Genomic DNA, 42,669 nt, shown 5'->3' on the forward strand with positions numbered 1-42,669 from the left:
TCCACATCGAGCCGTACGAGAAGATGCTGCGCGTGCGCTTCCGCATGGACGGCGTGCTCTACGAGATCATGCAGCCGCCGGTGAAGCTCAAGAACGCCATCACCTCGCGCGTGAAGGTCATGGCGTCGCTCGACATCGCCGAGCGACGCATGCCGCAGGACGGCCGCATCAAGCTCAAGCTCGGTAACAACCGCGAGATGGACTTCCGCGTCTCGGTGCTGCCGACGATCTTCGGCGAGAAGGTCGTGCTGCGGCTCCTCGACAAGTCGAACCTCCAGCTCGACATGACGAAGCTCGGGTTCGAGGAGAAGGCGCTCGCCGACTTCAAGGAGTCGATCTACCGCCCGCACGGTATGGTGCTCGTCACGGGCCCGACCGGCAGCGGCAAGACCACCACGCTCTACTCGGCGCTCGCCGAGCTCAACAAGACGGCGAGCAACATCTCGACCGCCGAGGACCCCGTCGAATTCAACCTGGTCGGCATCAACCAGGTGCAGATGCACGAGGCGATCGGCCTCACGTTCGCGTCGTCGTTGCGCTCGTTCCTGCGCCAGGATCCGGACATCATCATGGTCGGCGAGATCCGCGACTTCGAGACCGCCGAGATCGGAGTGAAGGCCGCCCTCACCGGCCACCTGGTGCTGTCGACGCTCCACACGAACGACGCGCCCTCGACGATCAACCGCCTCCTCAACATGGGCGTCGAGCCCTTCCTGGTCGCGTCGTCGATCAACCTCATCATGGCGCAGCGCCTGGTGCGCGTGATCTGCGCCAACTGCAAGGAGGAGGCGCCGATGACGCCCGACGCGCTCGTCGACATCGGCACGCCGGCCGAGATGGCAGAGCACATGACGTGCTACCGCGGCGCCGGTTGCGGCAACTGCAACAGCACCGGCTACAAGGGCCGTCTGGCGCTCTACGAGGTGATGCCGATGCACGAATCCATCCGCGACGCCGTCATCGCGGGAGCGTCCACCGCCGAGGTGAAGCGGACCGCCATCGCGACCGGCATGACCACCCTGCGCCGCAGCGGCATCAACAAGATCGCCGACGGGGTGACGACCGTCGAAGAAGTACTGCGGATCACGATGCCGGACGCGCAAGCGGGCTGACGTTCCTCCCCGGCATGTCCCTTGCTCCCTGCGTGAGTTCGCGGAGGTACGCCCGATGGTGAACATCCAGGATTTCCTTCAACTGATGCTGGAAGCGGGGGCCTCCGACCTGCACGTGACGCAGGACAGCCCGCCGCTGATCCGCGTGCACGGCGAGCTCCGACCGCTCGCCTACCCGCCGCTCACGGCGACCGACACCCGCCAGCTCTGCTACAGCATCCTCACCGAAGCGCAGAAAAAGAAGTTCGAGGAGGACAGCGAGCTCGACTTCTCGTTCGCCGCCAAGGGCGTCTGCCGCTTCCGCGGCAACCTCTACAATCAGAAGGGAGCCGTCGGCGGCGCGTTTCGCGCCATCCCCTACGAGATCCCGCCGCTCGACAAGCTGGGGCTGCCGCGCTCCGTCATGGAGCTCGCCGCCTTGCCGCGCGGCCTCGTGCTCGTGACCGGACCGACGGGCAGCGGCAAGTCGACGACGCTCGCGGCCATCATCGACAAGATCAACGCCACCCGGCCCGAGCACATCATCACGGTCGAGGATCCGATCGAGTTCGTGCACAACCACAAGCGCGCGATGATCAATCAGCGCGAGGTCTTCGCGGACACCCACGGTTTCGCGCCCGCCTTGAAGCACGTTCTCCGGCAGGATCCCGACATCGTGCTCATCGGCGAAATGCGCGACCTCGAGACGATCGAGGCGGCGCTGGTCGTCGCCGAAACCGGCCACCTGGTGTTCTCGACGCTGCACACCAACTGCGCGGTGCAGACCATCAACCGCGTGATCGACGTCTTCCCGCCGCACCAGCAGGAGCAGGTGCGCGCGCAGCTCTCGCTGGTGTTGCAGGGCGTGGTGTCGCAGCAGCTCATCCCGCGCGCCGACGGCCGCGGCCGCTGCCTCGCCTCCGAGGTGATGATCCCGAACGCCGCCATCCGGAACCTCATCCGCGAGGCCAAGGTGCACCAGATGTACTCGCAGATGCAGGTCGGCCAGCAGAAGTTCGGGATGCAGACGATGAGCCAAGCGCTCATCGACCTGCACCAGCGCCGCCTGATCACGACCGAGGAGGCGCTCGGCCACGCGACCGAGCCCGACGAGCTCAAGACCATGATGGGACAACAGGCCGCCATCGTCGAGAAGGTGCGGCCGATGGCGCGCCACTGAGCGCGACGCGCCGAAGCGAGCGAAGGAGGCGGTAGGCCATGCCGGTATTCAAGTGGGTGGGCGTCGGACCGAACGGCGAGACCATGCGCGGCGAGATGGAGGCGATGACCCGCCAGGCGGTCATCACGCGGCTGCGCACCCAGCGCATCAATCCGAGCCCGGAGAAGATCAAGGAGAAGGGCAAGGGCTTCGATCGCGAGATCAGCCTGCCGTCGTTCGGCGCGCCGGTGAAGCAGCACGACATCGTCGTGTTCACCCGCCAGTTCGCGACGATGATCGACGCCGGCCTCCCGCTCGTGCAGTGCCTCGAGATTCTCTCGCAGCAGTCCGAGAGCAAGGCGCTCTGCAAGGCGCTGCGAGAAGTCAAGGAGGAGGTCGAGGCCGGCTCCACCTTCGCGGCGGCGCTCAAGAAGCACCCGAAGATCTTCTCCGACCTCTACGCCAACATGGTCGCGGCCGGCGAGGTCGGCGGCATCCTGGACACGATCCTGAACCGCCTGGCGTCCTACATGGAGAAGATCGTCAGGCTGAAGAGCAAGATCAAGGGCGCGATGATCTATCCCGCCTGCATCATCTCGGCGGCGGTCCTCGTCACCGGCATCCTCCTCGTGTACGTGATCCCGGTCTTCGCCGAGCTCTTCAACAGCTTCGGCCAGGCGCTCCCCGCGCCCACCCAGTTCGTCATCAACCTCTCGAACTTCACCATCAACAACTTCTGGCTCATCGTCGGCGGCATGATCGCCGTCGCGGGCGGGTTCGTCTTCACGTCCCGCACCGACCAGGGCCGCTACTACCTCGACAAGGTGGGGCTCCGCCTGCCGGTCTTCGGCGACATCATCCGCAAGACCGCGATCGCGCGCTTCGCGCGGACGCTCGGCACCCTCGTATCGTCCGGCGTACCGATTCTCGACGCCCTCACCATCACCGGGCGGACCGCCGGCAACAAGATCATCGAGGAGGCGATCTTCGCCACCCGTTCCAGCATCAGCGAGGGCAAGACGATCGCCGAGCCGCTCATCGCGTCCAAGGTGTTCCCGCCGATGGTCTGCCAGATGATCGCCGTCGGCGAGACGACCGGCGCACTCGACCAGATGCTGCAGAAGATCGCCGACTTCTACGAGGACGAGGTCGACAATGCCGTCGCCAACCTGACCTCGCTCATGGAGCCCATGGTGATCCTGATCCTCGGCGGCCTGATCGGCGGCCTGGTGGTCTCGATGTACCTGCCGATCTTCAAGCTCGGATCGGTGCTGTCCTGAGATGAGCGAGCCTTCCGCCGACGACGCGTCCGCCGAGGCGGGGGGCGTCGCGCCCGCGCCGCGCGACCAGGCGCTCCGCCGCCGGCTCGGCTGGTTCCTCGTCGTCCGCACCGTCCTGGTGACGATGTTCCTGGCCTTCGCGGCCTGGGTCTACGGACCACAGGAGGCCGCCGGGCCCGATCCACGCCTCGGCCTGATCGCGCTCGGCTACGGCGTGACCGCGATCTCGGCGTTGCTGCTGCCGCGCGTCCGCCACATCGTGCTCTTCGCGGGCGCGCAGGTCGCGGTCGACCTCGCGCTGGTGACGCTCGTGATCCTCGCAACGGGCGGCCTCGCGAGCCCGCTCGCGGTCCTCTACAACGTGGTCATCCTGAACAGCGCGCTCCTGCGGCTCGGACGCGGCGTCGTCGCGACCGCCGCCGTCGCGGCGATCGTGTACGGCACATTGATGACGGAGCTCGCGGTCGGCGCGCCGGCCGGAATGCCGCTCGGACCGCACGCCGTCAGCCATGGGACGATCATCCTCTCGTTCTTCGCGATCGCCGGCCTCGCCCGCTACCTCTCGACGCAGCTCGCCGCCGCCGAGAGTCTGCTCGCGGCCCGCCAGGAAGACCTCGGACGCATCGAGGTGCTGCAGCAGCTGGTGGCGAACGCCGTCGACAACGGCCTCGTCGTGACCGACGGCAACGGCCGGATCGTCTCCGCCAATCCGACCGCCGCGGAGATCCTGGCGCTGCCGCCGGGCACGTCGGGCGCGGCGCTGGACGACGTCCTGCCGGGCGCCGCCGGGCTCGCGGCCGACGGCGTCCCCGTCGAGCTCGCGCTCGGCGACCCGGGCGAATCGCAACGCCACGTGCGCGTGAAGGTCGGCACGCTGACCGACACGTTCCACCACGCGATCGGCCGCATCTACGTGCTCCAGGACGTCACCACCGTGCGCGAGCTCGAGGCGCGCCTGCGCGAGCAGGAGCAGCTCGAGGCCTACGCCGACACGGTCCGCGCCACGAGCGAGACCGACGTCACCGTCTTCGAGGGGCTGGTCGGCGAGAGCGAGGCCATGCGGCGCGTGTTCGCACTCGTCGGGAAGGTCGCGCCGAGCGACTCGACCGTGCTCGTCACCGGCGAAAGCGGCACCGGCAAGGAGCTCGTGGCGCGCGCCATCCACACGCGCAGTCCACGCGTCGACCGCGAGTTCGTCCCGGTGAACTGCGGCGCCATCCCCGAGACGCTCATCGAGAGCGAGCTCTTCGGCCACGTGCGCGGGGCGTTCACGGGCGCGGTCACCGACCGGCCGGGCCTCTTCCGCCAGGCGCATCGCGGCACCATCTTCCTCGACGAGATCGGCGAGCTGCCGTTGCCGATGCAGGTGCGCCTGCTGCGCGTCCTGCAGGAACGCCAGATCGTCCCGGTCGGCGGCACGACCGCGATGCCGGTCGACGTGCGCGTCGTCGCAGCGACCAACCGCGACCTCGAACGGCTGGTCGCGGAGGGCAAGTTCCGTGAGGATCTCTACTACCGCCTGAACGTGATCCGCATCGAGACGCCGTCCCTGCGCTCCCGCCCGGAGGACATCCCGCTCCTCCTCGTCCACCTGCTGCGCATCTGCTCCGCGCGCCACGGGAAGACCGTCGAACGGGTGTCGCCGCGCACGCTTCGCACCCTGTGCACCTACGCGTATCCGGGCAACATCCGCGAGCTGGAGAACGTCATCGATCACGCGATCACCCTCTGCGAGGGCGACACGCTCACCGAGCAGGATCTGCCCGCACAGGTCCTGGCGCGCGGCGAGGCGACCGCCGCGGGCGGTGAGCCCGAGCCTCCGGCGCCACCCGTCTTCGGCGAGGGCTGCAACCTCGACGAGCAGCTCGCAACCTACGAGAAGGACATGCTGCTCGCCGCTCTCGATCGCGCGGGCGGCGTCCGCAAGCGCGCCGCCGAGCTCCTCGGCATCAAGTACCGGAGCCTCCGGCACCGCCTCTCGAAGTACGGCCTTGCGAGCCCCGACGACGACGACCTCGACCTCGGCTCCGTCCTGAACTGACACCGCCGCGCGCAGCCGCATGGCGAACGCGCACCGCGCGCCGTCGGGCCGCGAAGAGCAGGCGTCGCGTCGCGCGCTCGACCGCAGGGCGGCGCGGCTGGGTCGGCTCGAACGCGCCGCCACTGAGCGCGCGTGGCAGGGGACTCGACTCTTTCGAGCCGACCCAACCCACCGCAGTCGCGAGCGGAGCACGACTCCGCGATGGCGCATCGGCTGCGCGCGATGTCGTCGCCGACCCGATCAGCGGCGTTTTCGTGACAGTCAAAAAATGTCACCGTCAAGGAATTCGCCGGTTTTTGACGGTCTCGCTGCGCGCACGCGTTGCGCTCTCGTACACGAAGCGGCGTCGCGGACGCGAAAGCGACTCGCGGGTCGACGTAGCGGCCATGCGAGAAATCCGCGTTCCCGCTGAAAACCGGGCGCGCCGCCCGCCACGGCGGCCGGGCCTCCGGGCTCCGTGGCACCTCGCTTGCTCCCCCAGCGCTCCAACAAATCGGCTTCGGGACGATGGACGCCCCGAGACACTAGGAGGCAGACACAATGACTAAGCAGAATCAGTCCGGTTTCACCTTGATCGAGCTTCTGGTCGTCGTCGCGATCATCGGCATCTTGGCCGCGATCGCGATTCCGCAGTTCGCCGCGTACCGTGCCAAGGGCTTCGACGCCCGGGCCGAGAGCGACTGCCGCAACGCCGCGACGGCCGAGGAAGCGTACTTCGTCGACAACGCGACGTACTCGGACGCGGCGGGCAGCCTTCCGGGCTTCGTGCAGTCGGAAGACGTCAACGTCGCACTCACCGCGAGCGACACCGACTTCAGCGTGACCTGCGACTCGCCGAAGGGCACCTCCGGCTTCTCGTGCACATGGACGAGCAACCCGACCTCCGGCGAGCCGAACATGGTGTGCACCACCTCGTAATGCCCGCAGTCGGCTGACACTGGTGTGACCGTAACGGCGCGGGCGCACCTGCGGGTCCGCCCGCGTCTCTTTTTGTGGAGGAGAGCGAGTCGAGATGCGCGAACGGCTGACCTTGCACGGACTCTGGATCGCCACCGCTCTCACGATCCTCGTCCCTTCCTTCGCCGACCCCGACCTCTGGGGTCACCTGATCTTCGGCTCCTCGCTCCTCGCCGGTACGCTCCACCTCGAGAACACCTTCGCCTACACCACGCCCACCCAGCCCTGGGTGAACCACGAGATCCTGGCCGAAGGCGCGATGGCCCTCGCGTATCGGCTCGCCGGCTCGGCGGGCCTCGTGGCGCTGAAGGTCACGCTCGGGATCGCGACCGCCGCAGTCCTCTGGCGGACGGCGCGGCGACGGAGCGGCGACGCCCTCGCCGCGACCCTCGCGGTCGTCTTCGCGCTCTACGTGATGCGCCCGGGCTTCATGATCCGGCCGCAGCTCTTCACCATGCTCTTCCTGGCGGTGGCGCTCGAGGTCGTGGGCGCGAGCGGCCGCCGCGCCGTCGGCGGCGCCTGGATGCTGCCGCTCCTCGTCGCCCTCTGGGTGAACGTGCACGGCGGCGTGCTCGCCGGCGTCGGGCTGGCCGCCATCGCGCTCACGGCGGCGCGCACCACCGAGCTCTGGCACGGGACGCTCGGAGTCCGGGACGCGGGCGGCTCGACGCTGCTCCTCGCCCTGACGGCCGCCGCCCTCGCCGTGAACCCCTACGGCCTCCGCCTGGTCGCGTTCCTCCTGCGCGACGTCACGCCGGCCGTGCCCATCACCGAGTGGGCGCCGGTCGGCCTCCTCGACGCGTCGTTCCCGCTCTTCAAGCTGATGCTGCTCATCGCGACCGTCGGGACCGTGATGCTCCGGCCGGCGCTCGCGGAGACGGCCGTGGTCGCGGCGACCGCCGTCGTGGCGCTCCGCCATCAGCGCCACGTCCCGCTCTTCGCGATCGCCGCCGCGCCGTTGGTCGCCGCGACGCTCGTCGAGCTCGGACGCCGCTGGGTGGCCGCCGCCGGCGCTCGGATCTCGGTCGTCGCGCGCGCGGCGCTCGCCGCCGCGGCGACGATGCAGGCCGTGTTCGCGATCCTCCTCGCCGGGGCGTGGCGGGGCGAGATCACGGTGCTCCCGAGCCATTACCCCGTCCAGGCCGTGCGCTTCCTCGTGCAGAATGACATCGTCGGCAACGTCGCCCTCCCGTTCAGCTGGGGCGAGTATGCGCTATGGGCGCTGCCGACCGGCTCGCGGGTGGCCGTCGACGGGCGGTTCACGACCGCCTACCCGCAGGATCTCCTTGCCGCCGCCTGGCGCTTCATGACCGGCGAGCCCGGCTGGGACGACCTCCTGAACCAGTACCCGACCGACGTCGTCATCGCCGACCGCGCGCACGGATCGGCCGAACACCTGCGCGGCCACCCGGACTGGCAGTACGTCTACTCGGACAAGGTGAGCTTCGTCTTCCTGCGGATCGGCGAGCGCCACGCGGACGCGCTCGCGCGCTTCCATGCCGGCCGGCTCGTCTACGACGCCAAGCCGTTCGCGACGACCTTCCCGGCCGCCGACCGCTCGTGGGCTCCGCCGCCGCGCGACGCGCGCATGGCCGCGAGCGCCGTCGTCCCTCCCGGCCGATTCTGAGGTTAACGGCCCGGCGGTCTCTGCTACATTGACCCGCGACATGGAGACCCTGACGCTCGCGTTCGTCTTCACCTTCGGCGCGATCATCGGCAGCTTCCTGAACGTCTGCATCGCGCGGCTCCCCGACGGGCGCTCGATCGTGCGGCCGCCCTCGCACTGCCCGACGTGCCGGACCTTCCTCGCGTGGTACGACAACGTCCCGATCCTGAGCTACCTCGTGCTGGCCGGCCGCTGCCGTGGCTGCCGCGTCCGGATCTCGGCGATCTATCCCGCCGTCGAGGTGCTCACGGGCGCCCTCGCGGTCGCTCTCTTCCTGCGGCTCGGACCGACGCTGGCGTTCGCCGGCTACTTCGCCTTCGCCGCCGCGCTCGTCGTCATCACCTTCATCGACCTCGACCACCAGATCATCCCCGACGTCATCAGCCTCCCGGGCATCGCGATCGGCCTCGCCTTCTCGCTGGTGTCGCCGCTCGTGACCCCGCGCGACGCGCTCCTCGGCGTGCTCGCCGGCGGCGGGACGCTGCTCGCCGTCGCGTGGACCTACCAGAAGCTCCGCGGCGTCGAGGGCATGGGCGGCGGAGACGTCAAGCTCCTCGCGATGATCGGCGCCTTCCTCGGCTGGCAGAGCATCTTCGTGACGCTCTTCGTCGGCTCCGTGATCGGCTCGCTGATCGGCGTCGTCGTGATGCTCTACGAGGGCGCCGACACGAAGCTCGCGATCCCGTTCGGTCCATTCCTCGCCGGCGGCGCGCTCGTCTACCTCTTCTGGGGCGAGCGCATCCTCGCCTTCTACTTCGGGAGCTGATGCGGCGCGGCGGCGGCCGCGAACGCGTCGCCGCGATCGGCGAGACGGACGAACGGTGACGCGCCGTCGCGCTGCGGCCCGCGATACCGGTAGACGGGACGGTCGGGATAGCGGCGCGCGAGCTCCGCGTCCTCCGCGCCGAGCTCCCGCGCCCACACGATGGGCCCGTCGAGCTCCGGGGCGTTGAGATAGGCGTAGGGCGCGAACTGGAGCATCCCGGCGCGGTCGCGCGCCAGCTCGGCCGCGCAGCGGGGCGAGAGCTTCCGGTCGTCGGGGAGGCGCAGCAGCGGATCGGGACTCGCTCCGGCGACGCGGTGCCCCGGCGACGCGTCGGCGAGCGCGGCCGCGAGGCGCGTCTCCGCGTCCGGTCCCGGCGCGAGGCGCGCGAGCTCGTCGCCGAGCCGGCAGGCGTCGGCGCGCTTGTAGTAGCGCGTGGAGCGCGCCATCGGCACGCCGCGCGCCCACATGCGCACGATCAGCCGCGAGCCGAGACCGTCCGGCACGAGGATCAGGGCGCGGTCGATGCCGGTGCGGCGCGCGTCCTCCTCGGGATGGAGGGCGATCGCCGTCCCGCGCGTCGCGTGCGAGGCGAGGCGGGCCGGGGCGAGGCCGATCGTGGCGACGATCGCCGTCGTCGCGACCGTCACCGTCACGACGTCGCCGAGCGCGAGGCGCGTCCCCGAAAACACGCGTCGCCGATCGGCGAGCCCGACGACGCCGGCGGCCACGAGCACGACGAGGGCCGGGACGGCGGAGAACACGAGGCGCGGTCCGAACAGAGTGTCGCGGTGGAAGTAGAAGAAGAGACATCCGACGAGCGTCAGCAGGTAGCCCGCGAGGAGGCGGGTCCTCGCCGCCGCGAGCCAGCAGCCGGCCGCCGCCAGGAGCGTGACCGGCACCGGCCATTCGAGCAGGTAGACGTTCGTCTGATGGGCGTCGATCGCCGTCAGCCCGAGAGCGCGCGCGAGGGTGAGCGTCGAGCCCCAGGGCACGTCGCGCTCGAGGCCGAGGAGCGTGCCCTGGACGAGCGCGTAGGTGAACGTGAACGCGCTCCCCGTCGTCGCGTGGTTGTAGACGAGCGTCGGCAGCAGCGCGACGGCCGCCGCGGCCGCCGCGGCCGCGAGGGTGGACGGCCCGCCGCGCGCGCGCAGCGCCACGCACGCGCTCGGCGCGGCGACGAGGGCGAGCGCGATCGTGTCGAGCGGCCGGAGACCGAGCCCCGCGCCGACGGCCGCGCCGAGCGCGACGCCCGCGCGCACGCGCCCCGCCGCCACCGCTGGCAGCGCGGCGAGGCCGGCCGTGACGACGAGCGCCGCGGGCAGGTGGTTCATGGCGCTCGCGTCGATCGCGACGACGAACGGCGAGGCGAGCACCAGCAGCGCCGCGAGGCGCGCCGTGCGCTCGTCGAGGTCCACGGCGCGCGCCAACGCGTGGACGGCGGCCGGCAGCGCGGCCGCGAGGAGCGGCGTCACCAGCCACGGCGCGCCGACCGCCAGCCCGAGCGCCAGCAGCATGGGATGGATCGGCGGATACTGCCCGAACCATCCGTGCGACGTGACGGGCGCGAAGAGCGTCTCGAAATGCGCCCGCGACGGCGGTACGGGCGCGACCCATTCCCCGGAGAGCAGCAGGCGCGCCTGGAAGTACTGCACCCAGGCGTCGATCACCGGCGGCATGCGGCCGAAGTGCCACCAAGCGACCGCCGCCGCCTCGGCCGCGGCGAGCAGCCCGATCGCCGCGAGGAACCGACCACGCGAGGGCGCGAGCACGCGGGCGAGTCCGGCGCGCAGCGCCGCCGGCGCCCGCTCGCGCCCGACGAGCAGGACCAGGACCGTCAGGAGGGCGACGACCAGCAGCGCCCACGCCCAGCGGGTCCACGCGGCGCCGTAGTAGGCACCGTCGGTGACACCGGTCCACGCGCCGACCGGGAGGAGGCCGAGGAGCGCCCAGGCGCTGAGGAGGACGGCGAAGACGCGGTCCATCACGGAAGTATCGGCCTTCCGGCCCGGACGCTTGAGCCGCCGGACCCGCTACGAATAGCGGTTCCTCCGCCGCGCCCGGCGCGTAGAACGAGCGTCGGAGGTGACATGCGATGCGGGTCGTCGACGAGGCATGCGGTTTCACGGTGGTGGAGCTCGCGGTCGTGATGGGGGCGCTCGGGATCCTGGCGGCTGGCGCGGTGCTCGGGTGGGCGCGGCTCGAGCCGGTCTTCCGTCTCGACGCGGCGACCCACGCGCTCGCGGCCGATCTGCACGATGCGCGCGTGCGCGCGGTCGCATCGGCGGCGCGGGCGCGGCTCGTGTTCACGCGCGGCGCCGCCAGCTATCGCGTCGAGGGCGCCGACGACGAGGGCACGTTCCACCTGACGGCGCTCCGCACCCTCCCGCGCGGCGTCCGGATCGCCGACGCCAACTCGGGGGGCGACCTGGTGTTCTCGCCGCGCGGTATGGCCGAGAACGGGACGGTCGTCCTGGTCGATCGCCGCGGACTGCGCGCGACGCTGCGGCTGAACCAACGCGGCCGGGTCACGATCGAGTGGGGCCGGACGTGAGACGGCGCGAGGCAGGGTCGGCGGTCGTCGAGTCGCTCGTGGCGCTCGTGCTGGTCGCGCTCGCGGGCGCGCTCGTCGCGTCGGCGGCGCGGAGCGCGCTCCGCGCCGCACACCGCGCGGCGACCCTCGCGCGCACGACGGCGCTCGCCGGTCGCGAGCTCGCGCGGCTCGCGGCAACGGCAGCGACCGCCGCGAGCGACGAGGCCACGCTCGACATGGCGGGCTTTCCCGGGCCGGTCGGGCGCGTGCGCACGGTCGCGCACGATGGTCTCGTGGCGGATCTCCGCATCGCCGTCGCCGCCGGGCGGCCGCCGGAGCGCGTCGCGCTCGGCACGCGGCGCCTGTTGCCGCCCCCGGTGGGCGAATGAGGCGCCCCGCCGCGGAGCGCGGGATGACGCTCGTCGAGCTCCTGGTGGCGATGGTGCTCGGCCTGGTCGCGACGGCGGCACTCGGGGCCGTCGGTCGCGCCGGCCTCGCGGCGGGTCTCCGCGCCGGCACCGACGCCGAGGCCGCGATCGAGACCGCGGCGGCCCTCGACCAGCTCGTGCGCGACCTCCGCGTCGCCGGCTACAACCCGCGGGGCGTGGGATTCCCGGCCTTCACCGTCGTCGCCGCCGACCGCGTCGAGCTGCACGCCGACCTCGACGGCAACGGCGCGATCGACGCGACCTCCGACGAGCGTATCGCCTATCGGGTCGCGGCGGCGAGCCGGAGCCTGCAACGGGTCGTCGGCGCACAGTCGCTCCCGATCCTCTCCGACGTCGCGAGCGACGGGCTTCGCCTCGACTGGCTCGACGCCGCGGGGGCGGCGCTCGACCCGGCCGATCCAGCGGCCGCCGCCGCGGCGCGGCTCGTCGCGATCGACCTGACGGCGACGCCGCCCGGACGGCCCGCCGTGCGCGTGCACGGCGGCGCGCGCCTCCTCAACCGATGACCGCCCGCGGCAGCGCGCTCCTCGCGGCGCTCCTCCTGATGGCGCTCGCGGGCATCGTCGCGAGCGGGCTCGCCGAGCTCGGCCGGCGCGCGCTCGCGCGGGCGCGGCTCGATCGCGACGGCGTGCGCGCCTGGTATCTCGCCGAGGCGGGGCTGGCCGACGTCACGGCCGGGTTGCCGCCCGGCCACGCCTTCACCGACGCGCTCGCGACGACTCCCGCCTCGCCGCCCGCGAGCGGAGCCGCCTGGACCTGGGGCGAGGGCCTCGCCGACGACGCCGACGAAACGCCGCCCGACGACACGCGAGATGGCAACGCACGTGTCATCCTGCGGGTGAACGCCTTCGGCCCGCCGCCCGTCCGGCGACGGCTCGAGGCACTGATCGGCCGCGAACGCGCGCCGTTGCAGCCCGGCGCCCTCTCCTTGACGGGAGATCTCGGGTCGCTGACTCCAGATTTTTCGCTGGACGGCCGAGATTTCGACATGGCCAGCGGCTGTACCGCTCCCGGCCCGGGCCCTGCACGGCCCGGCCTCGCGCTCCCGGAAGGCGCCGGGCTGCCCCTCCTCGCGCACCCCGAGCGCATCGTCGGGCGCGGCGCCGCGCCGAGCATCACGCGCCGGGAGGCCCCCTCGTTCGCCGAGGTCGAGGGCGACGCGCGCGCGACGCGCCTCGCCGCGGGCGCGTTGCCGGCGGCGCTCGGCGACCCCGCGGCGCCGCGCTTCACGGTCGTCGACGGTGACGCCGTCGCCGATCAGCCGACCGCGGGCGTCGGCGCCCTCTACGTCGCGGGTCGTCTCCGGATCGCGAGTCGCCTCGCGTTCACCGGCGTGCTCGCGGCGGCCGGCGGCATCGACGTCGCGCCCGGCGCGACCCTCGAGGTGTGCGGCGGCGCGTGGGCCGCGGGCGCGCCCGCCCTCGCCGTCGACGGCGCCGGATTCGTGCGCGCGAGCGACGCCGCGCTCCGTCTCGCCGCCACGCTCGCCCCTCTGCCCGCGCGCGCGCGCATCGTCGCCGTGCGCGAAGCCCCCTAACCGAAAGGACGCCTTCATGGGAGACACCATCCTCGTCGTCGACGACAGCGCGGACATCGCGCTCATCAGCGCGCGCATGCTCACGCAGCGCGGCTTCGCCGTGATCACGGCCCACGACGGCGCCGAGGCGCTCGCGATGGTCGAGCGCCAGCGCCCGAGCCTGGTGCTGCTCGACGTCATGATGCCCGGCATGAGCGGGCTCGACGTACTCCGCGCGCTGAAGGCGGATCCCGCGACGGCGACCATCCCGATCATCATGGTGACCGCGAAGTCGACCGACGACGACCTGCTGAGCGGCTACCAACAGGGCGCCGACTACTACATCACCAAGCCCTTCACCGCCGACGAGCTGATCTACGGCGTGAGCTTGGCGCTCGGGCGCCAGGTCGCGCAGCCGGCGCCGCGCGCGACCTGAGAACGACGGCCGCGCCGGCGTGAGCGGCGCACAAGGAGGCACACGATGGCCGACACGATCCTGGTGGTCGACGACAACGAGAACGCCACCCGCATGACCGCCCGCATGCTCTCCGGACTCGGCTTCGAGGTGCGGACGGCGCTCGACGGCCCGGACGCGCTCGCGCAGATCGCCGAGCGCCACCCGGACTGTATCCTCCTCGACGTCATGATGCCGCGCATGAGCGGCCTCGAGGTGCTGTCGCGCCTGAAGCGCGATCCCGCGACGACCGCCATCCCCGTCATCCTGCTGACCGCGAAGAGCCAGGACGAGGACGTGCTGACCGGCTACAAGGAGGGCGCCGAGTACTACCTCACGAAGCCCTGCACGACGCGCGACCTGGCCTACGGCATCCGGCTGGTGCTCGGGAACCACCGCCCCCAGGGGGCGAGCGCCGCCGGCTGAGTCCCGAGCGCCGCCGAGCGGGCCGCGGCGACACTGAGCGCCCCGAGCCAGCCGAGCGCCGCCATCACGAGCACCACGCGCGCGTACAGCAAGAGATCGTTGCCGAGCGGCGGCTTGATCGTCGCGAGCGCGAGCGGCACGACGGCCGCGATCGACCACCCGCGACGCACACACCACCAGGCCGCCGCGAGCGCCGCTGCCACGATCAACGTCGTCTGGCCCATCCACAGCACGAACGCCGTCGACAGGTTCCCCACGACGAGCGCCGGCACGTACCAGCGCTGGACCGTGGACGTCGTGGGGGGGACCGCTTCCTCCACCATGGCCACGGCGATCCAGGCGAGGACCGCCGTAGCGGCGAGGTTGAGCACGGCCATGAGCAGCACGGCCGTCCGCAGCGACCCGCGCGCGAGCACCATGCAGAGCGGAGCCGCCTGCGGCGCATACGCATTCACCCCCGCGAGCCAGTACTTGCCCGCGAGGTAGAGGAAGCGGGTGTCGGGCGCGGTCGCCCCGGGCCCTCCGTGCCCCAGGCCGAGCACGCCGGCGCCGAGACAGATCGCAAGGCTCCCGATCACCACCGCGAGGCGCCGCCTACGCTCCGCCGTCGAAGGGATGACCATCCGGTCGTCACGATAGCGGGCGCCCCGTGCAACCGAACAGCCACCGAATCACACGGCGCCCCGACGTGGACCTCGCGCGCGCGGCGGGCTACAGTCCCCGCCCTTCGAGGTCGCCGACGTGAGTCCACCGAGCCGAGCCCGCGGGTGCCTGATCACGGTCGAGGGAATCGACGGCGCCGGGAAGAGTACGCAGGTCGAGCGGCTGGCGGCGCTCCTCGCCGGCCGCGGCCATCGCCTGGTGACCACCCGCGAGCCGGGCGCGACGCCGCTCGGGCGCGAGCTCCGCCGCATGGTGCTCGGCCGCGAACTCGCCCTCGCGCCCGACGCCGAGCTCTTCCTCTTCCTCGCCGACCGCGCCGAGCACGTCGCGACCGTGATCACGCCCGCCCTCGCCGAAGGCGCGGTCGTGCTCTGCGACCGCTTCACGGACTCGACCATGGCGTACCAGGGACACGGCCGCAGCCGCGACCTCGCGCGCGTCCGCCGCTGGAACGCCGAGAGCGCCGCCGGCGTGGTCCCGGACCTCACGCTCCTCCTCGACTGCCCGATCGAGCTCGGCGCCGAGCGCCGCCACCGTGAGACCGACCGCTACCAGGCGCTCGACCGGGCCTTCCACGAGCGCGTCCGCGCCGGATTCCTCGCCGAGGCGGCGGCGGCATCCGGACGCGTCCATCGCATCGACGCGAGCCGCGCGCTCTCCGACGTCAGCGCGGAGGTCGCGCGCGTGACGGTCGCCTGGCTCGACGCCCACGGCTTCCGCGCCGCGGCCGCCTCGGCGAGCGCCTGAGCATGCCGCCCCGCCGCCCCGCCGCGCCCGAGCCGGCACCCGCCGCGCGCACCCCCGTCGTACGCTTCGCCGACGTCCGGGGCCACGAGCGCGCGATCGCGCATCTCCGCCGCGGCTTCGAAGCAGGCCGCCTCGCGCACGCGTTCGTGTTCACGGGACCCGCAGGGGTCGGCAAGCGCATGGTCGCGCGCGCCCTCGCGGCCGGCCTGCACTGCGACACCACGCCGTTCGCGGCCTGCGGCGCCTGCACCGCCTGCCGGACGATCGCCGCCGGCACCCATCCCGACGTGCGCATCGTCACCGGGCCGCTCGAGGGCAAGCGCGACATCTCGATCGAGCAGGTGCGCGACCTGCAGCGCGAGCTCGGCTTCCGCTCGCTCTCCCGCCATCCGAAGGTGGGGATCATCGACGACGCGCACCTCCTCACCGCGCAGGCGCAGAACGCCCTCTTGAAGACGCTCGAGGAGCCGAACGGCGACAGCGTGCTCGTGCTGGTCGCGGTCCAGCAATCGGTGCTGCTGCCGACGATCCTGTCGCGCTGCCAGCGCGTGGGCTTCGGGCCGCTCCCAACCGCGGACGTCGTCGCGATCCTCGAGCGCCACGGCCGGACCGCCGCCGATGCGCGCGCGCTCGCCGCCTATGCGAACGGCAGCCCCGGCGTCGCCCTCGGGCTCGATCCCGACTTCTTCGGCCGGCGGCGCCGCGAGCTGCTGGCGGCGCTCGCGGGGCTCCGCGGCGCCGGCTTCAAGCAGCTCACGGACTTCGCCCAGACGCTCGCCAGCGAGGAGAAGGATCCGACGGCGGTGCTGGCGCTCGTCGCGTCGTGGCACCGCGACCTCTTGCGCCGGGCCGTGCTCGGCGCCGACGCCGAGCTGCAGAACGCCGACCTCGTCGACGCGGTCGGCGCACCCGACGTCGCGCGCAGTCTTCGCAATCTCGAAACGACGTATGCTACGATGCGTGCCCTTCGTCAGAACGCCAACCGCAATCTGGCCCTCGTCCAGATGCTGATGCGCCTCGAGTGACATGACCAGCGCCATCCATTCGTCCACGCCTCACGTGGTGGGCGTGCAGTTCCAGCCCGCCGGCCTGATCCACGACTACGATTGCGGCGGCCTCGATCTCGCGCGCGGGGACCGCGTCGTCGTCGAGGTCCGGCGCACGACGGTGCTCGCGACCATCGCGCGCCCGCCGCGACCGGCCGCGCCCGCCGCCGACGACGCGCCGCGCGTCCTCCGCCGCGCCGACGAGCGCGACCTCGCGCGCGACGAGCAGAACCAGGTCCGCCAGCACGAAGCCTTCCGGTTCTGCCTCCAGCGCATCCGGGCGCGCGCCCTGGGGATGAAGCTCGTGAAAGTGGACGTGCTCTTCGACGGGACCAAGGGCGTCTTCTACTTCACCGCCGAGGGACGAGTCGATTTTCGCGAGCTCGTCCGCGACCTCGCTGGCGGGCTGCACATGCGGATCGAGATGAAACAGATCGGTGCCCGCGACGAGGCCAAGATGCTCGGGGGCGTCGGACCGTGCGGCCGCGAGCTCTGCTGCTCGACCTGGCTCCGCGAGTTCCAGGCGGTGTCGGTGCGGATGGCGAAGGCGCAAGGGCTGTCGCTCAATCCCGCGAAGCTCTCCGGCATGTGCGGACGCCTCAAGTGCTGCCTGCGCTACGAGTACGACACCTATCTCGAGCTGCGGCGCGAGCTCCCGAAGATCGGCGTCCGGGTGACGTCGGTGAAGGGCGACGGCGTCGTGCTCCGCCACGACGTGCTGAAGCAGACCGCCGTCGTGCGGCGGGCGGACGACGACGTCGAGATCGAGGTGACGCTCGAGGATCTGGTCGAGAAGCGTGCCGACTGACGCAACCGCAAACGGAGCGCGGCGCATCTACGTCACGACGCCGCTCTACTACGTGAACGCCGAGCCACATCTCGGCTCCGCGTACACGATCCTCATCTGCGACACGATCGCGCGCTTCCACCGGCAGCGCGGCTACGACACCTACTTCCTCACCGGCACCGACGAGCACGGCGACAAGATCGCCGAGGCCGCCGCGGCTGCCGGCGAGGAGCCGAAAGCCTACACCGACCGCATCAGCGGCATCTTCCGCGGCACCTGGGAAGCGAGCGGCCTCACCTACGACCGCTTCATCCGCACGACCGACGCCGACCACGTCCGCACCGTCCAGAAGATCCTGCAGCAGGTCCACGACGCCGGTGACATCTACTTCGGCAGCTACGGGGGGCTCTACTGCACGGGATGCGAGCGCTTCTACACCGAGAAGGAGCTCGTCGACGGGAAGTGCCCCGACCACAAGACCGTCCCCGACTTCATCGAGGAGGAGAACTACTTTTTCCGGATGGGGAAGTATCAGGAGCGTCTCCTGGCGGCGATCGAGTCCAAGCCCGACTTGATCCGCCCCGAGCGTTACCGGAACGAGGTGCTCGCGATGTTGCGCGAGCCGCTCGAGGACCTCTGCATCTCGCGCCCGAAGAGCCGGCTGACGTGGGGCATCGAGATGCCCTTCGACGACCGCTTCGTGACGTACGTCTGGTTCGACGCGCTCATCAACTACGTGACCGCGGTGCAGGAGCTCGGCCCCGAGCGCTTCCGGACGCTCTGGCCGGCCGCCCAGCACTTCATCGCCAAGGACATCCTGAAGCCGCACGCGGTCTACTGGCCGACGATGCTCATGGCCGCGGGCCTGCCGCTCTACGATCACTTGAACGTCCACGGCTACTGGACGGTCGACGGGCAGAAGATGTCGAAGAGTCTCGGCAACGTCGTCCGTCCGCTCGACATGCAGGCCAAGTACGGACGCGACGCCTTCCGCTACGTGCTGCTGCGCGAGAGCGTCTTCGGCCTCGACGCCGACTTCCGCGAGGACGCGCTCGTCACCCGCATCAACGCCGACCTCGCGAACAACATCGGGAACCTCGTCAGTCGGACGCTCTCGATGCAGCAGAAGTACTTCGCGGGCGTGGTGCAGCCGCTCGGCGAGCGGACGCCCGAGGACGCCGCCCTCGCCGCCGCCTTCGCCGAGGCGGCCCGCGAGGTCGAAACGCAGGTCGCAGACCTCATGCTGTCGCGCGCGCTCGAAGCGATCCTGCGCGCCGCCGACCACGCCAACAAATACATCGTCGAGACCGCGCCCTTCACGCTCGCGAAGGATCCCGCGACCAAGCCGCGGGTCGGCGCCATCCTGCACAATCTCCTCGAGGCGCTGCGGACGACGGCGCAGCTCGCGGCGCCGTTCGTCCCCGAAACGTCCGGACGCATCATCGAGCTCCTGGGCCTCCCGACCGGGGCGCTGCGGCTGCCGGGCGCGGCGTGGGGCGCGGCGTTCCCCGCCGGCCACACGGTGCAGAAGCCGGTCCCGCTCTTTCCCCGCATCGAGCCCTGAGCGCCGGTCCGCGATGGAAACCTCCAGTGACGACGGCGGCGTGACGGCACGGCCGCGCGCCGCCGGCTGGCGGCCGCCCGCGACGGTGGTGCCGCTCGTCGACTCACACTGCCATCTCGACCAGGACGCCTTCGCCGACGACCGCGACGCGGTGATCGCCCGCGCCCGCGCCGCCGGCGTCGGCCGCATGATCACGGTCGGCGCCGGGGGGCCGCTCGCGAGCAACCACGCCGCCGTCGCGATCGCCGAGCGCGACCCCGGCATCTTCGCCGCCGTCGCCGTCCACCCGCACGACGCGAGCGACGTCACCGACGACACCTGGAACGAGCTCCGCCGCCTCTGGGCGCACCCGAAGGTCGTCGCGGTCGGCGAGACCGGCCTCGACTACTACTACGAGCACTCCCCGGCCGACGTACAGCAGCGACACCTGCGCCGCTTCGTTCGCGAGGCGGGACGCGTCGACCTGCCGCTCGTCATCCATTGTCGCGACGCCTTCCCCGACCTGCTCCGCATCTTCGCCGAGGAAGAGGCGGCGGCGGTCGGCGGGGTGATCCACTGCTTCAGCGGCACGCCCGCGGAAGCCGAGGCGTGCCTGACGCTCGGCTTCGCTCTCTCGTTCTCCGGGATCGTGACCTTCAAGACCGCCGACCGGCTGCGCGAAGTGGTGCGTCTCACCCCGCGCGACCGCATCCTCGTCGAGACCGACGCGCCGTTCCTGGCACCGATCCCGCACCGCGGGAGGCGCAACGAGCCCGCGCTCGTGCGGCAGGTCGTGGACGAGGTCGCGCGCGTCCTCGAGGTCGACGTCGCCGAGGCGGCGCGGCTCACGGTCGCCAACACCGAGCGCGCGTTCCGACTGCCGGCGCCGCGCTGAGCCGGCCCCTGCGCGCGCGGCCCTTGCTCCGGCCACGCGGACCCCGTACTACGTCGGCCGTGCTCGTCGGCCACTACAGCTCCGCGTTCGTCGGCAAGGCGGTCGCGCCCCGGACCCCGCTCTGGGTGTTCTTCGTGGCGGCGCAGCTCGTCGACGTCGTATGGGCGTTCTTCGTGCTCGCCGGCATCGAGCGCTTCACGCTCGATCCGGCCCTGCCCTCGAATCCGCTGGTGCTCGAGCACATGCCGTTCACCCACAGCCTCGTCGGATCGCTCGCGTGGGCCGCGCTCGCGGCGGTCGTCGTCGCGCGCATCGGCGCGCTCGGCGGCTCCTGGCGCGCCGGCGTCGTCGTCAGCGCGGTCGTGCTGTCGCACTGGGTGCTCGACCTGATCGTACACCGGCCGGACCTCACGCTCGCGGGCGGCGACGCGAAGCTCGGCTTCGCGCTCTGGAACCGTCCGCTCGTGGCCTTCGTGGTCGAGATCGCGCTCCTCATCGCCACGGCGGCCTTCTGCGCGCGCCGCCCCGGCACCCCCGCGCCGGCGCGCCGGGCGATCGCGCGGGGGCTCGGCGTGCTCGTCCTCCTGCAGGTCGGCTCCTCGCTCGGACCGCTGCCGACGTCCACGACCGCGCTGGTCTTCACCATGCTGGCGTCGGTTGCGGGGCTCGCGTGGGCGGCGGCGTGCGCCGAGCGAAGCGTGTCGGCGGTCTGAACGGCATCGGCGCGGAGCCGCGGCGATCCACCGGGTGCGGCACGCGGTCGCGTCAGCCTGGTGGGCGCGGCAGGACCGGCGCGCGCGCCGCCCGCGCGAGGTCGGCGTCGGGGTCGACGAAACGGCGGCTCGGACGGCCGTTCAGCGAGACCCAGACGTCGGCGCGCACCTCGACCTCGCCGCGACCCGCGCGCCGCGCATCGGCGGCGAGATGGCGTGCGTAGTCCGCGATCATGTCGGGCTGGGTCGCCATCATGCTCGCCTGGAGCGGCGTCAACTCGGCGCGCGGGTCGACCTTCCAGACCGCGCCGGTCGCGGGGTCGCGCAGCCGAAACGTCGCGGTCCCGGCCTTCTCCATCGCCATCACGCGCCACGCGAAGCGGAAGCCCTCTTCCGTCCACGCGACGTCGTCGGTCGCGACGAACGTCCGGAGGGGGATCGTCGCCTGGAGCGCGAGGTGCAGCACGAGCACGCTCATGACCACGCGCTCGGCCGGTACGATCGCCACGCGTCCCGCGCCGGGCGTACGCGCCCCGCACGCCATGGCCGGAAGCCCCGCCGCCACGGCGGCGCGCACGCGCCGCGGCCATCCCGGATCGAGGAAAACGGGCGTGAGCCCGATCATCAGCCACGGAAAGATCCCGATCGGAAAGAGCAGGCTCGTGAGCACGTGGAACACGACGACCACCACGTACGCGAGAAGCCGCGTCCGCCGCCAGAACAGGAACGGCGCGACGCCGAGGTCGAAGGCCGCGCCCGCCCAACTGAACGCCCAGGCTACCCACGGCTCCTCCAGCCACGGCCCGAGCAGCGGCAGGTCGCCGCGCGCCGCCAGCCAGATACGGAGCGGCTGCGCATGCACGAGCCAGTCGGTGTTCAGCTTCGCGACGCCGCCGTAGAAGTAGACGAGCGCGAGCTGGACCCGCAGCACCCACACCACCCATGCCGGCACGCGCTCCGCCGCGCGCTCCGGAGCGCGCCACGCATCGACCGACCCCGCGACGCCCATCGGCAGGAGACACATCACCGCCGCGAGCACGCTGACCAGGTAGTAGTGGTTCAGGTAGATCGTCTTGTCGAGCAAGTGCACCCACGTGAACCCGAGCGCGAAGAGCGCGAGCGAGAGCCGCGTGCAGCACCCCGCGGCGATCGCCAGCGCGAGCACCCCGAGCGCCGCGAAGTGCAGATGCATCCCCCACGCCGGCCAAGGCCGGATCCACTCGAATCCCGGATACGCGAAGAAGAACCGCGGCCGCACGAACAACGAGTCGATCCACCCGTACGCGAAGTACCGCACGACCGCCGCCGCCATCACCGTCCCGAACGCCACCCGAAAGAAGACGAGCGAAGCTGCGTCCACCGGCGAACCCGGCAATGACCGCCACGCGCCCCTCATCTCGCGAAGGCGAGCGAAGCGAAGCCAACCACCAGAACCTCGGAAGGCGACGAGCGAAGCGAGTTCGCCCACCAATCCACCCACCAGCGACCGGAGCGCGCTCAAAAGCGGGCAGATGCTAGGCGCGACCGACTGAGCGCGGAGGCGTAGCGGAGCTACGTCGCACAAGCGAAGGAGGGAGCAACGACGCAGATGCCCGCTTTTCAGCGCGTGACCGTCAGTCGCCGTCGTTGCCTCCAAAGGTGAGCTTGACCCCCAGCACGCTCGCCACGTCCACCGTCAACGCCCGCCGCAACCGCTGCACCGCCTCGTACGCCGCGAGCGCCTCGTCGCGATGGTTCACGACGGCGTCCGCGAGCGGCTCCGGCACCGCCGCGACGGCTGCCAGCGCCTCGGTAAGGAGCGCGCGGACCTCCGCGTCGATCTCGGCGCTGAGCGGCGCCACCTGCGAGCCCAGGCCCGTCGCCTGTCCGCCCGTGTAGGTGCCGCGATAGACGTCGGCGATGCCCTGGAGGTTGGCGCCGATGCCGGCGAGGGCGTCGCCGCTGCGCGGCGACTCGACGAGGTCGGGACGCGGTCCGCCGGCGTCCACGCCGAGCGGCGCGCCGAGCCGGTTCTCCTCGACGTTCTCGGCCGTGAAGATCATGCGGTTCACGACCTCGTCGAACGCCTCCTTCAAGGACGCGAACGTCGAACCGCCGATGCCAGAGTCGACGAAGTCCCGACCGAAGTCGCCGCCTCCCGGCTCCCAAGCATCGCGAAGCTCCTCGGTCCGCTCGCGCACGTTCACGGAGAGCGCCAGCAGATAGGCCCGCCGCCGCGCGTCCTCGTTGCCGAGGAGACGGCCCACCACGCCCGCATCGCCGCCGACTGGGTCGAAGAGGAAGTACTCCATCGCCTGGAACCCGACCTTCTGCGCACCGAGCGTGTCGAGGTAGGCCGACGAGAGCGCGTTGCCGCCGGCGACCTCCGCGTCGATCTGGGCCGTGTTCGCGGTCGGCCAGTCGATCCGCGCGCTCGTCCGCTGGGACTCCGAAGGACCGAGACGAAACGCTTCGGTCTCCTTCCACGCGCGCCGCGTCGCCCGCCACGCCGCTTGTGCGAACGCGAGGCGCTCGCCCCCCGGCGCGGTCACGAGATCCTCGACGGCCACCTGCAACGACGTGGCTTCCGCGGCGAGCGCGCGATAGCCCGCGATCGCGCCGGCGCTCGAGAGGTCGCGGAGGAAGGTGCGCCGCGGCCCGAGCGACCCGCCCGTCGGGCAGCCGGTCGGGATCCCGAGGCCGGCCGCCGCGCGCAGCACGTTGACACCGTCGCTCACGGTGACGGCACCGCTTCCGTCGGCGTCGCAGCGCGCGAGCTCACACTCGCCGAGCCCGGCCGCCGCGCGCAGGACGCGCACGCCGTCGGTCACGCTGATCGCGCCGCTGTCGTCCGCGTCCCCGCAGATCTGGGCGCGCGCCGCGCCCGTGAGCGCCAGCACCGCGACCGCCGCCACCAGGATCGTTCTCGAGAGCATCATGCGTCCTTTTGTCACAACGATTCCAGAAAGCGTACGAGAGCGGCGCGGTCGTCGGCCGGAAGGGCCCGGAACGCCTCGCGCGCGGACGTCGCCTCGCCGCCATGCCAGAGGACGGCCTCGGCAAAGCCGCGCGCGCGCCCGTCGTGCAGGAGGAAGAGATGGTCGTTCACCGTGAGCACGAGGCCGAGGCCCCAGAGCGGCGGCGTCCGCCACTCGCTGCCGCTCGCGAGGTGGTCCGGGCGTCCGTCGGCGAGATCCGGCCCGAGGTCGTGCAGCAGGAGGTCGGTGTACGGATGGATGGTCTGTCCCGAGACCGCCGGAAATCCGGCGAGCTCGCCGGTGGCGAGCGTCGGCACGTGACAGGACGCGCAGCCCGACGCCGCGAAGAGCGCCTCGCCGCGGCGCACGATCGGGTCATCGACGTCGCGCCGGGCCGGCACCGCGAGCAACGTCACGTAGAACGTCACCAGGTCGAGCTTCAGTTGGTCGATCTCCGGCACGCCGCCGTTCGGCGCGTCCGCGCACGCGGCCTCGGCGGCCGTGCAGTCCTCGGACTCGAACAGGGGCGACGTGATGCCGATGTCGCCGACGAATGCGCCGGCCGTCTGCTGCTCGATCGTCGGCGTGCTCGCCTTCCAGCCGAACCGGCCGACGGCCGGCTCGCCGCGCCGGCGGTCCCAGACGAGGTTCGGCCGGCCGGAAATGCCGTCGCCGTCCCCGTCGTCTGGATCGGCGTGGGCGAGGAGCGTCGCCTCGTCGACCGCCGCGAGGAGGCCGAGGCCGACGATCTGCTGCGCGGTCCGTACCGACGTCAGCACGTCGGGCGCGAGGGGCCCGTAGGCGAGTGCGTCGATCGCGAGGTGCGGGGCACGCAAGCGGTACGGCGCGCCGTCGTCGTACGATCCCGCGCGTTCCTCGTAGACGAGGCGCGGCGCGCCCTCGGCGGGCACGCCGAGAATGGAACGGTTGCCGAGCTGACGCCCATAGCGCGGATCGGCCACGCTCCCGCCGGAGGCGTCGTCGCCCGGGACGCTCAAGCGCACCACCAGCGACTCGAAGGCCTCGCCGTCGGCGATCGGCGGCCGGCCGCGCCCGTCCTTGAAGTGGCAGGCCGAGCACGACGCGGCATTGAAGATCGGCCCGAGACCGTCGCTGCCGACGGTCGACGACGGCGCCGTCACCCAGTTGCGATTGAAGAGCGCGTTGCCGGTGAAGAAGTCGGGACGCTCGCCGAACGGCAGATTCGGCGCGGGCTGCCCGAACGCGTTCACGGAGGCGTCGAAGACGGTCGCATCACCGCCCGAGCGCGGATCGGGCGCGAGGCCGGGACAGACGAGCGCGCCGTCGAGCCCGGCCGCGGCGCGCAGCAGGCGCACGCCGTCGGTGACACCGACGGCGCCGCTGCCGTCGACGTCGCACACCGCGACCTCGCAGCCGGCGGCGAGGTTGGCCGCCGTGCGAAGCGCGCGCACGCCGTCGGTGAGCGACACCGCGCCGCTCCCGTCGGCGTCCCCGCAGACGGCGGCGCGCGCGACGGATGCCGCGAACGCGACGGCCGCGCCGAGCAGCAGCGCGGCCGCGCCATGGGATGCGCCGGCCCTCACGTCGCTCGGTGGCCTTCCCTCATGCGCCGGTGCCCATCGACACGCCGAGCGCGTCGGCGACGCCCGCGAGACCGTCGGCCTGCGTGAAGAGCGCCGTGATCGCCGCCTCCACGGCGACGCGCCCCGGGCTCTCGTCCGCACCCAGGATTGCCTGATCGAACGGCTCGGGGATCGCCTGGATCGCGGCGACGCTCGCCGCGAGCTGCTGCTGCACCGCCGCGTCGAGCGCCGGATCGACCTGGCGCACGAGATCGTCGAGGCCCGGGCCGTCGAGGTCGCGGTACCGCCCGAGGTAGCCGTTCTGGATCCCGACGGCGTCGTTCGCGAGGTCGTCGCGGGTCCTGTCGGAGAAGCACGAATGCTCGTCTTCCTGGTCGCGGGTCTCGAAGGCGACGCTCAAGCGCTCGCCGCCGAGCTCGCTCGCGCTGAGCGTCCCGAGCCCGGTGAGGATGCGGCCGAGGGCCTCTTCGGGGTCGAGGGCGAGGAACTCGGCCCGGTAGTTGCCGGCGTCGCCCGGCGCCCATGCTTCGACCACCTGCTCCAGATCGTCGATGAGCAGATCCGCCGCCGCTTGCAGGTACGCGCCCCGGCGCTGCTGGTTCTCCGCCGTGCCGGTGCCGTCGGTCACGTAGTCGGTGAACGGCCGGGCGCCCGGCCCCGTCGCGCTGCGGTCCTGTCCCCAGAGCAAGAATTCGATCGCGTGGTAGCCGGTCGCGACGTTGGTCTCGCCGCCGTCCTCGTTCGCCGCCGCGAGCGTCTCCCGGTCGATTACCGGGAACCCGGCCGGATCGTTCACGATGCCGCTCGTCGGCGCGCCCTCGACGTAGTCGATGTAGTTCTCGTCGAGCGGCCAGGCGTTGATGCGACCCTCGGGGCCGGTCTCGGGATCGTCGATCGGCCCGTTGTAGAAGCGGCCGATCTCGCTCTGCTGATAGGCCGGGCGCGCCGCGATCCACGCCGCCTTGGCGGCGTCGAACGTCGCCTGGCTCGGCGCCTCGACGAAGGCGTCGATCGCATCGCGCAGCGCCTCCGCGCCCGCGAGGGCGTCCTGGTAGGCGGCATGGAGCCCGTCGGCGTAGTGGGCAACGACGGCGGCGGCGGTCACCTGGGTCGGCGTCGCGGTCGCCGTGGGCGCCGGCGTCCCGTTGCCGCCGCCATGGCCGTTGTCGTTGTCACCGCAGCCGGCCGCGAGCACGGCGGCGGCGGCCATCATCACGAGCAGTCGCTTCATCATCGGGATCTCCTGTCTGCGCTCAGTCGTCGTCGTCCGGCGCGCTCGAGCGGTAGTCGTTCGGTTGTATGGTGTAGATGGCCCAGAGCACCGCGCCGATCATGAACGCGAGCACGGCTTCGAGGCCGAGGAAGGCCGCGACCTTGAGCCAGGCGAAGAGCGGCGAGACGAAGCGGACCAGCCAGCCTGCCGCCTCGTCCGCGAGGGCGGCCGTGAACGCGAGGCTCACGACGAGCGCCTTGCGGTGGTTCGGCATCGGCACGAAGAGCAGGAGGTGCGTCATCGTCAGCACCAGCATGCCCATGGCGAAGAGGTGGAAGTGGGTGATCTCGAGGAGGCCCTGATAGCTCCGCGGCTGGGTGAACATCGCCTCGTCGCCGAGGTAGTAGGCGACGACCGACGCCGGGTTCAACGTCATCTTGGCGAAATAGAGGAGCGCGTTGGTCACCCAGAGGAGCGTGACGAACACGAGGAACCACACCAGCACGAGCCGGAGCAGCCGGTTGTCCTTCCAGTCGCGCGTGATGGTGAAGCGCATCTAGCGTCCCGTCCCCGGAACGGCGGCGGGCGTGGCACCGGCTTCCGGCGCGGAGACGGGCGCGCCGGCCGCGCGCTCCGCGTCCGGGGCGAGCACCACGACCGCGACGAGGGCCAGAGCGCGCCGCACGCCGGCCGTCATCGCTTGCGCGCTCAACGTGGCGCCGGTGATGCCCTGGATGCCGGCGCCGAGCTTGAGATCGCCGTCGAGCGCGCGGCCGTCGAACTGCCCGATCCAGCGCTCGGTCGGGAGGTACTCGGGCGGCTCGTGGAAGGCGAGCACGTCGACCCGGCGGAGCTTGCCGTCGGGATCGACCACCACCATGAACGTCTCGGGCAAGGTGCGGACGATGTGGCTGTCGATGACGGCGTAGCCCTGCACCGCTCCGGCCTTCCAGCCGACGTGGATCGTCCACAGCTGGGTGTCGAGCGGCGCGCGGGCGCGCTGCTCGACCTCGGCCTTCTGGGCGTCGGTGAGGATGACGACCCGCTCCTCGATGCGGTCGTTCTCGGGAAACGCGAGGGCCAGCGCCTCGTCCTTGGCGAGGAAGACGGCGGCGCGCGCCGCGCGGCCCGCCGCACACGCCGCGACGACCATGCCGAGCAACGCCGCCAGCCGCAGACGCCGAACGCGCACCGTCAGAACACGAATCCCGCGCCGAGGTTGACCTCGTCGGCGCGCGGCTTGCCGCCGCCCGCGTTGAAGTTGCGGTACTCGAGCTTCAAGACGACCTGCGGGTGCGGCTTGTAGTCGAGGCCGACAGTGTAGAGCTGGACGTCGTTCCCCGGCACGCGGGCGAAGCCCCGCGGCACCTTGTCCTGCGTGTCGAAGATCTCGTAGCGGAAGAACGGCGAGAGGTACTGCGTCGTGTCCGGAAGGACGAGCGGAAGGACGTCGTACGCGGCCTCGGCGTAGAAGCCGAAGATGTCCTCGGCGATCGTCTCCTCGGCGGCGCGGCTCAGCGTGTCGGCGTCGTCGATCGAGGTCATCGCGCCGAGCACGCGGAGCTCGAGGCCCCGGTACCGGGCCTGCGCGTGCGCCTCCCAGAGCAGCGTGAAGGCATTCGGCTTGTCACCGTCGAACTCGCCGTTCTGGCCGGTGTTGCCGGCGAAGAAGGACGCGCCGACCATGGTCCCCGCGAAGGGCGTGTAATCGAGGCGCATCGTGCCGGCGAGGTCCTCGGCGACGGCGCGGTTGCCGCTCTGCCTCCCGTCGCGAATGCCCTTCGACTCGTAGCCGGCGGCGTTCAGGCTGTTCATGAGGTAGGCGCGATACTCGAGCCCGGGCGCCAGGGTTCCGAAGAAGCCGACGCCGCCCTCGCGCCAGGTCGTCGGGATGATCGAGCGCTCCACCTCCGGACGGAGGACGCCGTGGAAGAACGGCGGCTCGTGCACCTCGTTGATGAAGCCCATCGGGACGAGGAGGAGACCGGCGCGCACGTTCAGCTGTTGCCAGAGCATGAAGTCGAGGTACGCGAACTCGACCTCGACCGCGCCGCTGTCGGAGCTGACGGTCTCCTCGCCGATGAGCGCGTGCTCGAACTCGATCTCCGCGTTCATCAGGATGCGATCGGTGAACTTGTAGCCGGTGTACAGGACGAAGCGCAGGACGTCGAAGCGATCGCGCTTCCCTTGCTGATCGCTCACGTACTTCTGGAAGTTGTACTCCCCGTAGCCGCCGATCGAGAGGCCGCGGTCGACCTGGTAGACCTTCGACGCCGCCGGGCCGAGGCCGTAGACGCTCTTGAGCTCCTTGTGCTCGGGGAGGACAAGGGCACGCTTGAGACGATCCACCTCCGTCGCGAGGACGCCGATCTTGCGATCCTGCTCGGCGGCCGCCCCGGCCGTCACCTCCTGCGCGGATGGGGACGCCGCGGGGGCGGTCGCCGCGGGCGCCGCCGCTCCCTTCGGCGCACGGCTCGGCGTGCCCCGCTCCGCTTCGAGCGCCCGCAGGCGCGCACGCATGTCCTCCATCTCCTTCTGCATGCGATCGAGCTGCTCCTGATAGGCGCGGATGCGCGGATCGTCGGCGGCGAACGCCGGCACGATCCCCGTCTGGGCGGCGAGGAGGACGACCAAGAGCGACCACGCGACGATACGACGATTCTTCATTGCCTGCTCTCCATGATGGCGGGGCGCACGGCCGGCGGGGAGGCGGCGGGACGCGGGTCAAAGCCTCGGGGCGGTACTCCGGCGAACGTGATACGGCCGTCCTCGACGAACAGCGCGCCGACGCCGGACAAGCGCGCCAGGACGGCGGCGGCCCCCGGGGGGCCGACCACGAGGAGCGCCGTCGAGAGGGCGTCGGCGGTCGTGGCGTCGGGCGCCCACACCGTGACGGCGAGATCACCGCCCACGGGACGTCCGGTACGCGGATCGTAGACGTGGCTCGGCGCGCGCCAGCCCTCGGCGGCGAAGTCGCGCGCGTAGTTGCCGGACGTCGAGACGGCGAGGTCGCGATCGAGCACGAGCGTTCCGACACTGCCCTCCGGGTCCTCGGGATCGCGGACGGCGATGCGCCAACCGCCCTCCGGACCCTCGCCGAGCAGCGCGAGGTTACCCCCGAGATCGATGACCCCGCGGCGTGCGCCCATGGCCAGAAGCGCCGCCCGGGCCCGATCGAGGCCGTAGCCCTTGGCGATCCCGCCGAGGTCGACCGCCATCCCGTCGCGAGCGAAGCGGACGGTACGGGTCGGAGCGTCGAGGAGGAGGCCGCCCCACCCGACGGCGTCGACGCGGCCGGGCGGAAGATGCGCGAGCTCCCGATAGGCGCCCCACCTCCGCAAGAGCGGCAAGACGGTCGCGTCGAACGCGCCGTCGGTGAGCGCGCTCAGGGCGCGGGCGCGCGCGAGGCACTCGAACAGCTCGGCGTCCACGGGCTCGGCATGGCGCGCGGCGTGGAGGTTCACCCGGACGAGCGCGCTTTCCGGCCGGTAGAGGCTCATCGTCGCGTCGACGCGCCGGAGCGCCGCGAACGCCGCCTCGAAGACGTCGCTCCGCGGGTCCGCGAGCGTGACGCGCGCGATCGTTCCCATAACCAGCTCGGCGCGGGTGGCAGACCCAGCGGCGGCCGAGGCCGCGCCGAACGTGAGGAGGCCGAGCATCACGAGCGCGGCGACGGGTCGTCGGGGACGCATGGAGAACATGGCGATTACTTGAAAATGATTTTCAATTTCGCGGAACGGCCCGTTCCTTACGCGGGGACCCCCCGCGTGTCAAGCGCGCGCCCGCGCGCGTGCCCGCGCGCGCTTTCCGATGGTCCGGAACGACCGGAGGTCCCGCGCGGTCGCGGACCCCGCGAGGAACGCGCCGCTCAGGTCTGAAAGACGTGGTGCGCACGCCGCGCGGCGGTGCGTGGTCCGCGGCCGGCTCGGCACTCGGCGCAGACGCCGTAGATCTCCATCTTGTGCCGGGTAATCACGAAGCCGAGCTTCTGCGCCACCTGCTCCTGCAACCGCTCGATCGAGTCGTTCGCGAACTCCACGATGCGCCCGCAGCGCTCGCAGATCAGGTGGTCGTGGTGGTGCTCGTGCTCGACGTTCTCGAATCGCGCCTCGCCGTCGTGGAAGTGACGCTCGGCGGCGAGCCCGCATTCGCGGAGCAAACGCACGGTACGGTAGACCGTCGCGTATCCGACCCGCGGGTTCACCTGTTTCACCTCGCGGTAGAGCTCCTCGACGCTGATGTGCCGGTTGTTCGCGAAGAAGACGCGCGCGATGTCGTCGCGCTGGGAGGTCGACCTGAGCGACCGCTCGCGGAGGGCGTCCTTGAACGCGGAAAACCGCTGCGCCTGCGTTCGCTGACTCACGGCCGTCGACGAGCCCCTGGCATGCGTTGCAGCGGCGCTTGCCGTCACGCCTCCGCCATCGCGGCCGGCTTGCGCCCCCCGATCAGCGCCCGCAAAGCCGGAGACAGGAATACCTGCTCCAGGTCCCGCTCCGCGAGCGCCGCACAGAGCACCTCGACGCGCTCCGGACCCGAGAGCTTGCGGTCCATCAGGATGACGTCGCGCCCACCGAGCCGGCAGACGCCGCTGCGCGGCCGGTAGCCGACGTCGCGCAACAACTCCTCCTCGCGCACGTCGAACCCGAGCTCGCGCGCCACCCGCGTGAGCTCCTCGACCATCGCCCCCACCGCCGCCGATTCCTTACGCTTCACGGCCGGGGATCATAGTGGTAAACGCTGGTCAGAGTCCATGATCAAGAGCATCCTCGCGACGCTGGACGGCTCCGAGCACGCACAGACCGCGACCCGGTACGCGATCTGGTTGGCGGAGCGACTACAGGCGACGGTCGTCGGCATGCACGTCGTCGACGTCGTGTCGATCGAAGGCTCCGGGGCCTTCCTCCACGACGTGTCCGGCTCGCTCGGCTTCGAGCCCTACCTCGACTTCTCGTCGAAGATGCGCGAAGCGCTGCACGAGCGCGGCCGCATCATTCTCGACCAGTTCCTCGCGACGTGCGCCGAGCGCGGCGTCCGAGCGGACACCTATCTCGCAACCGGCATCGTCGCGAACGAGATCTGCGAGCAGGCTCGGACCGCCGATCTGGTCGTCGTCGGGCATCGCGGCGTGAACGAGCGCTTCTCGACCGGCCTCCTCGGAAGCACCACCGAGAGCGTCACCCGCAAGTGTCCGAAGCCGCTCTTCGTGTCGCCCTTGGAGTTCCGTGAGATCCGCCGCCCGCTCCTCGCCTACGACGGCAGCCAACGCGCCGCCGCCGCCATGCACGAAGCCGCCGAGCTGGCGACGGCGCTCGGCCTGCCGCTCACCGTCCTGCACGTCGGCAAGGAGGACGCCGCGACCGACCGCGTCGTCGACGAGGCGCGCCGCTATCTCGCGTCCCACAAGGTCGAGGCAACGTTCACTACCCGCCCCGGCCACGCCAACGAGGCCATCCTCGACGCCATGGCCGAGGGTGACCACGACCTCCTCCTGATCGGCGCCTACGGCCACAGCCGCATCATCGAAATGGTGCTCGGCAGCACGACCGAGTACGTGCTGCGGAACGCCACCGCCCCCGTCTTCCTCTGCCGCTGAACGCACGAAGGGCTCGCGGCCGTCCGTGGCCGCGAGCCCTTCGTGGCGTCGAGCCCGGAACGAAGCCGGGTCGAACGCTCAGCTGCCGGAGCTGATGAGCTCGGCGATGGTGAACTTGTCCTCGACCGTCCCGGCCTTGTCGCCCTGCGACCAATACCATCCGGGCTCCCCCGGGAAGCGGTGGCTCGGAAGCGCCGCCTTGGTGGCGTGCTGGAGCTGCATGTCGACCATGACGATGCAGGGGGTCAGCGTGGTCTCCTCCTCGTACTTCATCGCAGCGCCCGCGAAGGCCTCCTTCCGCTGCGTGAAGTTGTTGACCCAGATTTTCCAAAGCTGCCCGGCGCGGTCGTACATGTCCGTGAAGGGCACCTCGTAGACCTCCTTGTCGACGTAGAGGACGCGCTTCGAATACGCGTACTGCGGGAGCTTCGACTCGCCCTCGACCACCCACACCTTGCGCTTCTCCCATTCACCCTCGAACGACCAGTCGATCGCTCCGTCGTTCCACTTCACGGGGAAGTTCGTGGTGTGGAAGGCGCCGAGCATTTCCTTCTCGCCCAGGAACTTCCAGTTGGCCCAGGCGATCTGTCCGGCGTAGCCGCCGTAGCTGTCCTGGTCGGTGTCCTGGCCGAAGAGCGCGTCGGAACGCTGCGCGGTCGAGAGCCGGCGCACGCGGCGGAGCGACGGCAGGTAGAGCCAGCTGTCGTCCTGCTTCGCGGGGTCGAAATAACGGTAGTAGGTGAACCCGACGCCCTTCAGATCGAACGGCTCGATGAGCGGATGAAGCGTCTCCTTGAACTCGAACTTCTCGGTGTTCGGGATCTCCGGCTTCGGATCGACGTAGAGTCGCCCGACGTAGCGCAGCCGGCGGAAGTGGTCGACCAGGAAGTGGCGCTCGACCTGCAGCGGCCGATCGTCGGAGATCGGGCCGGTGTCGGCGTCGAAGTTCCGCAGATCGAGATCGTCCTCGAAGCCCGGACGGAAGTTGAAGTTCCACATGATCTTGTTCGCGACGTACTGGTCCCCGGTGTCGAGCTTCGGAAACGGCTGGCCCGCGACGTAGTTCTCGAGACCCTGGCCGTCCGGGCCGAGTTTCACCTGCGCCGAGAACTTCTCGGTCGCCTCCTTGTAGGCCTTCTTGAAGACGATGGGCTTGGAATCGATGATCTTCATCGGCCAGCCCTTCTGCACGCACCAGAACATGCCCGGCGACACGAGGTCCTTCACCTTGTCGGCGTTCGCCTTCGTGATGACGTCGCCGGGAGCGACCTGAGCGGCGACCGGCGCGGCCGTCAGCAATGCGATCGCGGCGACGGCGAGCGAGCTGCGCGTGAGATTCCGCATGAGATGTCCTTTCTGTGGTTGCGAAGCCGAACGCGTGGTGATCACGCGCGAGGACCCAACGTCAGGCTCGGAGATCCGACCCCAGATACGCCGCCCCCAGTTTCCATGTCAAACGTGAAGGCGGCGCGGACCCTCAGCCGACGACGTCGCCGCCGCGCGAGGAATCGACCTCGTCGCGCCGCAGGCGGGCGAGCCGCTCCTCGAGCTTCTTGATCGACCGCTCGATGCGCTGGACCTCGTGCTGGACGACGGGGTGGTTGGTGATGCGATCGACCGAGGACTTGATGCGCTCGTCGATCGAGCGCTGCAGCGCCTCGAGACGGCGCTGCGGAGCCGCGAGCAACTCGTCGAAGAATCCCTTGCCGTGCTCGCGTTCCGGGATCGTCGGCGTCGCTCCGAGCGCCGCATCCGGCCGCTCGCCGACCGAGCCGGAGACGATCTCCTGCATCCGGCGACCCGCCTTCTCGCCGATCGTCCCGATCGCCTCCACCCCCTTCTCCACCCGGGTGCGGATCTCGGCGAGCGTGTCCTCGCCGTGCTGCACGAGCTCGCGCAGGAGGCCGAGCGAAATGAGGCTCGAGCGGCGCTTCTCCTCTTCCAGGATGATCTGGGCGAAGGTGATCGCGGTCAGGTCGTCGCCGTTCTCGTTGTCGATGACCTTCACGTCGTTCCCCGAACGCACCAGGCGGGCGATCTCGTCGAGGGTGATGTAGCGGCTCTCCGACGTGTCGTAGAGCTTCCGGTTGCCGTATCGCTTGATCAGTCGGAGGGGGGTCGTCTGGCTCATTGGGAGCTCCTCACTCGGCCATGATCCGCATGAGCACCGTGCGCGAACGTGGACCGTCGAATTCACAGAGATAGATCGCCTGCCACGTCCCGAGCGCGAGCTTGCCGTTTTCCACGAGCAGGCTCTGCGAGGCACCGACGAGGGTCGAGAGGAGGTGTGCCGCCGCGTTGCTTTCGGTGTGCAAGGAATCGTCCTGCATGGGGATCGTCTTCAACAACTCGCGGATCATGCCCTTGCGGACGTTCGGATCGGCGTTTTCGTTGATCGTGATGGCGGCAGTCGTGTGCGGGACGAAAACGTGGCACATCCCGCTCGTGACTCCCGATTCCCTGACGACGCGACGTATGCCCGCGGTCACGTCGATCATCTCCATCTGCGACTCGGTCTCGACCTTGAATCTGTGCACGGGATTGACGCGGAGTACCATACGCTGCAGCGCGTGATCAAGGTGCCGCGCCGCTCCGGCGCAGGCCAAGCCCTCGATATGGCGAGTCGACTCTCCTCATCGTCGCTTCACGCTGGTAGAGTTCGCCGCCGTGCGTAATCCCGTCGCCGCTGCGGTGCAGATGGAGAGCGGCCCGGACCTTGCCGCGAACCTCGCCCGGTCGCGGGCTCTGGTCGTCGAAGCCGCCGCGCGTCATGCGCGTCTCGTCGTGTTGCCGGAAGTCTTCGCGTGGCGCGGTCCGCGCGAGGCGGAGGCCGGCGTCGCCTCCCCGATCCCGGGTCCGGTGAGCGACTTCCTCTGCGGGCTCGCGGCGGAGCTCGGGGTGACGCTCGTCGGCGGATCCTTCCTCGAGCGCTCGGACGAGGCGACGCGCTCCTTCAACACCTCCCTCCTGATCGATCCGCGCGGAGCGATCCGCGCGGTCTACCGGAAGATGCACCTCTTCGACGTCGACCTCCCGGGCCGGGTGACGGTCCGCGAGTCGGACGCCCGCATCCCGGGAACCGACGTGGTCACGGCGCCGACCGAGCTCGGGACCGTCGGGATGAGCATCTGCTACGACCTCAGGTTCCCGGAGCTCTTCCGCCGGCTCGCCGTCGCGGGCGCGACCATCGTCACGATCCCGTCCGCCTTCACGGCCTACACGGGCGCCGCGCACTGGGAGCCCTTGCTTCGCGCCCGCGCGATCGAGAATCAGGTGTTCGTGATCGCCCCGAACCAGACCGGCACGAGCCCGCACGGCTTCCACGACTACGGCCACTCGATGATCGTCGATCCCTGGGGCACCGTGCTCGCGCGCGCGTCCGAGGGCGAGGCCGTGATCACCGCGGAGCTCGATCTCGATCACCTGGCGCGCGTCCGCCGCGAAATGCCGTGCCTCCACCACACGCGGTTGCTCTCGTGAGATCCCGCGCCCGTCGTCCGACGGCTCCCGATCCGCACACCGGCGGCCCGAGCCGGTTCCCGCTGGTCACGGTCGCCGAAGCGCTGGCGGCGCTCCGGGGCTTTCGCCCCGTGGCCGCCGAGCGCATCCAGGTCGCCGACGCGCCCGGACGCGTCCTCGCCCGCGACGTCCGCACCACCATCGACCTCCCGCATTTCGAGCGCTCCTACATGGACGGCTTCGCGGTCCGTGCCCGCGACACCGCCGCTGCCGGCACGGATCGTCCCGCGCGCCTCGCGATCGTCGGCAGCGTGCGCATGGGCCATCCCGTCGACGCACGCCTCGGTCGCGGCGAGTGCATGCGGATCCCGACCGGCGGCATGCTCCCGGCGGGAGCCGACGCCGTCGTCATGGTGGAGCACACCGCCGAAGCGGCCGACGGCACCGTCGCCATCGCGCGCGCCGCGAGCGCCGGGCAGCACGTCATGCGGCGCGGCGAGGACGCTCGCAAGGGCGCCCGCATCTTCGAGCGCGGGCACCGACTGCGGCCCGCCGATGTCGGGGCGCTCTCGGGCATCGGGCTCGACCGCGTGTGGGTCGTACGCCGGCCGCGGGTCGCGGTGCTCGCCACCGGGGACGAGATCGTTCCGCCGGACGTCACCCCGCAGGCCGGACAGGTACGGAACGTCAACCAGTACGCGCTCCGCGCGCTCATCGCGGCGGCCGGCTGCGAGCCCGTCGAGTTCGGCGTGCTGCCGGATCGCGAAGGGGTGATCCGGTCGGCGATGCGGCGGGCGCTCACCAAGGCCGACGCGGTGCTCGTGTCGGGCGGCAGCTCGGTCGGCACCAAGGACCTCACGCCGATGGTCGTCGCCGCGATGCCGCGCGCGCGCATCCTCGTGCACGGTATCCGGATCAGGCCCGGCAAGCCGACGCTGATCGCGCGGGCCGCCGGGAAGCCCGTCATCGGGCTTCCCGGCAATCCGACTTCCGCGCTCGTCATCTTCCACGTCTTCGCCCTGCCCCTCCTGCGTCTGCTCGGCGGCGAGCCGCGGGACGCGGCGTTCGCCCCGCGCCGGGCCGTCGTCGCGGAGCTCGGCGCGCGCGTCGGATCGCTCGTGGGCCGCGAAGACTGGATCCGCGTCGCGCTCGTCGCGCGACCCGACGGCACGCTCGCGGCGCGCCCGGTGGCGGGCGGGTCGGGCGACATCGTCGGGTTCGTGCGGGCGGACGGGCTCGTGCGGATCCCCGCCGACGCCGCCGAGCTCGCCCCCGGCGCGCGGGTCGTCGTCACGGTCATCGATTGAGGAACGCCGACGGGCGGCCTCCCTCGGGATCGGCGCCCCCACGAGCACTCGCCTCTTTACGGTCCGATCGGCGCTGCGTAGAGTCCCGCCCATGCTCGGCGGGCTCGTCACGAAGCAGTTCGCGCGCGGCCGGAGCCCCGCATGACGCAGCAATCCGCCTCGACCGACCCGTGGACCTGGATCTTCCTCTTGAGCGGGCTCGGCAACCTCGTGAACGGCCTCTGGATGCTCGCCGATCCGGCGCACTGGTACGTGACCCTGCCGGCCGCCGTCCCCGACTTCGGTCCGCTGAACGAGCACTTCGTGCGCGACATCGGATCGGCGTTCGCGATGCTCGGGCTCGCGCTCGTGTGGGGCGCGGCGCGCGCCGAGGTGCGCCTGCCCGTGCTCGTCCTGGTCACGCTCTTCAACGCGCTGCACGCGCTCGTGCACGTATGGGACACGAGCCGCGGGCTCGTCGGCTCCGAGCACTGGGCCATCGACTTCCCCGTCGTCTACCTGCCGACCATCGTCCTCGTGGTCCTCACGGCGATGCTCGTGCGCCACACGGAGGCGCGCAGATGAACGCGCACCCCGTGCTGCGCCTCGTCGCGGGCGTGCTCCTCGGGCTCGCGCTCGGCAGCGTCCCGTTCCTGCGCTACGGCGCGTGCGGTCACCATTCCGCGCCCGCCGTCGTCCACGTCCATCGGCACTGATCGTCCTCCGAAGGGAGAACCGCCATGCGTCTCGCGCCCATCGAACGGCCATCCACCCTCGTCGGGAAGCTCGCCTACTGGATGACCGAGCGCCGCCTCGGCAAGGTCATCACCCCGATGAAGGTGATCTACGCGCGCCTTCCCGCGCTCTTCCGCCACGCGTAGCAGCAGACCCGGATCGTCGAGATCACGTGGCTGAACGCGCTCGAGAACTACTACAATCTCTTGAACCTGCCGCTCGGCATCGAGGCGGACGGGCTCTGCGCGATCGCGCAGCGGCGGGCGGCGTGAGGCAGCCGTTGGGACATCCCCTCGAGATGCCGCATCATGGACCGAATGTCTGTAGCCCGATGGCAAAGTCGTGGTGGGCGGCACGCGCCTCGTCGCCGAAGCCTTCGACTTCGCGCTCGTGCGCTACGATGCGCGGCAGGGAGATGAAACCAGGAGCACATTGGCACGCCGAGCGACCGGCGATCCGACTTTTGCGTGATTGTGGCTGGTAAGGCGCTTTGATATGGGCCACCCATATGAAGACGACCCTGGAGATCGACGATCGGCTGCTCGAGCGCGCCAAGCGGCACGCGGCGGCGCACCGTACGACGCTCCGCGCCGTGGTCGAGGATGCGCTCCGGGCGCGGCTCGCCGCCCGGCCTGAGGCTACCCGGCGCTATCGCTTCGCGCCGCCGATCATCAAGGGAACGCGCCCGCCCGCCGTGGACGTCGCCGACCGCACCGCGCTCTACGATCTCCTCGACGAGCGTCGATGATCGCCGTCGACACGAACGTGCTGGTGCACGCACACAGGGCCGAGCTGGCCCTGCACGCTGCCGCGCTGGCGCGGCTCCGGGGTCTCGTCGAGGGCAACGTACCGTGGGCCCTCCCGGTATTCTGCATCGGAGAGTTCGTACGGGTGGTGACGCACGCGCGCGTGTTTCGTCCACCGACCGAGCTCGAGACGGCGCTCGCCTTCATCGCGCAGGTGCTGGGTAGCCCCTCGGCGCGACTGCTCTTACCCGGCGTTACATTCGCGGCGCTCTTCGGCGAGGCGTGCCGCGACGGCGGTGTGCTCGGCAATCTCGCCTTCGACGCGCAGATCGTCGCCCTCTGCCGCGAGCATGGCGTCTCGGCAATTCTCACCGAAGACCGCGACTTCGCGCGCTTCGAGAACCCGACGGCCATGAGGCTCGAAGCCTGACGCGGATCCCCCTCGACTCGTCGGTAGAGGTCGTGCTTCCACGGCTCTTTCCCGAGATGTAGCGACGCCTCGCGGGCCGACAACGTACCCGCCGCACGGCCCGGTTCACCGCGACTTCACCGACTTCGAAACCGAGATACTCCCCCGACTGGACCGTCGAGAAGCCCGAGTATGCCTGCGACGCAACAATCGTGGCCCGCACGTATCGCTCCCCGAGCTGTGGCACATTCGAACCTCGATGCGGGCGCAGCGTCAGCCGCGCCAGACGCGCGCGATCGCATCGGCGACGGCGAGGCCGTCGAGCGCCGCGCTCACGATGCCGCCCGCGTAGCCCGCGCCCTCGCCGCACGGGTAGACGTTCGGCCGCGCCGGCGCGGCGAAGGTCGTGGGGTCGCGCAGGATCCTGACGGGGCTCGACGACCGCGTCTCGACGCCGACGACGATCGCCTCGCGCGTGTCGAAGCCGCGGAGCTGCCGACCGAAGCCCCGCAGCGCGGCGCGCAGCCGCCCGGTAACGAAGGGCGGCAGCAGCTCGTCGAGCCGCGCCGGGCGAACGCCGGGCCGGTACGAGCAGCGCGGCAGGTCGGCGCTCGCCCGCCCGCCGATGAAGTCCGCGAGCCGCTGCGCCGGCGCGACCTGCGCGCCGCCGCCGCTCGCGAACGCGCGGCGTTCGATCGCCGCCTGGAGCATCGTACCGCCGGTCGGGCCGGGGAAGCCGAGCGCGGCGACGTCCGCCGGCTCCAGCGCGACGACGATGCCGCTGTTCGCGAAGGGCGAGTCGCGACGCGCGAGCGACATCCCGTTCACGACGACGGCGTCGGGCTCGGTGGTCGCCGGCACGATCCACCCGCCCGGACACATGCAGAAAGAGAAGACGCCGCGCTCCTCGACCGTCGCGGTGAGCCGATACGAGGCGGCCGGCAACGGGAACCGCTCGGCGTCGGCGCCGTATTGCGCGCGGTCGATGAGCGGCTGCGGATGCTCGACGCGGATGCCGAGCGCGAACGGCTTCGCCCGGAGCTCGAGCCCGGCCGCGGCCGCCAGCGCGTGGACGTCGCGCGCGCTGTGGCCGGCCGCGAGCACGACGGCCGACGCGGCGAGCTCGCGTCCGTCGGCGCAGCGCACCGCTTCGATCGCCGTCCCGCGCACGAGCAGATCCAGGAGGCGAGCCTCGAATTCGACCGCGACGCCGGCGCGCGCCAGCGTCTCGCGGATCGCCGTCACGATCCTCGGCAGGCGGTTCGACCCCACGTGGGGCCGCGCCTCGATGCGGATCTCCGGGTCAGCGCCGTGGGCGATCAGATGGTCGAGCACCGTCGCGACCGAACCGCGCTTCTGGGAGCGGGTGTAGAGCTTGCCGTCGCTGTACGTGCCCGCGCCGCCCTCGCCGAAGCAGTAGTTCGACTCGGGGTTCACGAGACCTGCACGGTTCAGGAGCGCGATGTCGTGCCGGCGCGCTCGCACCGCCTTGCCGCGCTCGAGCACGACGGCCGGGATGCCGTGCTCGGCGAGCCGGAGGGCCGCGAAGAGCCCGGCCGGCCCGCCGCCGACGATCACGACGGGCCGCCCGGGGCGCGACGCGGGGAAGGTCGGGAGGGCGGGCGCGGCCTCCGGCACGGCGACCTCGCCCGCGAGCCATGCCCGCACCCGCAGCTGGTAGCGCACGCTCCGCCGCGCATCGAGCGCGCGCTTGAGGATGCGGAGCTCGACGACGTCCTCGGACCGGCAGCCGATCGCCCGGCTCGCGGCCGCACGCAGCGCGCCAGGGTCGAGCGCCACGTCGGGTCGGACGACGAGGTCGAGGTCGCGCGGCATGGCGAGCCGACGCGCGCCGCCGTCAGCGCGCCGCGAGCCCGCGCGCCATCGCGCCCACGATGGCGCGCGCGACCGCGACCGGATCGGCGGCGTCGCGGATCGGGCGACCCACGACGAGATAGTCCGCGCCGGCGCGCATCGCGGCCTCCGGCGTTTCGACGCGCTTCTGATCGCCGAGCGCGTCGCCGGCCTGGCGGATACCCGGGGTGAGGATCACGAACGACGGCCCGCAGGCGCGGCGGATCGCGGCGATCTCGCGCGGCGACGCGACGACGCCGTCCATCCCGTTCGCCTGCGCGAGCCGGGCGAGACGCACCACCTGGCGCGCGGCCGTCGACGCGACGCCGACCCGGCGGAGATCCGCGTCGACGAGGCTCGTGAGCACCGTCACCGCTAGAAGAAGCGGCCGCCGCAGACGCTCGCGGCGACAGACGTCGCGCACCGCGGCCGCCGTCGTCGCCATCATCTCGGCGCCGCCCGAGGCATGCACGTCGAAGATGCGGACGCCGAGACGGGCCGCTTCGACGCCCGCGAGCGCGACGGTGCGGGGAATGTCGTGGAACTTGAGGTCGAGAAAGACCTCACCGCCGCGGCGCTGGACGCGGCGTACGACCTCGGGGCCGGTGTGCATGAACAGCTGCTTCCCGATCTTGAAGATGCCGACCTCGCCCCCGAGCAGCCGCACCAGGCGATCGGCCGCACGGACGGAATCGACGTCGAGCGGCAGCACGAGGCGGCGGCGGGCCGCGGCGACGCTCACGCGCGCGTTCCGCCGGCGAGCTCCGCCGCGACCAGCTCCGCGACCCGGGCCGCGACCTCGCCGACCGGCACCTCGGTAGGCTCCTTCTCGGTGCGGCGCTTGAGCTCCACCGCGTCGCGCTCGAGCGCGCGCGGCCCGACGGTGACGCGGAGCGGACAGCCGATCAGGTCGGCGTCCTTGAACTTCACGCCCGGCCGCTCGTCGCGGTCGTCGAGCAAGACGTCGATGCCGCGCGCCGCGAGGTCGTCGTGCAAGCGTTCGGCCGTCGTCCGCAGGCGCTCGTCGCCGAGGTTCACCGGCACGATCACCACGTGGAAGGGCGCGAGCGGCATCGGCCAGACGATGCCGGCGTCGTCGTGGTTCTGCTCGATCGCGGCGGCGATCGTGCGGGTCACGCCGATGCCATAGCAGCCCATCTCGAGGACGCGCTCCTTGCCCTCGGCATCGAGCACCGTCGCCTTCAGCGCTTCGCTGTACTTCGTGCCGAGATAGAAAACCTGGCCGACCTCGATGCCGCGCTGGAGCGCGAAGCGACCGTCGCAGCGCGGGCAGCGGTCACCGGCGCCGGCGGTGCGGAGGTCGGCGAACTCGGCGCCCGCGAGATCGCGCGCGGCGCTGACGCCTTTGACATGCATGTCGGCCTTGTTGGCGCCCGCCACGGCGGCGGTGATGCCGGCGAGCGCGTGGTCGGCGAGAAGCCGCACCCTGCCCCTCAGGTTCATCGGACCCGCGAACCCGACCGGCGCGCCCGTCACGCGCTCGACGACGTCCTCGGGCGCAAGCTCCACGGCGGGCGTCCCGAGCGCGTCCTTCAGCTTCGGCTCCGAGAGCGCGTGGTCGCCGCGCACCAGCGCCACCACGACGGTGTCACCCGCCACGTAGAGCAGCGTCTTCACGAACCGGTGCGGCTTCATCTTCATGAACTTCGAGACTTCCTCGATGGTGCGCTGCCCCGGCGTCGGCACCTCGACGAGCGGGCTGGGCTCGCCCGCGGCCGCGGGCGCTTCGCTCGCGCCGATCCCGGCCTTCTCGACGTTCGCGGCGTACTCGCACTGGTCGCAGCTCACGATCGAATCTTCGCCCGACGCCGCGAGCACCTGGAACTCGTGCGAGCGGCTGCCGCCGATGGCGCCCGTATCGGCCTCGACCGGGCGATAGGCGAGCCCGCAACGGTCGAAGATGCGGCGGTAGGTGCGGAACATGTTGTCGTACTCGCGGTCGCAGTCCGCCCGGTCGACGTGGAACGAGTACGCGTCCTTCATGATGAACTCGCGCCCGCGCATGAGCCCGAAGCGCGGCCGCACCTCGTCCCGGAACTTCGACTGGATCTGGTAGAGGTTCATCGGCAGCTCGCGGTACGAGCGCACGTCGCGGCGCACGA

44 protein-coding genes are annotated in these 42,669 nt (G+C 71.4%); 26 read left to right on the forward strand and 18 right to left on the reverse strand.

All coding sequences use genetic code 11. The features are described 5' to 3' along the window. From tadA to IT293_15795, 7 genes are all read left to right on the forward strand, one after another. The coding region (gene tadA, locus IT293_15765; GenBank protein MCC6766115.1) for a Flp pilus assembly complex ATPase component TadA at positions 1-1,112 on the forward strand (1,112 nt) is incomplete at its 5' end. A 55-nt stretch (positions 1,113-1,167) separates the two neighbouring features. Then, positions 1,168-2,271 carry a type IV pilus twitching motility protein PilT gene (locus tag IT293_15770; GenBank protein MCC6766116.1) on the forward strand — a complete coding sequence of 368 codons (1,104 nt, stop codon included), beginning with the start codon at positions 1,168-1,170 and terminating at the stop codon, positions 2,269-2,271. Positions 2,272-2,309: 38 nt separating this feature from the next. Beyond that, positions 2,310-3,530 (forward strand): type II secretion system F family protein, encoded by a 1,221-nt coding sequence (locus IT293_15775; protein ID MCC6766117.1) that lies wholly within the window; start codon positions 2,310-2,312, stop codon positions 3,528-3,530. A 1-nt stretch (position 3,531) separates the two neighbouring features. Further along, entirely contained in the window at positions 3,532-5,571 is a 2,040-nt protein-coding gene (locus IT293_15780) for a sigma 54-interacting transcriptional regulator (protein MCC6766118.1), read from the forward strand. Positions 5,572-6,111: 540 nt separating this feature from the next. Then, positions 6,112-6,489: a type II secretion system protein gene (locus IT293_15785; protein MCC6766119.1), complete on the forward strand. Its 378-nt coding sequence runs from the start codon at positions 6,112-6,114 to the stop codon at positions 6,487-6,489. A 94-nt stretch (positions 6,490-6,583) separates the two neighbouring features. Continuing rightward, complete coding sequence (locus IT293_15790; GenBank protein MCC6766120.1) at positions 6,584-8,155, forward strand: hypothetical protein; 1,572 nt, start codon at positions 6,584-6,586, stop codon at positions 8,153-8,155. 40 nt (positions 8,156-8,195) lie between these two features. Beyond that, positions 8,196-8,960 (forward strand): prepilin peptidase, encoded by a 765-nt coding sequence (locus IT293_15795; protein ID MCC6766121.1) that lies wholly within the window; start codon positions 8,196-8,198, stop codon positions 8,958-8,960. Here IT293_15795 and IT293_15800 read toward each other — a convergent pair. After that, entirely contained in the window at positions 8,945-10,942 is a 1,998-nt protein-coding gene (locus IT293_15800; GenBank protein MCC6766122.1) for a hypothetical protein, read from the reverse strand. The two genes, IT293_15795 and IT293_15800, sit on opposite strands and share 16 nt — an antisense overlap. Before the next feature lie 110 nt (positions 10,943-11,052). Between IT293_15800 and IT293_15805 the strand changes: the two genes are divergently transcribed. The 6 genes from IT293_15805 to IT293_15830 are packed head-to-tail and all read left to right on the forward strand — an operon-like array spanning position 11,053 to position 14,335. Then, positions 11,053-11,511 (forward strand): hypothetical protein, encoded by a 459-nt coding sequence (locus tag IT293_15805; GenBank protein MCC6766123.1) that lies wholly within the window; start codon positions 11,053-11,055, stop codon positions 11,509-11,511. Beyond that, positions 11,508-11,879: a hypothetical protein gene (locus tag IT293_15810; protein ID MCC6766124.1), complete on the forward strand. Its 372-nt coding sequence runs from the start codon at positions 11,508-11,510 to the stop codon at positions 11,877-11,879. Before IT293_15805 ends, IT293_15810 begins: the two co-directional genes overlap by 4 nt. Positions 11,880-11,902: 23 nt before the next feature. Further along, positions 11,903-12,445, forward strand: a complete 543-nt coding sequence (locus IT293_15815) for a hypothetical protein (GenBank protein ID MCC6766125.1) — start codon at positions 11,903-11,905, stop codon at positions 12,443-12,445. After that, complete coding sequence (locus IT293_15820; protein ID MCC6766126.1) at positions 12,442-13,476, forward strand: hypothetical protein; 1,035 nt, start codon at positions 12,442-12,444, stop codon at positions 13,474-13,476. Before IT293_15815 ends, IT293_15820 begins: the two co-directional genes overlap by 4 nt. Positions 13,477-13,492: 16 nt before the next feature. Beyond that, complete coding sequence (locus IT293_15825; protein ID MCC6766127.1) at positions 13,493-13,891, forward strand: response regulator; 399 nt, start codon at positions 13,493-13,495, stop codon at positions 13,889-13,891. Between the two features lie 45 nt (positions 13,892-13,936). Beyond that, entirely contained in the window at positions 13,937-14,335 is a 399-nt protein-coding gene (locus IT293_15830; protein MCC6766128.1) for a response regulator, read from the forward strand. Here the strand turns inward: IT293_15830 and IT293_15835 are convergent. Beyond that, on the reverse strand, positions 14,275-14,958 hold the full coding sequence (locus IT293_15835) for a hypothetical protein (protein ID MCC6766129.1): 684 nt from the start codon (positions 14,956-14,958) through the stop codon (positions 14,275-14,277). The genes IT293_15830 and IT293_15835 overlap by 61 nt on opposite strands. Before the next feature lie 118 nt (positions 14,959-15,076). Here IT293_15835 and tmk point away from each other — a divergent pair, with 118 nt between their 5' ends. Genes tmk through IT293_15865 form a run of 6 tightly spaced genes read left to right on the forward strand, consistent with a single transcriptional unit; the run spans position 15,077 to position 20,729 of the window. Continuing rightward, positions 15,077-15,745, forward strand: coding sequence for a dTMP kinase (gene tmk, locus IT293_15840; protein ID MCC6766130.1), 669 nt, complete (start codon positions 15,077-15,079; stop codon positions 15,743-15,745). Positions 15,746-15,747: 2 nt separating this feature from the next. Then, positions 15,748-16,770, forward strand: a complete 1,023-nt coding sequence (holB, locus tag IT293_15845; protein MCC6766131.1) for a DNA polymerase III subunit delta' — start codon at positions 15,748-15,750, stop codon at positions 16,768-16,770. A gap of 1 nt (position 16,771) precedes the next feature. After that, positions 16,772-17,599, forward strand: a complete 828-nt coding sequence (locus tag IT293_15850; GenBank protein ID MCC6766132.1) for a hypothetical protein — start codon at positions 16,772-16,774, stop codon at positions 17,597-17,599. Continuing rightward, positions 17,589-19,142 carry a methionine--tRNA ligase gene (metG, locus tag IT293_15855; protein MCC6766133.1) on the forward strand — a complete coding sequence of 518 codons (1,554 nt, stop codon included), beginning with the start codon at positions 17,589-17,591 and terminating at the stop codon, positions 19,140-19,142. Before IT293_15850 ends, metG begins: the two co-directional genes overlap by 11 nt. Positions 19,143-19,155: 13 nt before the next feature. Next, the gene (locus IT293_15860; GenBank protein MCC6766134.1) at positions 19,156-20,016 is read left to right on the forward strand and encodes a TatD family hydrolase; all 861 of its coding nucleotides are present in this window, start codon (positions 19,156-19,158) and stop codon (positions 20,014-20,016) included. Positions 20,017-20,075: 59 nt separating this feature from the next. After that, complete coding sequence (locus IT293_15865) at positions 20,076-20,729, forward strand: hypothetical protein (protein MCC6766135.1); 654 nt, start codon at positions 20,076-20,078, stop codon at positions 20,727-20,729. 52 nt (positions 20,730-20,781) lie between these two features. On the opposite strand, the gene IT293_15870 is transcribed toward IT293_15865, so the two are convergent. The 10 genes from IT293_15870 to IT293_15915 form a co-directional block, all read right to left on the reverse strand. Next, positions 20,782-22,089 carry an HTTM domain-containing protein gene (locus IT293_15870; GenBank protein ID MCC6766136.1) on the reverse strand — a complete coding sequence of 436 codons (1,308 nt, stop codon included), beginning with the start codon at positions 22,087-22,089 and terminating at the stop codon, positions 20,782-20,784. 253 nt (positions 22,090-22,342) lie between these two features. After that, positions 22,343-23,647, reverse strand: coding sequence for a hypothetical protein (locus tag IT293_15875; GenBank protein ID MCC6766137.1), 1,305 nt, complete (start codon positions 23,645-23,647; stop codon positions 22,343-22,345). 11 nt (positions 23,648-23,658) lie between these two features. Further along, positions 23,659-25,023: a thiol oxidoreductase gene (locus IT293_15880; protein ID MCC6766138.1), complete on the reverse strand. Its 1,365-nt coding sequence runs from the start codon at positions 25,021-25,023 to the stop codon at positions 23,659-23,661. Positions 25,024-25,270: 247 nt separating this feature from the next. Further along, positions 25,271-26,485, reverse strand: a complete 1,215-nt coding sequence (locus IT293_15885; GenBank protein ID MCC6766139.1) for an iron-regulated protein — start codon at positions 26,483-26,485, stop codon at positions 25,271-25,273. A gap of 19 nt (positions 26,486-26,504) precedes the next feature. Next, entirely contained in the window at positions 26,505-27,020 is a 516-nt protein-coding gene (locus IT293_15890) for a hypothetical protein (GenBank protein ID MCC6766140.1), read from the reverse strand. After that, the gene (locus tag IT293_15895) at positions 27,021-27,656 is read right to left on the reverse strand and encodes an FMN-binding protein (protein ID MCC6766141.1); all 636 of its coding nucleotides are present in this window, start codon (positions 27,654-27,656) and stop codon (positions 27,021-27,023) included. A gap of 2 nt (positions 27,657-27,658) precedes the next feature. Continuing rightward, positions 27,659-29,131: a DUF3138 family protein gene (locus tag IT293_15900; protein MCC6766142.1), complete on the reverse strand. Its 1,473-nt coding sequence runs from the start codon at positions 29,129-29,131 to the stop codon at positions 27,659-27,661. Further along, positions 29,128-30,156: an FAD:protein FMN transferase gene (locus IT293_15905; GenBank protein MCC6766143.1), complete on the reverse strand. Its 1,029-nt coding sequence runs from the start codon at positions 30,154-30,156 to the stop codon at positions 29,128-29,130. Before IT293_15905 ends, IT293_15900 begins: the two co-directional genes overlap by 4 nt. 176 nt (positions 30,157-30,332) lie before the next feature. After that, a complete protein-coding gene (locus IT293_15910) occupies positions 30,333-30,827 on the reverse strand; it encodes a transcriptional repressor (protein ID MCC6766144.1) in 495 nt (164 codons plus the stop codon). A 44-nt stretch (positions 30,828-30,871) separates the two neighbouring features. Beyond that, a complete protein-coding gene (locus tag IT293_15915) occupies positions 30,872-31,177 on the reverse strand; it encodes a hypothetical protein (GenBank protein ID MCC6766145.1) in 306 nt (101 codons plus the stop codon). A 37-nt stretch (positions 31,178-31,214) separates the two neighbouring features. On the opposite strand from IT293_15915, the gene IT293_15920 reads away from it, so the two are divergent. Continuing rightward, positions 31,215-32,057 (forward strand): universal stress protein, encoded by an 843-nt coding sequence (locus IT293_15920; GenBank protein MCC6766146.1) that lies wholly within the window; start codon positions 31,215-31,217, stop codon positions 32,055-32,057. A gap of 78 nt (positions 32,058-32,135) precedes the next feature. Here IT293_15920 and IT293_15925 read toward each other — a convergent pair whose 3' ends face one another. From IT293_15925 to IT293_15935, 3 genes are all read right to left on the reverse strand, one after another. Further along, positions 32,136-33,401: a DUF1329 domain-containing protein gene (locus tag IT293_15925; GenBank protein MCC6766147.1), complete on the reverse strand. Its 1,266-nt coding sequence runs from the start codon at positions 33,399-33,401 to the stop codon at positions 32,136-32,138. Between the two features lie 133 nt (positions 33,402-33,534). Next, entirely contained in the window at positions 33,535-34,188 is a 654-nt protein-coding gene (locus IT293_15930) for a hypothetical protein (GenBank protein ID MCC6766148.1), read from the reverse strand. A gap of 10 nt (positions 34,189-34,198) precedes the next feature. Continuing rightward, complete coding sequence (locus tag IT293_15935; GenBank protein MCC6766149.1) at positions 34,199-34,615, reverse strand: YjbQ family protein; 417 nt, start codon at positions 34,613-34,615, stop codon at positions 34,199-34,201. A gap of 139 nt (positions 34,616-34,754) precedes the next feature. Here IT293_15935 and IT293_15940 point away from each other — a divergent pair, with 139 nt between their 5' ends. The 6 genes from IT293_15940 to IT293_15965 all read left to right on the forward strand — a co-directional run bounded on the left by IT293_15940 (position 34,755) and on the right by IT293_15965 (position 38,713). Beyond that, positions 34,755-35,537, forward strand: coding sequence for a carbon-nitrogen hydrolase family protein (locus IT293_15940; GenBank protein ID MCC6766150.1), 783 nt, complete (start codon positions 34,755-34,757; stop codon positions 35,535-35,537). Then, entirely contained in the window at positions 35,534-36,823 is a 1,290-nt protein-coding gene (locus IT293_15945) for a molybdopterin molybdotransferase MoeA (GenBank protein ID MCC6766151.1), read from the forward strand. Before IT293_15940 ends, IT293_15945 begins: the two co-directional genes overlap by 4 nt. A 141-nt stretch (positions 36,824-36,964) precedes the next feature. Continuing rightward, positions 36,965-37,387: a hypothetical protein gene (locus IT293_15950; GenBank protein MCC6766152.1), complete on the forward strand. Its 423-nt coding sequence runs from the start codon at positions 36,965-36,967 to the stop codon at positions 37,385-37,387. A 155-nt stretch (positions 37,388-37,542) separates the two neighbouring features. Then, positions 37,543-37,683: a hypothetical protein gene (locus tag IT293_15955; GenBank protein ID MCC6766153.1), complete on the forward strand. Its 141-nt coding sequence runs from the start codon at positions 37,543-37,545 to the stop codon at positions 37,681-37,683. A gap of 362 nt (positions 37,684-38,045) precedes the next feature. Continuing rightward, positions 38,046-38,285 carry a type II toxin-antitoxin system VapB family antitoxin gene (locus tag IT293_15960; protein ID MCC6766154.1) on the forward strand — a complete coding sequence of 80 codons (240 nt, stop codon included), beginning with the start codon at positions 38,046-38,048 and terminating at the stop codon, positions 38,283-38,285. Beyond that, complete coding sequence (locus IT293_15965; protein ID MCC6766155.1) at positions 38,282-38,713, forward strand: PIN domain-containing protein; 432 nt, start codon at positions 38,282-38,284, stop codon at positions 38,711-38,713. Before IT293_15960 ends, IT293_15965 begins: the two co-directional genes overlap by 4 nt. A gap of 252 nt (positions 38,714-38,965) precedes the next feature. Here the strand turns inward: IT293_15965 and IT293_15970 are convergent, their stop codons facing one another. From IT293_15970 to IT293_15980, 3 genes are all read right to left on the reverse strand, one after another. After that, positions 38,966-40,528, reverse strand: coding sequence for an NAD(P)/FAD-dependent oxidoreductase (locus tag IT293_15970; GenBank protein MCC6766156.1), 1,563 nt, complete (start codon positions 40,526-40,528; stop codon positions 38,966-38,968). 22 nt (positions 40,529-40,550) lie between these two features. Next, entirely contained in the window at positions 40,551-41,288 is a 738-nt protein-coding gene (gene pyrF / locus IT293_15975) for an orotidine-5'-phosphate decarboxylase (GenBank protein MCC6766157.1), read from the reverse strand. Then, positions 41,285-42,669, reverse strand: a 1,385-nt coding sequence (locus IT293_15980) for a proline--tRNA ligase (protein ID MCC6766158.1), incomplete at its 5' end; no start/stop codon positions are given. The genes pyrF and IT293_15980, both read right to left, overlap by 4 nt.

The sequence above is a fragment of the Deltaproteobacteria bacterium genome (assembly GCA_020848745.1).
Classification (GTDB): domain Bacteria; phylum Desulfobacterota; class Binatia; order UTPRO1; family UTPRO1; genus UTPRO1.

Coding starts and splice junctions, on each gene's coding strand:
- IT293_15875 (MCC6766137.1), bottom strand. CDS start 23,647: ATGATGCTCTCGAGAACGATCCTGGTGGCGGCGGTCGCGGTGCTGGCG.
- IT293_15920 (MCC6766146.1), top strand. CDS start 31,215: ATGATCAAGAGCATCCTCGCGACGCTGGACGGCTCCGAGCACGCACAG.
- IT293_15770 (MCC6766116.1), top strand. CDS start 1,168: ATGGTGAACATCCAGGATTTCCTTCAACTGATGCTGGAAGCGGGGGCC.
- IT293_15905 (MCC6766143.1), bottom strand. CDS start 30,156: ATGCGTCCCCGACGACCCGTCGCCGCGCTCGTGATGCTCGGCCTCCTC.
- IT293_15885 (MCC6766139.1), bottom strand. CDS start 26,485: ATGATGAAGCGACTGCTCGTGATGATGGCCGCCGCCGCCGTGCTCGCG.
- IT293_15820 (MCC6766126.1), top strand. CDS start 12,442: ATGACCGCCCGCGGCAGCGCGCTCCTCGCGGCGCTCCTCCTGATGGCG.
- IT293_15815 (MCC6766125.1), top strand. CDS start 11,903: ATGACGCTCGTCGAGCTCCTGGTGGCGATGGTGCTCGGCCTGGTCGCG.
- holB (MCC6766131.1), top strand. CDS start 15,748: ATGCCGCCCCGCCGCCCCGCCGCGCCCGAGCCGGCACCCGCCGCGCGC.
- IT293_15835 (MCC6766129.1), bottom strand. CDS start 14,958: ATGGTCATCCCTTCGACGGCGGAGCGTAGGCGGCGCCTCGCGGTGGTG.
- IT293_15860 (MCC6766134.1), top strand. CDS start 19,156: ATGGAAACCTCCAGTGACGACGGCGGCGTGACGGCACGGCCGCGCGCC.
- IT293_15930 (MCC6766148.1), bottom strand. CDS start 34,188: ATGAGCCAGACGACCCCCCTCCGACTGATCAAGCGATACGGCAACCGG.
- IT293_15935 (MCC6766149.1), bottom strand. CDS start 34,615: ATGGTACTCCGCGTCAATCCCGTGCACAGATTCAAGGTCGAGACCGAG.
- IT293_15955 (MCC6766153.1), top strand. CDS start 37,543: ATGCGTCTCGCGCCCATCGAACGGCCATCCACCCTCGTCGGGAAGCTC.
- IT293_15940 (MCC6766150.1), top strand. CDS start 34,755: ATGGAGAGCGGCCCGGACCTTGCCGCGAACCTCGCCCGGTCGCGGGCT.
- IT293_15900 (MCC6766142.1), bottom strand. CDS start 29,131: ATGAAGAATCGTCGTATCGTCGCGTGGTCGCTCTTGGTCGTCCTCCTC.
- IT293_15805 (MCC6766123.1), top strand. CDS start 11,053: ATGCGGGTCGTCGACGAGGCATGCGGTTTCACGGTGGTGGAGCTCGCG.
- IT293_15795 (MCC6766121.1), top strand. CDS start 8,196: ATGGAGACCCTGACGCTCGCGTTCGTCTTCACCTTCGGCGCGATCATC.
- IT293_15970 (MCC6766156.1), bottom strand. CDS start 40,528: ATGCCGCGCGACCTCGACCTCGTCGTCCGACCCGACGTGGCGCTCGAC.
- IT293_15790 (MCC6766120.1), top strand. CDS start 6,584: ATGCGCGAACGGCTGACCTTGCACGGACTCTGGATCGCCACCGCTCTC.
- IT293_15830 (MCC6766128.1), top strand. CDS start 13,937: ATGGCCGACACGATCCTGGTGGTCGACGACAACGAGAACGCCACCCGC.
- IT293_15825 (MCC6766127.1), top strand. CDS start 13,493: ATGGGAGACACCATCCTCGTCGTCGACGACAGCGCGGACATCGCGCTC.
- IT293_15780 (MCC6766118.1), top strand. CDS start 3,532: ATGAGCGAGCCTTCCGCCGACGACGCGTCCGCCGAGGCGGGGGGCGTC.
- IT293_15850 (MCC6766132.1), top strand. CDS start 16,772: ATGACCAGCGCCATCCATTCGTCCACGCCTCACGTGGTGGGCGTGCAG.
- IT293_15800 (MCC6766122.1), bottom strand. CDS start 10,942: ATGGACCGCGTCTTCGCCGTCCTCCTCAGCGCCTGGGCGCTCCTCGGC.
- IT293_15965 (MCC6766155.1), top strand. CDS start 38,282: ATGATCGCCGTCGACACGAACGTGCTGGTGCACGCACACAGGGCCGAG.
- IT293_15960 (MCC6766154.1), top strand. CDS start 38,046: ATGAAGACGACCCTGGAGATCGACGATCGGCTGCTCGAGCGCGCCAAG.
- IT293_15925 (MCC6766147.1), bottom strand. CDS start 33,401: ATGCGGAATCTCACGCGCAGCTCGCTCGCCGTCGCCGCGATCGCATTG.
- IT293_15950 (MCC6766152.1), top strand. CDS start 36,965: ATGACGCAGCAATCCGCCTCGACCGACCCGTGGACCTGGATCTTCCTC.
- IT293_15785 (MCC6766119.1), top strand. CDS start 6,112: ATGACTAAGCAGAATCAGTCCGGTTTCACCTTGATCGAGCTTCTGGTC.
- IT293_15890 (MCC6766140.1), bottom strand. CDS start 27,020: ATGCGCTTCACCATCACGCGCGACTGGAAGGACAACCGGCTGCTCCGG.
- IT293_15775 (MCC6766117.1), top strand. CDS start 2,310: ATGCCGGTATTCAAGTGGGTGGGCGTCGGACCGAACGGCGAGACCATG.